Origin of the sequence: Sporosarcina sp. FSL K6-5500 (assembly GCF_038005665.1) — a bacterium.
Classification (GTDB): Bacteria; Bacillota; Bacilli; order Bacillales_A; family Planococcaceae; genus Sporosarcina; species Sporosarcina psychrophila.
The window spans coordinates 1,645,001-1,702,671 of record NZ_JBBOTP010000001.1 but is presented as its reverse complement, the minus strand read 5'-3'; the positions used below and the strand labels follow the sequence as shown (position 1 = coordinate 1,702,671).

Sequence of the window (57,671 nt, the reverse complement as noted above, 5' to 3'; positions counted from 1 at the left end):
CTTATAAGGCGCCTTCGCTCAGTTTATTTAGGTATCCAATTGTTCAACATATATACTCTTTGCTATTGTGGTTAATTTAGCGTTATATGCCTTACTATCATTCTCCATCCTTACTTAAGCGTCGAGTTCAATACAGCTACTTGCCCAGCCTTCTTGGTGGCTTTCATTTCGGAAATAGCTTCCAGATGTTTCGTTGTATCAAATTCATTAACACTTTTCGCCACTACCATTGTAGCGATTCCGTTTCCGATTAAATTCACAATCGCACGTCCTTCACTCATAAAACGATCCACACCAAGAAGCAATGCTAACCCTTCAAGAGGAATGATTTGTAATGCCGCTAAAGTTGAAGCTAAAACGATGAATCCGCTGCCTGTAACGCCCGCAGCTCCCTTAGAGGTTAACATTAATATTAATATTACTGTAATTTGTTGTCCTAGTGTTAAGTCGACACCAAACACTTGCGCCAAAAAGACGACCGCCATTGAAAGATAAATAGATGTACCATCAAGATTAAAGGAATAACCTGTCGGGATTACGAGGCCAACAACAGATTTTGATGCTCCGTAACGCTCCATCTTATCCATCATTCTTGGCAGAACAGATTCTGAAGAACTTGTACCTAAGACGATTAGTATTTCTTCCTTGATGAATTTCAGGTAATTCCATAAGCTAAATCCATTCATCTTACAAATGATATTTAATATGACAAAGATGAATAAAAACATTGTAATATAGACTGACATCATTAATTTACCCAGTGGTACCAGTGAAGTCAGCCCGTAATGACCAATTGTATATGCCATCGCTGCAAATGCGCCAATCGGGGCTGCCCTCATGATATAACCTATAATTTTAAAGAAGACGAGCGAGAGTTTATCCATGAACTCTATAACCAATTTGCCCTTCTCGCCAAGAGCGGCAAGGCCTACACCAAATAAAATGGAGAAGAATAACACTTGTAGAATATCGCCTTTTGCAAACGCATCGACCATATTAGAAGGAACAATCTGAGTGACAAACTCAATCCAGTTAATACTTTGTCCACCTTCAGCAGTATATTTTGATACATCGCCTTTTTCAAGTTCATTGTAGTTGAGTCCTGCTCCTGGTTTTACAAGATTAACAACGATTAACCCAATAACAAGCGCTAATGTTGTAACAACCTCGAAGTAAATAAGAGCCTTACCACCAACTTTACCAACCTTTTTCATATCTCCCATTTTCGCGATCCCAAGTACAATCGTTAAGAATATAATAGGGGCTATGACCATTTTCACAGCATTTATAAAAGTATCTCCTAGTGGCTTCATTTCTTTTCCGACGTTTGGCCACACGAGCCCCACTACTACCCCAATCACAATTGCGATTACTACTTGAACGGTTAAATTCTTAAATATTCTCACCTTTAATCCCCCTTTAAACTGAATACTTCATCATTACTAATTAATACAAATGATAGCGCTTTCAGTAGGGTGTGAGAAGTTTATGGTCATAACGGCTATTTTGGTCTTTTTGGTCTTACTTTTTTTGCTGATTGGATACATAACGATTTATAGGTCTTCCAACCCCTCCGTATTGGACATCGAGGGTAATGCCACCGCTTTTTTCCAGGTAATCTAAATAGCGGCGAGCAGTCACTCTAGCTATTCCGATTGCACCTGCCACCTCTTCGGCGGAGCGCGGACCGTCTTGGTTCTGAACATACATCGTAATTTCATTTAAGGTGAATTCATTCAAACCTTTTGGTAAATTGTTGCCTGTGATTTTCTTTGAATGCTCGGAGTAAATCAGTAAATCAAGCTGTTCTTGTGAGATCACTTCAGATGCATTCAAGCTTGTCCTGTATTTCCGATATTTCTCCAATGCCTGCTGAATTCGCTGAATTTTAAATGGCTTAATAATATAATCCATCGCACCATTTTGAAGCATAAGCTTAATTGTTTCGCTGTCTTTAGCGGCAGATACGACAATCACATCTGCCTCCAATTTTTGTTTTCTGAACTCTTGTAACGTCTTGATCCCGTCTTTTTTTGGCATATAAATATCTAATACTACAAGATCTGGACTTAATTCTTTCAAAAGTCTAATTCCCTCTTCGCCATTACTAGCGACGGCCACTACTCGGAATCCTTTTATACTTTCAATAAACTCTCTATTTACTTCTTGAACCATTGGATCGTCTTCAATCAGTAGTACCTTTATTTCTTCTTTACACGTCATACAACTCATCCTCCACTTCCATTGGGAAGGTAATAATGATTGAAGTTCCTTCACCCTGTTGGGATGAAAGGTCAATTTTGCCTCTCCCTTTATCAACGATCTGTTTTATCAAAAAAAGCCCGTAACCGGTACCTTCAGATTTGTTCATCGTAAATCCTTTTTCATAAAGTCTTGGTAGGTATTCTTCGCTCATGCCAGATCCATTATCCTCAACCAATACGGCACACACGTAAGCTGACTGTTCAAAACTAATATCAATTCTTTTATCCTCAGTCTCAATTTGATCGAACGCCCCAAAAGCATTTTCTAGTAGATTACCTAATAACACAACAAAGTCATGTTGGTCTAGTTGATTGGGAAAGGCGGCAAAATAACTATTTTGATCAACCTCAACAGTAATCCCTAATTCTTTTCCCCTTCTTACTTTGCTTAAAAGGAGACCTGCAACTGCATCATTTTTAATTTTTTCATTCAGAAAACTTGTTACATTTTCTTGCTCTTCCGATGTATTAAAAGCAAGTTGCAACGCTTTTTCAGGTTTCCCGAGCTGAATTAGACCAGCTATCGTATGAAGTTTGTTCATATGTTCATGGCTTTGAACCCGCAATGCCTCTACAAAGTTTTTGACACCTGTTAATTCTTCGGCAAGCTTAGTCACTTCTGTACGATCCTGAAAGATTGCTACAGCACCAATTAATTCGTTATCCTTTTTAATCGGTATACGATTACTTACGATCACTTTTCCGCTTACCTTTATCTCCTCATTATATACCGCCTTATTTCTTTCAACAATTTCAGGAAGCCTTGTGTCCTTCAGTACATCGCGAATTGGTTGACCTATAAAATTTCCTTTTACATTAAATATCATCTTTGCTTTCTCATTAAATATCGTAATAATTTCTTTATTGTCGATTGCAATAACGCCTTCATTCATTGAATGAAAAGTAGCTGTTCTTTCTTCATGCATTCTCTTAATTTCATATGGCTCCAACTGAAACATTTGTTTTTTAATATGATTAGCAAGCATTGCTGAACCTATCAAACCAAATAATAATGTTAATACAACAATTATAAGAATGTCTGTTGTTAAATCGCCCATAATTTCAATAAAACTCGGGATTTTATTGCCAACGACGACAACACCGATTTGGTTTAAGTCTGAATCCTTAATCGGTACAAATGCCCGAATAACGGTACCAATCTCTCCTTCTGCCTTCGAAAAATAGATATGCTCCGCAAAAGCCGGCTTTTCATCCTCACCTGTCGAGGGTTTTCCTAGCATTTCCTTTACAGGATGAGAATACCGAATTCCATCCATATTCATGACAACAACATAATCCGTATTATTAATGAGTCTTATTTCATCGACAACGGGGTTCACTATTTTCCACCCTATTGGTTCTTGGACTGCTTTTCTTATATCTGATAGTTCAGCTACAGTTCGTGCCGTGTTCATAGATCTGATTCTTAATTCTTTTTCCTCTTTTTGTTGAATGTTAGCAATGATGACAATTCCGCCGATCAACAATGAAAAGATAACTACTGCATAAGATAAAGTCATAATTTTCCAACGTATAGGCAATTGTCTCATTTTCAGTTCCCCTTTCCTACTATTCATCTTTACGAATCGCAATTTTCTGAGTATGCTTACACTAACGAAGTAATAGGAGGCTTACGGTGAAAAACATATTTGTTTATATGCTCCTTTTAGGTACTGGTATTGCTATTGTTTTAGGATACTATAATCTATTTCCTCATGATGAACTTGTTTATGACGATGATCAGGAAGGACTCAGTGATCAAATCATTTTTAAATTTAGCCATGTTGTTGCCGAGAATACGCCGAAAGGACGTGCAGCCGACAAGTTTGCTGAGCTCGTTAATGAGAAATCAAATGGTCATATAAAGATCGTCGTCTTCCCAAACGGAAGTTTGTTTTCTGATATAGATGATATTAATGCCTTAAAAGAAGGGCAAGTACATATAATAGCTACCTCCACCTCAAAACTTGGAGTACTTTCTCCTGAATGGGGTGTTCTCGATCTACCATTCGCCTTCCCTAATCATGAAGCTATTCACAAAGGAATACATGGGCCTATCGGTGAACACCTGCTAAACTCATTACAAAAAAATGGCATTATTGGACTCGCCCACTGGTCCAATGGTTTTAAACAAATCACATCAAACAAAGGCCCTATTGTTACACCACAAGATCTAAAAGGGCAAAAAATCAGGATTATGAAAAGTGATGTCATTCAAGCCCAATATGATCTATTAGGCGCTAAGGCGCAACAAGAATCATTTAATTCCACCTATAACTTAATCGAAGCCGGACATGTTGATGGCGAAGAGAACACGATTTCAAATATCCATTCTAAAAAGTTCTATAACGTTCAAAAACATTTGACGATCAGTAATCATGGATACCTAGGTTACGTCGTGATGATGGATCAAAAAGTCTGGGATCAGCAAACAAAAAACACTCAGCAAATCCTACTTGAAGCTATGGATGAGACAACTGCCTGGAACGACCGGCATTCTATACTAATGAACGAAGAGCAACTTGAACTTATCAAACGTAACTCATCTATTCAGATTCATGAACTAAGTGATTTTGAAAAACAGGAATGGATAAAGGAACTGTACCCTGTATACGATATTCTTTCAACTACAATTGGCAGTAAATTGGTTGAAGATATAAAAGAATTAAGAGCTACTTATAGAGGAGCGGATTGAATGAAAACTAAGTCAGTAGGGGCGTCTATCACTTTACTAGCGGGATTTCAGTGGCTGTTCTTTATGTTTGCCAATACAGTCGTTATTCCTATTTCTGTCGGCAGTGCTTTTCAGTTGGAATCCATTGAAATTGTATCCGCCATTCAACGCTCCTTCATCTTCACAGGAGTGGCCTGTATGCTGCAAGGGCTTATCGGGCATCGTTTAGCATTAATGGAGGGTCAATCTGGACTGTGGTGGGGCGTCATCCTAAGCTTGGCTGCTACGGCCAGTACGATGAATCTCGAACTAACTACGATTGGTGGCAGCATTGCAGTTGGGGTTATAATTTCGGGCATTATTGTCGCAGTTTTCGGTATTTTGGGTATGGGAGAAGTGTTAAAGAAATGGTTTACACCAATCGTAATGTTTGTTTTTCTCCTATTACTAGCTAATCAGCTCATCACTATTTTTCTAAAAGGAATGATTGGCCTCAATATAGGTGATTCTATAGATGTAAAAGTCGCCTGTTTTTCATTTACTCTCGCCGCACTGACGATCCTTATCCATGTAAAAGGAAAAGGAATTATTAGCAGCTTGAATTTGCTCATCGGAATGACAGTCGGATGGATTGCTGCCGCCCTGCTGTTTCCTGCGGAAGTAACAGAGACAATTAAAACGACCCCTTTCCTTACCTGGTTTCCTTGGGGGCAACCCGCTTTTGAGTGGGGCATCGTCATTACGGTGGTCATTACTGGATTATTAAACACTACGAATACGATTGCCACATTGAAAGGGGCAGAAGATGTTTTTGAACAGGAGACAACTCCCAAGCAGTACCGTGCCTCCTTCTTCCTAACAGGGATGTTGTCGACAGCTTCAGGCGTGCTTGGACTCGTCCCCTATGCACCCTACGCTTCATCATTAGGATTTTTGCAGTCAACTGGAATTCGCGAAAGAGCACCGTTTTTTGTAGGATCCATGTTATTCATCCTCTTGGGATCGGTTCCACAGTTAAGTGCCTTTTTCTCAACAATTCCGCATAGCGTTGGTAACACAGTACTGTTTGTTGCTTATTTACAGCTGTTCCGCTCAGCAATTCGCAACATAGAAGGCCTGAGATTCGAACCCACTACAGTCTATCGCATCGCTTTACCGGTGTTATTAGGACTATCGATTATGACATTACCGGCAACGGCCTTTACAACGATTCCACAGCTTATACGCCCAATCCTTTCGAACGGCATGCTAATGGGGATTTTGGCTGCACTTTTTATGGAGCTTTTGCATTATCTCGGTCAACAGAAGCGAGTGATGTCGTGATTAGGACTATTTCCGTTATATCAGAAGTTCCAATCTAACCGTTAATAAATGTGGGTATCGGGTATTGGTGAAAAGTAATTTACAGCTGTTTGCCTTCTACAATCTCAACGAATTTTGTTGAGGCTCGTGATAATGGTACACTTTTTAAAAAGCATACGCCTATACTTCTCGTCGGTATCTTTTCATTTAATTGTACTTCATATAACAATCCTTTATTTAAATACTCTTGAGAAAACTCTTTTGTTACACACGCTATCCCTAAATTTATTTTAGCAAACTCTAATAATAAGTCATGTGAACCTAATTCAAATTCCGGTGAAATCTTTATACCTTTAGAAATCATATAATCCTCTACATACTTTCTCGAGTTTGATTTCGATTCAAGAAAAATTAATGGAAGCTTGACTAATTCATGTAGGCTTAAGGGTTTAGCCAATATTTTCTTAAACCTTTCCCCATAAACAAATGTATCCTGGATATCAATACATGGCTTCAGTTCTAATGTAGGATCGTCAATCGGGAAGTTACAAACAGCAACATCTACTCCACCTGATTTTAAAATCGAACAGAGTTCCAATGTCGTACCATTTACAATCGTAAATTTTATATTTGGATATCTAATGTGAAAAGCCTCCAAATAGGGAAGTAGAAAATACCTTGAAATTGTATCTCCTACACCTATCTTTAATTCACCTGTCGTTAAGTTTTTAAATTCTAAAATCTTTTCTTCTCCGACATGAATTAAATTAATAGCCGAATTGGCGTATTCAAATAGCAGACTACCTTCATTTGTCAGAGATACGCCTTTTGGACTTCTATAAAAAAGACGTGTATCTAATTCCCTTTCCAACTGCATGATTGCCTGACTAACTGCTGGTTGCGTCATATAAAGATCTTTTGCAGCCTTGGAAAAACTCTCGCTTTTTCCTACTTGACAAAATATTTTATATAAATCTAATTTACTAACCACATAAGCACCCCTTATACCGACCATTTGTTATATTAATTTTACTTATACCACTAATGCGTTGTATAGTACAGATAGAAAGTTAGTTAATATAAATATACTTTGTAATATTAAGGAGCGATTCCATTGGAAAGAATAGTTGGAACAGTTGCAAGAGGCCTCCGTTGCCCAATAATAAATCGTGGAGATAATATTGAGGATATAGTAGTAGAAAGTGTGTTAAAAGCTTCCGAAGTTGAAGGCTTTACATTTAATGATAAAGATATTGTTTCTATAACAGAATCCATTGTTGCTCGAGCTCAAGGGAATTATGCAACGATTGATCATATTGCTAAAGACGTTAGTTCAAAGTTCGGAGAAGAAACTGTTGGAGTAATATTCCCTATTTTAAGTCGTAATCGTTTTGCAATCTGCCTTCGAGGTATTGCAAAAGGCGTTAAAAAAGTTGTTTTAATGCTTAGCTATCCTTCTGATGAAGTTGGGAATCACCTTGTGGATCTGGACATGCTTGATGAAAAAGGAATTAACCCTTGGACAGACGTTTTAACGGAAGAACAGTTCCGCGGCCATTTTGGTTATAATAAACATGCTTTTACTGGTATTGATTATATTGATTACTATAAATCATTAGTTGAAGAATACGGTATTGAATGTGAAGTTATATTCTCAAACAGTCCAAAAACGATTTTAGATTACACAAAACATGTTCTTACTTGTGATATACACACGAGATTTAGAACTAAAAAAATATTAAAAGCAAATGGTGGCATTAGCGTTTATAGCCTCGATGACATATTAGCCGAGTCTATGGATGGTAGCGGTTATAACGAAGATTATGGGCTGCTTGGGTCAAATAAATCAACTGAAGATGATGTAAAACTGTTCCCACGTAATTGCCAACCTGTCGTTGATAACATACAGCATATACTCAAAGAAAAGACTGGCAAAGATATTGAAGTCATGATTTACGGAGATGGAGCGTTTAAAGATCCAGTCGGTAAGATATGGGAACTTGCGGATCCAGTCGTATCACCAGCTTACACACCAGGGCTTGACGGTACACCTAATGAAATAAAATTAAAATATCTTGCCGACAATAACTTTGCCGATTTAAGAGGCGATGACCTTAAACAAGCTATATCACAATTCATTACCGATAAAGACGATGATCTTGTAGGAGCAATGGAAGCACAAGGTACTACACCAAGAAAACTTACCGACCTTATTGGCTCTCTATCTGATTTAACATCAGGAAGCGGAGATAAAGGTACACCTATCGTCTTTATACAAGGCTATTTCGATAACTTCACAAAATAAAAATTACTCAAACACTAAGTGTCCTGAGTACAGTTGCTTTTAGATCTCTTTGGATTGAACGACTCCTATACCAGTACCGAGATATCTTGCTCAATAGGGATGCGACTTCGTCGCATCCCTATTGAGCTTTTTCGGTAATCAGTATGGTGGTCGTTCATCAGTCGCTCCCCAAAGTCAAAGGTACACGAAGGAGGGCACTGAAAAATTACGATTTCCTTCAATCCCGTTGATTTCCGTTTCGAGCGGACGCTTTCCGCGGGCACGGCTTCAGCCTCCTCGTCACTGCGTTCCTGCGGGGTCTTCAGCTCGCGCTGTTCCCGCTGGAGTCGCCGCTCTTCACTACAATCAACTAGTTCTTTCTATAAAAAAGAACTTTTTCATTGGCTTCACACGAAGTTCTAAAGCTTTTTGGACCAGAAGATTAGTGGTTTCTTATCTGGATAAAGACTGCCAAAGATACAATTTGGGCTGCTCAATTCCTCTCTATAGGATTTTTTTAAAAAAAATTTAAAGAAGTGTCACTTTCCATAGGGCATCATATGATGTTTGCTAAAAGCAATTAAGGAACGCATTGGACAACGTGCAAACGTGCCCAAAATTGTATCTTCGGGCACTAATAACTTCTGTGAAAAGTCATCTATTCTTATTTTCCAAGCAACTGCAATTTTCACTTGAACGTTGTAGGTACGCGACAGGTAACTAATCGCTACAAGATGACCTAGGAGGAATGAACTGCAATTCCTCCCCAAGGGTGGGGCTAGAAGTGACGAAGTCCCTTCTAGCCACACTTGTCCCTCGGTAAAACTGTCGTGATTATTTTATCCGAAAGCGAGCCGGAAACGAACTAGTCCAAATTAAGGATTTTGCACCTATCTTACCAGTATCTTGTGCAAGAAAATAGTCAATCAACAGATGTGATAAATGATAAAAAAAAGCTAGGCTCTCGTCGCCTAGCTTTTTCTATGTGTACAGCCAAGTACTTTGAAGTGAAAAGTAACTTATAACTTTTTAACAAATTCCGTTTTTAATTTCATAGCTCCAATACCATCAATTTTACAATCAATGTCATGGTCCTCGTCAATTAACCGTATTCCTTTTACTTTTGTACCTTTTTTAACGACTAATGAACTTCCTTTTACTTTAAGGTCTTTGATGACTGTTACAGAATCACCATCGTTCAAGACATTTCCATTTGAATCTTTATAAACCTTTGTTTCCTCACTATTTTCAGCTTCTGCTCCTAAAGACCATTCATGGGCACATTCTGGGCAAACAAAAAGATTACCATCTTCGTATGTATATTCAGAATTACATTTTGGACAATTTGGTAAATTAGGCATAATTTCATTTCCTCCATTCGTTATATGCTTATATCCTCTCACAGTCTTCCCGTATTGACAAACCTTCCTTGAAGCTCTTTATTTAAACCTGTCCTATCTAGAATGCTTGGTAAACATTTTGCTCATAGTTGCGAATGCACGACAAGAATAGCCCCTTACTATCTTTCCTGCCAAACCTTTGCGAGTAATTGTATTCCACGAGTAATGTCCTCATTAGAAAGCCCACCATATCCGAGTAAAACTAAATTAGTTAATTTTACATTGACGTAAGAATTTGAAACTGGATAAATACGAATATGAATTACTTTCGCTAATTCAATTGCATCTTCTTCCGTTAAATCAGCAGGTAACTTTAAAACGATATGCAGACCAGAGCTCTCCCCGATAACTTCATATTCAGGCGATAAATAGTGATGAATTGCCTTTAAAATCGTCCTCTGTTTTTGTCGATAAATCGTCCGCATTTTATCGAGATGTCGTCTCCAATAATCTTCCCTCATAAAGTCAGCAAGGGTAAGTTGGTCCATTCGAGATACCGTTGACTTTTGAAGTGCAAACTTCTGCTCAAATGGCTCTACAAGCTTGATAGGCAAAACAAAGTAACTCATACGAAGAGATGGAATAAGTGTCTTTGAAAATGTACCAAAATAAATGACTCTCTTCATTTCATCAAGCTCAGCAAGGGAGGGTATAGGCTTTCCTTTATAGCGAAATTCGCCGTCATAATCATCCTCAATGATGTAAGCATTGTTTTGATGGGCCCAATTAATTAACTCAATTCTTCGTTGTATCGGTAAAATCATCCCCAGTGGAAATTGATGTGCTGGCGTTGTGTAGAGAAACTGATGTGGTTTACTCGGAACAGTCACTCCTAATTCATCTACAGGAATCGCCTCATAAGGTATTCGCTGTTGTTCAAAAACAGCTTTAGCACGAATAAATCCCGGGTCTTCAATAGCAACAGACGCTGCTTTATAGAAAAACTGACAAATCATATGCAATTGTGTCTGTGTACCACTACTAACGAAGACTTGATTCGGCGCGCATGATACACCACGGGATTGTTGAACATAGGCAGCAATTTCTTGGCGTAGGCGCCATTCACCTTGCCAAGGACTCATGGTAAATGAGGCATCTCCTATATGTCGATTCAATAGCTTTTTCCAAGTCTTAAAAGGAAAAACATCCTTCGCTACATTGCCTGAGTGAAAGTCGATGTCAATGTCAATTTCAACAATTTCGGAGGTTGCACTATATAGTTGCTGTTGTTTCGAAACAAGGCGCTCATAATCATAAGCAGCAACAAAGTAACCAGATCGCTCTTTACTTTCGATATAACCTTCAGCTATTAATTGAGCATATGCTTCCTGAATTGTATGCACACTAACACCTAAATCCCTTGCAAGTTGCCGTTTTGAAGGTAACTTCGTATGTAGGAGAAGATGATGCTGTATGATTTTTTCTCGAATTTGCCTATATATTTGAAGATAATACGGGGCATCTCCATTGAATGACAACTCCATAAAAATCACTCCTCTGGTATGGTTGCTTTTATGCTATTTGGTACTTCTAATCATATCAAAGTTAAGGTGTAATGAAATAAAGGAGTGATGGTTCATGGAAACTATTCAATTATACGGAGATGCTGTTGTTTTAAGACCAATGATCAAAAATGATGTAGATGGCATATATGCACATTGCCAAGACGAGCGTATTTGGACGCATATGTTGGATACATTAAAAACGAAAGAAGACGTACAGACCTATATTGAACAGGCATTAGTTAATCGGGAAACAGGAACGGAATACCCTTTTGTCATTGTGCTTCGAGCAACAAATGAAATAATTGGCTCTACGCGATTTTTCGATATTTCCACTGCACATAAACGGTTAGAAATCGGTCATACTTGGCTGCATCCGTCATTTTGGCGCACAAACATCAATACAGAGTGTAAATACTTGCTACTATCTTACTGCTTTAATCAACTACAGTTTCAACGAGTACAACTTAAAACAGGTCATGAAAATAGCCAATCTCAAAAAGCTATTGAACGGATTGGTGCTAAAAAAGAAGGGGTTTTACGTAATCATATGATTAGACCTAATGGAACGGTGCGACATACGGTTATGTATAGCGTAATAGAAGAGGATTGGCCTGAAGTAAAACAGCGTATAGAAGGCTTAATGGAGAGTTATCAAAAATAAACCCGTACTTTATCGAGTAGGAGACACCACATAATTCTCTCAAGGGTTAAATAAATATAAAAGGAAGTATTCCAATACAAAAACGACTAAGAAGTATGTTCTAAGTCGTTTTTGCACTTATTTTTTCATTAGTCAGAAGCTCACTTTCTTTCCAAAACCGCAAAGTAATTTCCTTCATTATCCGCAAAATTAAATACTCTGCCAGAAGGCATCGTTACCATGTCTCCAACTGTGATCTGTTTATCCTTAAAGTCTCTGTATAATTCATCAAGATTCTCTGAGAAAAGCAGTAATGAAGGTGTTTGAAGATTTAATTCCGGCTGCATTTTAGCAATGAGTTCCTTATTGTGAAGTATGATAGTTGTTTCCGCATCCTTTGTTGGAGCGATTTCAATCCACCTCATTCCTTGGCCATTATCTTCTTCTGAAATGACGCTAAATCCTACCTTTTCCGTCCAAAACTTCACTGTCTCATCTTGATTATTGACATATAACATAATTTGACCGATTTTTGTAATCATATTGTTCACTCCCTATGAGTGGTTTGTTTTTTGTACTTACGACAAAGGTCTCCGTGACCATCTAGCTAAGGGGTCTTGAAAAAAGAACCTTCAATCCAAAGACAGATTAAAGGTTCTATATTATAGTTCATCTCGATTGTTTCTATATCCAAAGAATTAGCTTTGGTCCGGCAAGTTTTCGCTTAGACCAAGCGCCTGCGCTGTTGAAGCATGCATTTCGTGCAAAAGCTCTGGATTTTCCATTAGCGACATGCCATACGAGGGAACCATTTCTTTCAATTTTGGTTCCCATTCTTCGATATATTGCGGGAAGCATTTTTTAATGACATCAAACATAACGTGTACGGCAGTAGAAGCACCCGGAGAAGCGCCTAACAATGCTGCAATCGATCCATCTGCAGCAGTGATAACTTCCGTACCAAATTGAAGTGTTCCTTTACCGCCCGCCTCAGTATCTTTGATAACTTGTACACGTTGGCCCGCTACTACAAAATCCCATTCTTCAATTTTGGCATTCGGGATAAACTCTTGTAACTCTTTCATACGCTGTTCTTTCGATAACATAAGTTGCTGGATGAGGTACTTTGTCAATGACATTTCTTTTGCGCCTGCGGCTAACATCGTCAACACATTATTTGGTTTGACAGAAGTTATTAAATCTAACATTGAACCCGTCTTTAAGAACTTTGGTGAAAAGCCGGCAAATGGTCCAAATAGCAATGACTTTTTATTGTCGATAAATCTTGTGTCCAGATGTGGAACAGACATTGGTGGAGCGCCAACCTGCGCTTTTCCATATACTTTTGCGTGATGCTGCGCCACAACATCCGGATTATTACATACCATGAAGATTCCGCTTACTGGGAATCCACCAATATGTTTTCCTTCAGGAATACCGGTTTTTTGTAGTAGATGCAGACTTCCTCCGCCGCCTCCGATAAAGACAAATTTTGCAGTATGGCGTTCGATGCTACCGCTATCGACATTCTTCACTTTCAATTCCCATGCGCCATCATTTGTTCGCTTAATAGCATCAACACTATGTTTGTAATTGATATCGACATTTTTAGTCTGTAAGTGGTCAAACAACATGCGCGTTAAAGCACCGAAGTTGACGTCCGTTCCAGTGTCGATTTTTGTTGCTGCTATGGCATCACTTGATGGGCGGCCTTGCATAATTAGCGGAATCCATTCCATCAATTTTTCTGGGTCAGCGGAAAATTCCATCCCTTTGAACAACGGGTTATTTGACATCGCTTCAAAACGTTTCTTTAAAAATGCTACATTTTGTTCCCCTTGTACCATGCTCATATGAGGCAATGACATGATAAAGTCCTGCGGATTGTTGATCAGCTTATTGTTTACAAGATATGACCAAAACTGCATTGAAAGCTGAAACTGTTCATTGATTTTTATAGCTTTACTAATATCTACAGATCCGTCTGGTTTTTCACTGGTGTAGTTAAGCTCACACAGAGCCGCATGGCCAGTTCCTGCATTATTCCATTCGTTAGAGCTTTCCTCCCCCGCATTTGCGAGCTTCTCAAACACTTTAATATTCCATTCTGGTACTAATTCTTTTAGCATTGTCCCCAAAGTCGCACTCATAACTCCGGCACCAATTAAGATAACGTCTGTTTTAGTTTTTTGGTTACTCATTTTTACCATCCTTTATACCCTAGTATTCGCAGAAAGGATGTAGGCGCTCCTGCTTAGGCGTTATAGCAAGCTAAGGAGTGACCTAGACACATATCTTTTCTGTCTCAATTTTTACAATTATTCATGGATCGGAATAACTTCTATTATATAGTAGTTATAGTCGATTTAAAAGATAGTAAAGCCGAACGTCTATAGGAACACTCAAAAATCCACGGCTTTACCCTAGCTTCTTGCAAAGGGTAAAGCTCTTGTTTGCCGTTACCATTGGATCGACACTTCAAATTTTACTTCCACGACAAATCTAAAGTAGTTTTTTATGATTAACTTTAATTTAATCTTGAACAAATGAATACCTCTATAATCTGAGTGAAGGCATCTCCTAACACCATAGCGAATTCAACGGAGTCCTATGTAGGTGTCAAATTTAACAAAAAAAGTAGTTCCTTCAGACCCTGTTTGAATTTCAATTTTTGCGTTATGACGGGCAACAATGGCATAACATATACCTAAACCCAATCCAGTACCATTATCCTTAGTTGTGTAGAATGGAGTACCCAATTTCTCTACTGTCTGAGGACTGATACCTTCTCCTTGATCCCGTATTGCAAGAACTACACAATTTCCATTTTCCTTGTAGGTGCTGATGGATAGAACTTTCCCTGTGCTCATTGCTTCAAGGCCATTACGATATAGGTTTATTATTAATTGTCGGATCTCATTAGGATTTAAAAGTAGTTCTGGGATGTCTTTCATATCGAATTGAATAAGTTTATTTTGATTACATGTATCGATTTTTATCAAAGGAGTAATATCACGAATAATTGAATTTAAATCTAACATCTCTAAATCAGATGTCCTTGTATTACCTATTGAAAGAAATTCAGTAATAATAGAATTTGCCCGGTCAAGTTCTTCAATCATTAAATTAAAGTAATCATTATGTTTTTCAAATTCGCCTTCTTTTTTTAATAACTGCAAAAACCCTCGTACTGTTGTCATTGGATTTCTAATCTCATGACTAATACCTGCCGCCATTTGCCCTATTAAGTCTAAATTTGATAACCTTTTCAATTCTTGCTCATATTTCTTTTTTTCCGTTATGTTTTTTAAAAGACAGCAGATCCCCTCGTCATACGGATAAGCGACTACTTCGTACCAATAATCATCAGAGGTTGAGAGATATTCGAAATGTACTGATACTCGCTCTGACATTGCACGATGAAATTCTTTATACATGACTGTATCCACACTCTTCGGGAAGACATTCCAAATATTCTTACCTAATACATCTTCTGCTGTTTTCTTTTGTGGTATATATTGATGTTTATTTAAGTAGATAAATTCCCATTCTTTATTCAATGCAAAGAATCCATCTGTAATACTTTCAATAACACTCGTGACTTTTTCATTAGCAGTAGCTAATTCGCTTGTTCGCTCTTCCACCATGTTTTCAAGTTGGTCCATATATAACAAGTTTGAAAACGTAGGGGCTGTGGCGTCAACTATAGATTTTGCTAGTTGAATTTGAGATTTATCGTAATTATTAGCTTTCCCTTCTACATTAACAACTGCTATTACCCCTAATACTTCTCCCATTGAAACCAACGGAATCATAAGTAGATACTTACTTTCTTCATTCGGGCCGGAAATTACACTTTTTGTTTCAATAACCTTTTCCATCAGGGTTTCATAACTTTGCTCAATTCTTATACTATTAAAGTTCTCAACCCAATCTGCCTGTGACCACTCACAGTCTTTACTTAACTTCGTTAATCTAATTGCTGTTTTTTCTAACGGATCTAGGAGATGTGCAGCAATACTTTTGCTATCTAAAACTTTTCCTAAGTAATAAAAACATTTATCGAGACATTCTTCTACAGAAGAACACATCGATAAGTCACGTGTAACATTAAGTAATAATTGCTTTTCAGCAATAAGGCTTTCTTTTTGTTTTAAATTATTTGCGTTTTGAATTGCGACTGCAGCCATATTCACATAAGCTTCAACACTTTGAATTTCTGACTCTGTTAAGTTCATTGGTGTTCCATAATCAAATAAAAAAACCAGACCAAACAACTCGTGCCCAAATGCAATAGGCAGAGCTAATAAGGATTTAATTTGGAAGGCTTCAACTGATCTCGGATCCGGTCGATTATCCTTTGAGGTATCAGGGATGTAGATGGTTTTTTGAGTTTCAATAACTTCTTTGGCTAGTAAGTCTATTTCAACATCTATTACCTGCGTATCAAGCGTTATACCATTTATAACTTCTGGTTTTCCTGCAAACCCTCTGAATGTTCCATCCTTCTGGGGTAAATAAATACCAACAGAGTTACATTGAACAACCTCTTCGGATATTGCCATTGTTACCCGCTGTAATACTTCGCGTAGTTCTAACTTTGTATTTATTATTTTGGTTATGTTCGCAAGCCTAGAATATCTCGTCTGTTCACTTAACATTCACACGGTCCCCAATCATAGGCATTATAAATTTCAGTTAAAAATCAGGATCTATACGTTACGTTATTTTTATCTCTCATTTCATATAAAAAATCTCTTTTACTTATGATACGGTTCGTTCTTCATTATCCTGAAAGCCCTATATACCTGCTCCAACAATATCAGCTTCATCATCTGATGTGGAAACGTCATTTTCGAAAAGGACAGTAATTCATCCGCACGTTTTATCACACTGTCATGCAGTCCTAGTGATCCACCAATAACAAATGCCACCTTACTACGTCCGTACGTCATCAATGACTCTAAATCCGCCGCTAGCTCTTCTGACGTCTTCATCTTACCTTCAATCGCAAGTGCAATCACATACGTATCCGACCCAAATTTCGCCAGAATTCGCTCCGCTTCTTTTTTCTTCACAATTTCCATATCGGCGTCGCTTAATGATTCAGGTGCTTTCTCATCCGCTACTTCGACTATATTAACTTTTGCATACGCGCCTAATCGTTTTGAGAATTCCTCAATGCCCATTTTTAAATACTTCTCTTTTAATTTACCTACTGTCACAATCGTTATATTCACAAGTTATCCACCCTTTTTTATTTATTACAAACAAAACTTATGCACATATCCACAACACTTATCTACATCTTGTGTCCGACTATTTGTTCGCCACAACATATATCGAAGGCTCTTCACAGTAGTTGCATTTTGTGGATAACTTTTCTTCCTCCGATACAACTTCCATGATTGGAAACTTTCCTTGCTCCGCTACAAAAACGTCTAAAGCATGGTTTATATGAGTTTCACAGCTATAAGTATTCATTTCTATCCCAACTTTCAGCTTTTTTATTTCACACAAAGTTATTCACAAATATTTAGATTTATCCACAAACAGCGAATACAATAAAAAAACGGGTATAATAGCTAGCTGTTAGCTATTATACCCGTTGTGGATAAGTTTTTCATGGTAATCTGTGTATAATTTTTATTACTAGAATGAGTTACCGTCTTTTAACACCATTTCAATTTCAAGCAATTGACCATCGCGATACACTTTCATTTGCATTGTGTCGCCTACTTCTTTCGAATTATACAGATGTTTACGCAAGGTGACCATGTCCTCAATTTTTTCGCCATCCATTTCAACGATGACATCATACTGCTTTACACCAGCAAGTTGGGCAGGAGAATTGCTCATTACTTCATTGATGACAACCCCGTCTGTTACATCCACCGGTAACTTTAGCATTTCCCGTTGTTGTTGAGCTGGTATACTTCGAAGATCGAGTAATGTAACCCCCATTGTCGGACGGTTTACTTCACCATGTTCTTCAAGTTGATCGATAATCGGCATTGCAAGATTGATGGGGATCGCAAGTCCGATTCCTTCAACCGTTGCTTCCGATACTTTCATGGAATTGATGCCAATAAGCTGGCCAGCAAGGTTAATTAACGCGCCTCCCGAGTTACCAGGATTAATGGCGGCATCGGTTTGTAAGGCATCTGCAAACCAATCTACTGTGCCATTTTCATCAAAATCAATTGGAATCGAACGATCTTTTCCGGATACAACGCCAACGGTTACCGAACCTGAAAAACCGAGACCGAGCGGATTACCAATTGCAATGACCGTTTCACCGCGTTTCAAAGCATCTGAATCCCCAAAATCAATAACTGTTTTAACAAGTTTAGCGTCAATTTCAATGACAGCTAAGTCAGTCCACATATCGCTACCAACGATTTTTCCGTCTGTCTTCGAACCATCATCGAAAGTAATTTCAAGTTCTTGTGCACCTTCTATAACGTGATGATTCGTTACGATATATGCTTTGTCCCCTTGTTTTTTATAAATGACACCCGAACCTGAACCTGTTTCCCTTGTCGTTTCTACAGGCGACCAAGGATCACTAATTGTCTTCAAATTCGTTACGCCAACGACTGAATCCGCCACTTTCTCGACAATGTCAGTAACGTCGTTATTTACATCAAGAGATATGCGTTCTGTTTGCATAGCATCGACCTTCTGCTCCGAGCCATTAACCAGCGACTGTTCCTTTGTACTACTTTCGCCTTGCATGATGAACCATACAAGTAATGCACCGATTACAACTCCAATGAAGCCGGATATGAATCCGCCTCTTCTTTTTGGCGGCTTTTGACTATGTCGCGCTGTACTTTCCGGCATAGGAGCAGAAGGTTGCGGCTCTCCATTCGCCTGATTCTGATTTAGTTCGTCCATACGCCTCTCCCTCTCTAATGATGATGTCATTGTAGTTAACATTACCCTATTTCAACCGTTTCAAAATAAAAAACCTTACCTTAGCAAGGTTTTTATACAATCCCCTGAAGGTAAGGCTAGAGACATTACTCTATACTGTGACAAGTTCAGTCGGCTGATCTGCATCTGTATCATAGAGATGAACAAATTCACCTGTCCTGATACCGCATGTTTCCAGCGTCTGTGTAACACTCATCCTTGCAAGATCTTTCATATTATTATCTTTACTTAAATGTGATAGATAGATTCTCGTATCTTTTTGATCGACAACTTCACTCATTGCAACTGCAGCATCTTCGTTAGATACATGTCCAACATCACTCAGAATTCGTCGTTTGACGGACCAAGGATAGCGTCCTACCTGCAGCATACTAACATCATGATTGCTTTCAAAGACAAAAGCATCTGCACCGCGGATGAACCCTTTCATCCTATCACTCACATAACCTGTATCTGTAATGACCGCCAATTTTCGGCCATTCTCATGGAAAACATAAAACATCGGATCAGCTGCATCATGCGAGACAGCAAATGACTGAACATCGAGTGAACCAAATGATTTTACCGTTTCCATATCAAATTGAAAGCGCTGCTCTAGCGGAATATTGCCAACAAGACCGTCCATCGCCTGCCATGTTTTTTCATTCGCATAAATTGGTGTGCCATATTTCCGTGCGACAACACCAATCCCTTTTATATGGTCACTATGCTCGTGCGTTACAAAGATACCGTCAACTTTTTTCATAGAACGATCAATGCCAGCCATTAAACTGTCCATCTTCTTCGCACTAAATCCCGCATCCACGAGAAAGGTATGTTCATCACTCTCTATAAATACCGCATTGCCGCTACTGCCGCTTGCGAGGACACTAAAACGCATTGCAAAAACCCCTTATTCATTCTCTTCTTCCAACGGTTCTTGCTGGAATTCTATAATCATACCTTCAATTGCATTGATGAAGTAATCTTCTTTTACCCCATCCTTCAATTCTACACGTACATGCCATGTCGGAGCAAACACTTGGGTTTCCGATACTTGAACATGTGTCGAATAACCGAGCTTCATAGACTTTACCTTGGAATCTTGTTTCAAGTGCCCGTTTGAATACAAATTACCGATTGCCTCTATAGGGGAAAGAAGATCTTTTTTACGATTAAAGGTACCGAATTCATGCAGCATACTTTGCTCATAGTTTGTAACCTCCCCCTTGTCATTCCAATGCAATACCAGCTTCGCATTACTACTAAAATAAATGGGATTGTCCTTCACTTTCTGAAAAAGCAATGCTTCCTGCGCCTCTTCATCTACGTCCCAAAGTTCGTACTCAGCACCGTTTAATACATACTTAGCGAGAATCTCCGTAAAATCAAAATCGCCTTTCGTATTCATCACACTGACAGGATCGTCCAATTTTGATTGAAGAAATGTTTCGTCTGAGATTTCGACTTTTTGATTTTCAAGTTTGTTTATCTGTTCATCTATAAATATCATAGACTTTGCGGACACATAAGACGGATCGTTTTTATAGGGCGGTAGTTGATCATACGTAACGTTGTCCATCTTCAGCAATTCCTCGATTGGTGTTTTCCCCATCACCTGAACATTTTGCGCATCTGTAACCTTGTCCACATAAAGTAAGTAAAGGAAAACGTTCACGATTGAAAATACGATAATAAATATCGTTTTCGACTTATTCCAATCCAATCAGTTCACCTCCTAAAATTTCAGGTGAAAAGCGGTTCCAATTACCATTAATCAAGTAAAACCAGGCCGGCTCCATGATGAAAAGTCCTGGCTTATATTTCATAAAGTAACCCGGAGTAATTTCCTCGACAGCACCAATATCCAACTTATCCGATTTTCTAAGACTTTCGGCAATATCAATGCCTGGTGGAAGAAGTTCAATTTCTGATTTTGCTGGATTTGAAGAATTGAGTCTATAGTACGGTCTTGCATAACTATATATCCGATTTTTTCCCCACTTCGGCAGAATTTCAGCAGAAGAACTGGAATCTGTATAGACAGGTAATCCGTGCAGATATAACCGGAATCTTACTGATCGGGTCTCGGCATCCATGTACGTAAATCTAAATTCGTCTGTCCATCCGCCGTGTTCATTAACAAAGTTGACTGTATTTATCAGTAACTCTGAGGGTATTGCAAGTTCTTGACTTTCTGCATTTGGTGAAACATAGTTCAGTGTTTTCTTCTCCGTATAAACATTCATCATTGCATGATCGTCAGCAAGTTCTTCAACATGAATTCCCACTTGGCTATTCCGTACTGCATTTACATCACTGAACAATGCATCACGGAATTTATTAATGGATACTTCATCCTCCAGAAAAGTGTACTTAATCGTTTCCACAGGCTCTACTGAGACTACGAGATAGGAAGAACTATCAGGGTTTACTTCTCTGTATTCTTGAAGTTCTCGCCCGACTGTTAATATTGAATTATCGAGACTTTGATAATCCTCTGCCTTCACTTTTGCGCTATAAAGCTTCTTGTTTTCTTTGCTCACGAAGTAGACAGTCATCGCAGTATTGTCCGGCTTCCATTCAACCACAATCTGGTTAAATGAAATCTCGGGCGTCGGTGCTTCAATTTTCAAAACGCTGTCATAGACAGACAAAGGAATTTCACTTTGAAAGAACACTGTAAACCGGTTAGGCTTCCGTAGCAAAGTACTTATACCCTCTGAAGTAAAGTTTTCTTCCACTGTGGTGATTTCTGTTATTTTCCAGTCCGTTATCTCTTCCATAATACGATCGATTTTATCTGAATCAGTTGTTCCTTTCAAAGCATCGTCAAAATTAAAGACCATTTTATATGGTTTTATAATTTCATCAATTCTCTTTTTATCGCCTATAGAAATATCTACGGGCGGGAACTGCTCAATGGTTTCATAACGCGGTGAGTACGTCCAAATAGAAAATGTTAGTATGATACTGAGAGCGACAAGTAGGATAAGTACAATCGATTTGACAGTTTCAACATATTTCAACCCCACTCACCGTCCTCCTGAAGTTCAAACGGCAACGTAAAGAATATTGTCGTTCCTTTTCCTTCTTCGCTTTCTGCCCATATTTCTCCTCCGTGCGCCAAAATCATTTCACGGGCAATTGCAAGACCTAGTCCTGTACCGCCCATCGCACGGGATCTTGCTCGATCTGCTCGATAGAATCTGTCAAAAATACGTTTAACGTTCGCCTGTGGTATTCCCATACCATCATCCGAAATCATTACTTTAATAAAGTCTTCGGACATTGTAATGCCAAAACGGATATCTCCGCCGTCCGGTGAGTATTTTAACGCATTTGAAATAATGTTATCTAGCACCTGGGTCATCTTATCCGTATCGATTTCAACAAACAGTTCGGAGGAAGAGAGAAGGCGTATAAACTGGACTTCTTGAGACTTCGAAAATTCAAATCGACCAATGATTGATTTGAAAAAATAGTTGAATTCAACCCATTCTTTATTCAAGTCATAGTCTCTGCTGTCCATGCGTGATAGCTTCAACAAATCGTTAACAAGACGAATCATCCGCTCAGTTTCAGTCTGTGTTACGTGAAGGAAGGATGGTGCAATCTCCTCATTCTTCCACGCCCCGTCAGCAAGCGCCTCCAAATAACTGCGCATTGTTGTAAGTGGCGTACGCAATTCATGCGATACATTTGAAACAAACTCACGTCTTTCCATATCGATTTTCTCTTGTTCTGTATTATCGTGTAAGACAACAATAAGACCATTCACAAAACCAGTTTCTCTTTGTGTAACGGAAAAATTCGCTCGTAAAATATAAGGCTGATCTTCCGTACTGAAATCCAGTGCAATGGATTCCTTTACTTGGATTAAATCCTCAAATGCATACTCCTGCTCAAATCCAAGGATGCTAGATATCGGTCGGTTCAAGACCAAATCCCGTGTTAGTCTTAGCATAAGAAGTGCGGAGTCATTAATAAGGCTGACGCGACCTTTTCGATCAGTTGCAATAACGCCATCAGTCATATTCTCTAATACGGAAGCCAGTTTCCGCCGTTCACTTTCAGTCGATGACTGAGACTCTTGTAATTGGTTCGTTAAATGATTGAAGGCTATTGCAAGTTGGCCCATTTCGTCATTTCCATATACGCGAACTTTTCGCGAGAAATTCCCTTTCGCCATCGCTTGAGCCTGGCGCCTCATATCAGATATTGGTCTTGTCATCGTCTGTGCGATTAAAATACCAAGAATGATTGTAATAGACAACGAAACAGCTACCCCGCCGGCTAAAATACGATTTACTTCATCGATTTGTTTAAACACCTTTTCAATGTTTGCCTCAAGATAAAGTATGCCTTTCACTTCATCTCCAACAACAATAGGCGTTGCACGAACCAAAATTCGATTGCCTGTTTTCCGGTCAAGATTAATAATGTCATATGGAGTTTTCGACGCATTTGACTTCCTCACAATGTCGTCCGCCGAACGCTGTCCAACCATAGATATATTATTTAAGGCTGATGTTGCAAGAATAATATTCCCCGCATTAATAACTCGTACTTCATTGATATCTTCCGATTTAAAACTCGAAAGGACGGCCTGAAGACTCTTCTCAAGTGTCATCGGGTCGTCCGCAGCTCGTTTTTTCATCATTTCTTCACGCACACTGAATTCGACCAAACTCATCCTATCATCAATCGATGTTGTGAAGTTAGATTTCATGTTCTGTTCGAGCTCGCGTGCAAAGTACAGCCCGATTATTTCCATTGCAATTAAAATCAGCATCACATAGATTAAGACAAATTTAACGTGGATAGATCGGAAAAAACCAACTTTTTGCATGATAGTTACTCCTGTTCTGGGTCACGTAAGTAATAGCCAACGCCACGTCTTGTCACAATCCACGTTGGATTACTTGGTGCATCTTCAATCTTTTCGCGCAAACGACGGATTGTTACATCTACAGTTCTCACATCTCCAAAGTAATCATAACCCCATACTGTTTGTAAGAGGTGCTCACGCGTCATAACTTGTCCAATATGCTTCGAAAGATAGTGAAGAAGTTCAAACTCCCTATGTGTCAGTTCAATTTTTTCATCTCTTTTTAGAACAAGGTAAGCATCTGGCTGAATAATCAGGTTGCCGACTGTAATGTCATTTGTAGCCCCTTCTTGCTCTTCCTCAACAGATTTCATATGTCTGCGTAGATTTGCTTTCACACGAGCAATGAGCTCACGTGTTCCAAATGGTTTGGTGACGTAATCATCTGCTCCAAGTTCCAAACCAAGTACTTTATCAATTTCCGAGTCTTTCGCTGTTAACATAATAATCGGGAAGTCATATTTTTTTCGGATTTCTCGGCATACTTCCATACCATCCCGCTTCGGTAGCATAATATCAAGAAGTACTAGATCAGGCTTAACTTCTTCTACCTTTTCAAGCGCCTCATCTCCATCGTATGCACAAAAAACAGTGAAACCTTCTTTTTTTAGATTAAATTCAAGTATATCAGCAATTGGTTTTTCATCATCAACAATTAAAATTACTTTGTTTTGCATTTTATCTTCCCCCATCTCGCCCTGTTGGCGCCTCTATCAGTGTCCTTTTACTCTATCATTCTTCGCGACGCTTCGCACGTTTCTACTGTCGCATCAAAGTCGCCATCTTCTCCTAGCACTCTCACTATTTCCCGGGCAATAAACCCCGAATATTGTCGAATGGAACATTCAAAAAAAGTAAGCGCCTTGGTAGACCCGACGAGTAGGAGGAATATAGTTCTATCCCTCGAGTCGCCGGAGTCTAAACGTTAAAAAAAGACGATACAACATGTGTATCGTCTTTGGTTATCTAATTATCTTAACACGCTCATGGGGTTAATATTGGAACCGTTCTTGAATACTTCAAAATGAAGATGGACACCCGTTGAACGACCTGTCGACCCCATTACACCAATTTTTGTTCCCTGTGATACAGTTTGTCCCTCACTGACCTCAATTGAAGAGAGATGGGCATACAAGGTTTCATAGCCATTGTTATGTGTGATGACAACCCGATTTCCATATGTGCTGTGCGATCCTGTAGTTGTAACAACTCCATTATCTGCTGCTACAATTCCATACGAGGATGGACGTGCGATATCAATACCTTGATGCGTCCTACCCCAGCGAGTACCCATTTGACTAGAAACATATCCTCCAGATGCAGGCCAAATGAATGTACCTGATCCTCTTGAAGGAATCACTTTCGTTCCGACAACCGTCACTTTGTCTACTGCTTCAGCAATAATATTTTCCTCAGAAACAGACCTGCCTATCGTTTGACCATTTCGTTTACGAATAAGTTCTGTAACAATTTTTTCCCCGTCAGAACCTTTCTTTGTTACTTTCTTTTCGCCTTTAAATAAGGAACTGTCTTCTTCAGTTAAAGTTGCATATTTAATAGCTTCTTTTGTTTTCGTTTCATAATGAACTTCCACTTCTACGTACGGTTCAATAGCCGTAACATTGAGCTCGTCGCCTAATCTAAGAACCTTATCTACTGTAAATCCTGGATTTATTTCTACCAATTTAGCCGTTGCCATATTGTGAGCGGCAGCAATTGATCCAAGGACATCACCTGAACTTACTACATACTTCTTCTCCTCAAGTGTCCCTTTATTAAGGAGAACCATGGCTTCTTCTGTACTTCTTACCTCTTTTGGAGATACATTCCCCGGTACCGCCTGCATCTCACCGCTAATTAAGATGTTTACGATACGCGTTTCATCTTCTTTCAAAGGGGGTATTGGTTCAGAAGAAGCTTTGCGGGCTTCGAATTCATTAAGCTTCTTCTCAGAAACAGATTGTAATTTCAACTCGCGAATCACTTCATTATACGTGGTCATATCATTAACGTAGAATGCCAGTTCTTCGTCAATTAAAACGCCGATTGCTTCCGCTTCCACGGACAGCATTCCATGAAGTTTTTCTAGGACAATGTCATCGTCTGTTTCTGCTGTAAATACCCGCTCTGGAATCACCGATAAATCTGTTCCTATTGTAAGCGGAAGATTCTTAAATTCAGAGGCTGCTTTTTTCAGCTCTTCTTCTTTCAATTCTTCCAGCTTTTCTTGATCAGCTATAACACCCACATATTCCCCTTTTGAATAGATATGGAATATGGTCGAGAGGTCCTTACTCTCCTCTTCATTCGCAAAACCTGAATTTACCCCAAGTCCCGCTAAGATCATTGTCAGAACGAGGATCTTTTGAGTCTTTTTGAAAGGACGAATAAATTTGGGTAATGCTTTTTTTGTTTCGTCCTGTTTATTTCTTTTGAAAAACATATATGAAACTCCCTCCATATTTCAATCAGAAGACTGATATAGATCATTTACAGTATGCAAATTTTCACGCCTCTCTAATTTAACATATCCGGTACCATTCTTGTAGCATTATAGGACTTTGTAATGAGAATGTAGAATAGCATCCATTTATTAACTATTAATTTTGTAATGATAGAGGGTTCTCTTAACTTTCTTTTCTATCACATTACTCGACTATTACCTTGCTATTTATACATTTAGCGTTCTATTCGACAATTTATTTTTCATTGTTTCGACTTTGCTACGTCACTTTCAGGTATTTTTCGATAAAAAAGAAAGACGTCTTGTCTACCGGGAAACCTCGGTATCACAAGACGTCTTTCTCTATTTGATGGTGTTATTTCCAAAGACCCGAAATAATGTTTGTGTTTATCAATAATCCGGAGATTCGTGCTGACTCCAGTCAATATTGACAAATTTGTTGTATTCCTTTGCAAAAGCAAGGGTTACTGTACCTGTTGGACCATTCCGTTGTTTGGCTATGATAATTTCAATCATATTCTGATTTTCTGTTTCTTTATCATAATAGTCCTCACGGTAGAGGAATGAAACGATATCCGCATCTTGCTCAATACTCCCTGATTCCCGGAGATCGGACATCATCGGGCGCTTATCCACGCGTTGCTCAACACCACGTGACAGCTGAGACAGTGCAATAACCGGTACTTTCAATTCCCTCGCAAGTGATTTCAACGAACGGGAGATTTCTGAAACTTCCTGCTGCCGGTTTTCACCGGGCTTAGTGCCGCTTCCTGCAATCAGTTGCATATAGTCAATCATTATCATGCCCAAGCCGTGCTCCTGTTGCAAGCGACGGCATTTAGAACGAATGTCATTGACACGGATACCCGGCGAATCATCGATGAAAATACCGGCATTTGAAAGGCTACCCATTGCCATCGTAAGTTTACGCCAGTCTTCCGCTTCAAGAGCACCTGTACGAAGCACTTGTGCATCAATATTACCTTCCGCACAAAGCATCCGCATAACGAGCTGCTCCGCACCCATCTCCAAACTAAAGATTGCGACGTTTTCATCGGTTTTAGTCGCAACATTTTGCGCCACGTTCAATGCGAATGCGGTCTTACCAACAGACGGACGCGCGGCAACAATGATTAAGTCATTGCGCTGAAAACCGGCTGTGATTTTATCTAAATCCCGGAAACCTGTTGGAATACCTGTAACATCACCTTTTTGCGTATGAAGAAGTTCGATACTGTCATACGTTTCAACGAGGACGTCTTTAATATGACGAAAATCCCCAGCATTTTTCCGGTTGGATACTTCCATCATTTTCTTTTCCGCTTCAGCTAAGAGTGCCTCTACTTCGTCCTCCCGCGCGTAACCGTCTTCAACGATTGAAGTAGCCACACGGATAAGCCGCCGTAAAAGTGCTTTCTCTTCAACGATACGGGCATAATGCACAATGTTAGCTGCTGTTGGAACGGAGTTGGCGATCTCCATCAAATACGAAATACCGCCGACATCTTCCAGTTCTTTTTTAGCAGATAGTTCTTCCGTGACCGTGACAACGTCAATTGCCTGACCTTTGTCACTTAGAATAATCATCGTTTGGAAGATTTTCTCATGCGCCATCCTATAGAAATCTTCTGGCATAAGAAGTTCTGCCGCTGTAATGAGCGCTTGTGGTTCAAGGAAAATTGCCCCGATAACCGACTGCTCCGCTTCATTATTATGTGGTGGGACGCGATCAATCATCTGATTCATCTACCCAATCTCTCCTTATCCTTCTTCCACTACATGTACTTTAAGTGTTGCCGTCACGTCTGGATGAATTCTGATTGGAACATTCGTGAAGCCAAGTGCACGGATTGCATCCGGTAATTCCATTTTACGACGGTCCACTTTTATACCTTCAGTTTTATTTAATGCTTCAGCAATTTGTTTTGTTGTAATTGAACCAAATAGCCTTCCACCTTCACCAGATTTAGCTTTCATTTCTACCGTAATTTTATCAATTTGCTCTTTTAGCTCTTTTGCTTCTGCTAATTCTTCTGCTGCATCTTTAGCGACCCGATTTTTTTGACCTTCAAGTCTGCTAATATTCCCTGGCGTTGCTTCAACCGCCAATTTATTTTTCAGTAGGAAGTTTTGTGCGTACCCCACAGATACCTCTTTCACATCACCTTTTGCTCCAATACTTTTTACGTCTTTCAATAAGATCACTTTCATTATGAATTTCCCCTTTCCATCTTTGTATTCAGTACAGCTGTTAACATTTCTTTTGCTGCTTCCACAGACTCAACATCGAGCTGGCATGCTGCATTCGTCAAATGGCCGCCGCCTCCAAGTTCTTCCATGATGAGTTGAACATTCAATTCACCGAGAGAACGGGCGCTTATTCCTATTTTACCATCTGAACGGGATGCAATGACGAATGAAGCTGCGACGCCTTGCATTGTAAGAAGAATATCAGCCGTTTGAGCTATCAAAACAGAACCATAAACGACTTGGTTCTCTCCTTTTGCAATGGCAATCCCCGCATCGGACAATTCAACGGTTTCAATCAATTTAGACCTCAGGACATAAGTAGCGATATCCTCTTTTAACAGGCGCTGAACGAGTATTGTATCTGCTCCATTGGTTCGCAGATACGATGCTGCTTCGAACGTCCTTGCCCCTGTGCGGAGTGTGAAGCTTTTCGTATCGACGATAATACCCGCTAGAAGGGCTGTCGATTCAAGCATCGTAAGTTTTTCTTGTTTAGGCTGGTATTCAATTAATTCGGTTACGAGCTCCGCAGTGGATGACGCATATGGTTCCATGTAGACAAGCATCGTGTTCTTGATAAACTCTTCTCCACGTCGATGGTGATCAATGACGACAACCTTCTCTGCTTTATCGATAACTCGTTCATCAATGACCATACTCGGTTTATGCGTATCAACAACAATGATCAATGATTTCTCTGTAATCATCGAAAGCGCCTCATCGGGCGTGATGAATTGATTGAACAGATCCGTATCACGCCTAATTTCGTCCATAAGCCGTGTTACGCTTCCATCAAGTTCATTGAAATTGACGACTACATATCCCTCAATATTATTCTTGCGGGCCATTTTCCGAACACCAATTGCTGCACCGATTGCGTCCATGTCAGGCATTTTGTGACCCATGATAAATACTTTATCACTGCCTTGAATAAGATCTCGCAACGCATGTGAGATGACTCTTGCACGAACACGGGTCCTTTTTTCAACGGGATTTGTTTTACCGCCATAAAATTTCAACTTCCCGTCAGAACGTTTGATGGCCACTTGATCACCGCCGCGTCCCAGTACAAGATCTAAACTCGACTGTGCCAGTTCGCCCAATTCGATTAATGAAGTAGATCCCACACCCACACCTATACTTAGTGTCAGTGCCGTACTCTGCTTAGCAGTTGTTTCACGAATGTCATCTAAAATCGAGAATTTTGTTTTTTCCAAATCAGCCAATGTTGCCTCGTTAAAGACAGCCAAGAAACGATCAGTCGCAATTCGTTTTACAAATATCCCATTTGTTGTTCCCCAGCTATTTACAAGTGAGGTTACCAATGAATTAAGCTGACTTCTTGTCTGATCGTCCATTGCCTGTGATACTTCATCATAATTATCGACAAGAATAATACCGAGAACTGTACGGTCTGCATAATAAAGAGTCTCCATCACTAGTTGCTCCGTAATATCAAATAAATAAATAAGTTTTTCTTCTGCTTTATAAAAAACCTTATACGATTGTTCTCCAATCGTCAAAACATTATTTTCTATCTTTTCATTTTTTAAGATCGCATGAAACTGTCCAGATAGATCGAACAAGTCATCTCCGATAAGGGTTTCCTGATGTGCAAATACTTTTGCTGCGTACGGGTTAGCCCACTCAACAATATTTTTTTCATTAATAAGGATAATTCCAATCGGCAATTCAAGAAGTGCTTCTTCTCCGACTTTCTTCATCCTGTACGATAATGTTTCGATATGTTTCTCTGTTTCGATATAAGTCTGTTCTTCCATTTTCCATGTAAATCCCATTGTAACTATAAATAAGACGGAGAAAAGAAGTCCAGGCCAAAACTGGAATAAGAGCAGGAGCACTGCCGCCATCACGCCCAGAATCGACAATACCGTCAACGGATAGCGTATTGCTCTTTTTCTAAAAAATGACGTCATTGTCCCATCCCCTTATTTTGACTTGTCTTTTCTAAGCCAGGCACGTAGATTCACTCCCGTATCAAGTATCCCGAGCATCGTCGTTATCGGAGCCAGCATTAGTGCAAAAATCGTGGCCACAACTGTCGCTACTTTCGGTAACTTCATTTCATTTACATAGTAATGGATAAGTGAAACACCTTGCAGTAGAAACAAGAATCTCAAAACAGTAGTTGCGTTGACGGTAATCAGATATAGATTAGTGCCCGGCTTCACACCTGCAAAGAGCGTAATAAGAAGAATTGCCCCGTACAAAATCACCGCAATCATTGGTAGTTTCATTTCACGGAATGGTGGAAACTTGGGTACTTCAAATCCCAGTCGCTTGGCAACTCCAAGGTTTAGCGTGAGAAGAATGAAAGCTAACATGAAAATACTTATGATGAAGATAGATGGAATTGTGTACTCGTACATCTGAAACGTTGATGTAACGATTTCATCATAGCCATCCGGTACGCCGCCATAGTTAGCCATGAACGACTTCATCTGCTCTTTAGTTTCCTCCATAACCGTCATTAATGCATCAATCATATTGAATCCGAAGAAAAGGACAGCCCCAACATAAACGCCCATCCCCGTGATAAGTAGAGTGAGTCCAGAAGCCATGAAGATATATAACTTTGATTTGCCCCTCACAATGGTTTCTCCGATAATGAATCCAAGAATTCCATGGACGAAAGCGATTGGAACGAGTAGAATACCTCCGATTAATAATGACAACACGATACCGGCCGCCAATGTAAGAAGGGACGAATTCCTGTCGTATTTCAATCTGTACAAAATAATCGGTAACGCAATAAAGAACATAGTGACATTTCCGAGAAATGGCGTATATAACGATACCGCAAGCAAGATTGCAAATAGCGCAATCATCATTGCTCCGTACGTAATTTTCCTTGCATTGTCTTGCATAATATAGATTCCTCCGGTCTTTCGTTGGACGACTAATTCTATCCATACTTCTAACTTCCAATTACTATGGATAGTTGCTTCAATTGTATCATGATTATTGTTTTTAAACCAAACCAAGAACATATGTACTTCTTTTACCCGAATAAAAAGACCGCCCCCATACCGGTTGTGTCGGTCTGACGAGGCGGTCTATCTAAATAAAATTATCTTTCTTCCGAACTGAATGGAAGAAGTGCCATGATACGTGAGCGTTTGATTGCAAGTGTCAGTTTACGCTGATACTTCGCGCTTGTACCAGTTACCCGGCGAGGCAAGATTTTTCCACGCTCAGAAATAAATTTCTTAAGCATATCTGTATCTTTATAATCGATTTTAGTAATGTTGTTTGATGTGAAATAACAAACTTTACGGCGTCTCTTTCCTCCACGACGTGGTGCCATAGTTGTTCCCCTCCTTACTTAATTCATATTCGGCTTACGATAAGCGGCGCATTGCGTTGTCAACTTCGCTCATTCACATCCTCACGTGCCAAAGCACGCTCCGGTGTTCACTCACTCGTTTCCTAGCACTGCTTGCTTCTCGAAACCCTTATAATGACGGGTAGATTCTTAGAACGGCAGGTCGTCGTCCGATACTTCTATCGGGCCTCCGCCTGTCGAGAATGGATCATCGTCAGTACGTGTGTAATTTTGCTGATTAGGCTGTTGAGATTGCTGGTTAGATTGTTTGTATTGTTGGTTTGACTGCTGATTCTGATAGCTCGGTTGTTCGCTTTGTTGAGAACCTTGGTAAGGTGCCCCACCGCCAGCTCCCGATCTATTTTCGCCAGATGCATTGCGCGGTTCGAGAAATTGTGTGCTGTCTGCTACAACTTCTGTAGTATAAACACGCTTTCCATCTTGTCCTTCAAAGCTGCCCGTCTGAATACGGCCATCTACTCCGACAAGACTTCCCTTTTTCAAGAAGTTTGCAACGTTTTCAGCCTGTTTTCTCCAAGCAACACAACTGATGAAATCAGCTTCTCGTTCGCCTGAAGCGCTTTGAAAAGCTCGGTTTACTGCTAACGTAAAACGTGTAACAGCGATACCGGTTTGTGTATACTTGAGTTCAGGATCTTTTGTCAATCGCCCTACTAAAACAACTCGGTTAATCATTAGAATTCAACCTCCCTCATCATTTTGTAAGTTTCACCTGTTCATTATTCATATATGGATTAATCTTCAATGCGGACAGTCATATGACGAAGAATATCTTCGTTGATGTTCGCAAGACGTGTAAATTCATCGATTGCTTTAGTTTCGGCATTCAACTTAATTAGTTGATAGAAACCTTCACGTAGATCGTCGATTTCGTAAGCAAGACGGCGCTTGCCCCACTCTTTCGACTCGATGTTTTCTGCACCGTTAGAAAGAAGAACTTCGTCAAAACGTTCAATCAACGCTTTTTTCGCTTCATCTTCTACTGTTGGGCGGATAATGTACATAATTTCGTACTTTCTCATCTGTAGTCACCTCCTTATGGACTTGGGCCCTGCTGATTTCAGCGGGCAAGGAGTAAGTAATTATATTACTCACATCAGTACATATTAGCACAGTTCCATTCATCTTTCAACTATTTTCTTGTATACTTTTGAATAGAGGTGATTTTCATTGAATGAATTTCCTGTACCCGACAAAATAATTGAGATTGATTTACCAAAAGTGGCTAAGAGCAGCCTAGTTTTAACTGCAAGTGCTTTCCTTTTATTATGGTTTCTTAAAATTGTTATTGAAAGAGATTTTTCGTTTTCACTTAGCTTATGGACAGTTGTTTTTTTCATTATAGGCTATATCCTGCTGATCATTCTGCATGAATTATTTCACCTGCTTGGCTTCCGTGTATTTGGTGATGTCCCATGGAAAAAGATGATTGTTGGAGTTAATCTAAAAATGGGCATCGCGTATGCGACAACCGATCAACTTATGACAAACCGTGCTATACGAAAAGCGCTACTGCTCCCTTTTTGGACGACAGGTATTCTTCCAGCCGTTATCGGTCTTTATATTGGAAGTGGTTTGCTAGTCAGCCTGTCTGCTTTATTGATAGGCGGGGCAGCTGGCGACTTCGCTATGTATAAGGAGTTGAAAGAACTGCCCGACGATTGGGTTGTGAAAGATGATCCTGAATTACCGAAACTTTATGTCTATTCGCCTGACAAGGGAATTGAATTGGAGAACTACATTGAAAAATAAAAATGCCCCTCTGGAATGTTAGGTCTGCTGATTAACCATTTATTTATATGAAATGCTGGTGAGAAGGGCTTGATATCCTCTATTTTCACTGGACTATTTTCGGCTCGCTTTCGGGGAACTATTCATGTCAGATTTACTGAGGTGTCCTAGTGTGGCTAGTTGCCTGTCGCGTACCTACAATGTTCAAGTGTAAAATGCAGTTGTTTTGGAAGAAAAGAGTAGATGACATTCTATGGCGAGTGTAAGTGCCCGAAATTGCATCTTCGGGCACTCTTGCACGTTGTATAATGTGCTTCTTGCTTACTTTTAACAAAAAGTATACATCTAATCATGTGATGCATACTAGAAAGTGACACTTCTTTAATAAAAACAAGAAAAAACTATATAGAAAGCATCAGCCGCTAAAATTGCATCTTTGGCGGCTTTTCTCCAGTTAAGAAGCCAGCTATTCTTTCTTCCCAAAAAGCTTCAGAACTACGTATACTTATGAATTGGGAGCGCGACGGAAGAAGGACCACCATACGATTACCGAAAAAAATGTGTAGGGATGCGACCAAGTCGCATCCCTACACATCCAGACATCTCGATAATGATAGAGTAGTCGTTCAAACCAAAGCAATCCAAGTACAACGTTGCACGTAGCACCCAGTGTGATCAAGTTATTTGCTGGTTACTTTTGGCTAAGCAACAGACGTACTGGAATGTAACATTCCAAAGTAGCATTTATTCGTACTTAAACGTTAAAACGGAACAGCATAACGTCGCCGTCTTTAACAATGTACTCTTTTCCTTCAAGACGAACTTTTCCTGCCTCTTTTGCAGCAGCCATTGAACCTGTTGCAACTAGGTCATCATATGCCACTGTTTCGGCACGGATGAAGCCGCGTTCGAAGTCAGTGTGAATGATTCCAGCACATTGCGGTGCCTTCATCCCTTTACGGAATGTCCACGCACGAACTTCTTGTACGCCCGCTGTGAAGTATGTTGCAAAGCCAAGAAGCTTATAAGATGCTTTGATAAGTTGATCGAGGCCCGATTCCTTGATACCCAACTCTTCAAGGAACATCGCTTTTTCATCATCTTCAAGTTCAGCCATTTCTTCTTCGATTTTTGCACAAACAACAATTACTTGTGCGCTATCTTTTTCTGCAAATGCGCGGACAGCTTTAACATTTTCATTATTGTCTGCATCTGCAACTTCATCTTCCGCAACGTTTGCTACATAGAGCATCGGTTTAATCGTCAAAAGGTTCATCCCTTTTGCAAGGATAAGTTCCTCATCAGTAAACTCAACAGAACGAGCAGGTTTTTCATTTTCAAATGCTTCTCTTAATTTAATCAAGATTGGCTCTTCTGCCATTGCAACTTTATCTTTCTGTTTCACCATTTTGGTAACACGTGCCAATCGTTTTTCAACGGCTTCCATATCTGCAAGAATCAATTCAAGATTGATGATTTCGATATCATCGATTGGATCAACTTTACCAGCTACATGTGTTATATTTTCGTCTACGAAGCAACGGACAACCTGACAGATTGCATCCACTTCACGGATGTGCATAAGGAATTTATTCCCTAGCCCTTCACCTTTGCTTGCTCCTTCAACAATTCCTGCGATGTCTGTAAACTCAAATGCAGTCGGTACTGTTTTTTTCGGTGTTACTAGTTCTGTAAGTTTATCTAGTCTTTCATCAGGTACTTCAACGATTCCAACGTTCGGATCAATTGTACAGAACGGATAGTTTGCCGCCTCTGCCCCCGCTTTTGTAATCGCATTGAATAGTGTAGATTTACCTACGTTTGGTAGACCGACGATTCCAGCTGTTAATGCCATTCGTTCCACAACCTTTCATTTATATGTTCATTCTTTTACTCATACATTCCATATGCAACTCTTCCATTATAAGGACAGCAGGCCTAGTTGTCCATCTGCTAGCGGAACGCCTGGAATCTGAACAGCTTAAGATTCAGCCTTTACAAGCAACTTTTTCATCTTCTTCGCAAATTCATTGCGCGGAATCATTACGCTATGGCCACATCCTTCGCATTTAATTCGAATATCTGCCCCCATTCGAATAATTTTCCAAGAGTTCGTCCCACACGGGTGCTGCTTTTTCATCTCAACAATATCATTTAACCCAAAAACTTTTTCCACCATTTATCTACACCTCATTTTTCGGTTGATACATAACCATTTTTGGATATGGTATTTCAATACCATTCTGATCCAGGAATACTTTCAAGTCCCTGCGTAATTGCCTTGCAATTGCGTATTGCATCACAGGCTGGGTTTCTGCTGTAATTCTCATGATAATTTCAGATGCTCCCAAATCTTGTACGCCTACGATAATTGGCTGTGATATCAGCGCTTCATATCCAACAGATAAATTTGCAAGATACTCTTCCAACAGTTTTTCCGTTTTCGCGATGTCTGTTTCATATCCAAGTCTAATATCCACTATAGCCAGTGAATTATTAATTGAGTAGTTCACGACCTCTGAAATATTTCCGTTCGGGATGATATGTACTTCCCCGCCATACGCACTAATTTTTGTCGTACGTAAACCAATTTCTTCAACCGTTCCAACTGTTAAACCAATTTGTACATAATCACCCACAGAAAATTGATCTTCAAAAATGATGAAGAAACCGCTGATAATATCCTTCACAAGACTTTGGGCACCAAAACCGACTGCCAGACCTAACACTCCAGCCCCTGCAAGAATTCCTGTAACATTGATTGTAAAAGCAGAAAGGATTGCTAGAATTGCTGCGAAATAGACGACATATGACAATGTATTTTGAAGCAGCTTAACTAATGTTGTTTCACGGCGCTCTGTATGACGTAAAGCGCCTTTCAGTCTCACCTTGAATGCGCGGCGAATAACGCTTTTACCTATTTTCACTACAATAATGGATAGCAAGATAATGAAGATTACTTTAAGTCCTAGCATGCCAAGATCAAACCAAGTTTTCGAACTAAATAGTATGTTACCTACTTCTTCAGCATCTTCTTTCAACTTTTCAAAGTCTTCATTTATAGTTACTGCCACAATCCTCTTCCTTTCGTATAATAAATCACTTGCGAGCGTAGACTGAGTTATAAAAAAAAGAAATGGAGTTTTTTCATGCGATCTACTCTTTCTACACCATATGATTATCGCATTCACCATAAGGAAACGGGTGCCGTTTGGAAACTCAGTACATTATTCCTCCAGCACATTCCATTCGAAACCCAAGATCTCACTTTTTTCTGCATCGGAACCGATCGATCTACCGGTGACTCGCTAGGGCCACTTACCGGTTCTTTCCTATCCGAGTCTCCCCTGTTCCCATTCACTGTAATCGGGACATTGGAAAGTCCATTACATGCCTTAAATCTACAACAGCATATTGATGAAACCAGACTCACTAATCCCACTGCTTTCATCGTAGCAATTGATGCATGCCTAGGACAAGTAAGTTCTATCGGACAATTACTTTTCAATAGTGGACCTATACACCCTGGCAAGGCAGTCGGTAAGGAGCTACCCCCAGTTGGGGACGTATCCATTAAAGGCATAGTCAATATCGCCGGGTTCATGGAACATGCCGTTTTGCAAAGTACTCGCCTCTACCTTCCATACGAGATGAGCCGCACTATTGCTCGGGCATTGCAACTTGCACACGGGCGTCTTAAATCAAAAGAAGTGTACGATAGTAACAGCAACTCCAACAACAAGGATACCTGGAATCAGGTTGGCAACTCTCACTTTAGTCAAACCAATTAAATTCAAACCGATAGCCAAAATCATTAATCCACCTGTCGCTGTCATTTCAGAGATGAAAAAGTTCAGTAAATCATCCGGAACGAAGCGACTTATTTGAGTAGAAAATAACGTGATAATTCCTTGATAAAAAAATACAGGAATTGCAGCAAACGCGACACCAATACCTAGCGTTGAGCTTAAAATGATAGCAGTGAAACCATCAATAATCCCTTTCATGACGAGGACATCATGATCATTTCTCAGACCGCTATCGATAGCACCGATAATGGCCATCGATCCAACAACAAAAATCAACGTAGCTGTAACAAACCCTTGCGCAATGCCCGGACCTTTATCACTTGCCGGTATCTTGCTCTCCATCCAGTGTCCCAGATCATTCACTTTCTTATCGAGATCCATCCACTCACCAATTACTGCACCAACGACAATACTGATAATAACAATCAGTATTTGCGTACTTTCAAAAGTCATTTGTATGCCAATAACAGCAACCGCAAGCCCAATTCCATACATGACAGTCTCTTTCATCCGCTCGGGTATATTATGTAGAAATCTTCCTATGAACGCACCTGCAACTATTAAAAGAACATTCACAACTGTTCCAAATAAAATCACTTTTTCACTTCCTCTCAATCAAATACGTCGAGGCGTATTTGCGTCCAGATTTTTAATTGAGCTTGCTCAATTAACTCCCTTCAAAATCTGTGACATCCGCCGGAGGCTTTAACTTCATTCAGCGGGGTTGGATTCCCGCTGAGTAAAGTTAAAAATAAAACCTATTTTGCACAGTCGGCAAAATAGGTGCATCCTTATTCGTTCAATAATTCAAGAATACGTTCGAGATCATCTTCAGAGAAGAATTCGATTTCAATTTTACCTTTATTCTTTGTTTTCTTTATTGATACGTTTGTCCCAAAATAATCACGCAGATTTGACTCCCGCTCGGCAAGGAATAAGTCTTTACGCTTTTCTGGTTTAGTTTCACGTGGAACATCCTCATTCATTTTTTGAACCAGCTTTTCTAATTGGCGGACGTTAAGTCCTTCTCTTAGTAGCCGTTCTGCCACTAGAGCGATTTGTTCTTTCTTACGTAGACCAAGTAATGTTCGACCATGCCCCATAGAAATTTTACCTGCAGTAATATAATTTCTTACTTTTTCAGGCAATGAAAGTAAACGGACATGGTTTGCGATGTGAGGTCTACTTTTACCGAGTCTAAATGCTAGTTGTTCTTGTGTAAGACCTAGATTTTCCATGAGGCTTTGATAAGCTTCAGCCTCTTCTATTGGCGTTAGGTCTTCCCGCTGTAAGTTTTCAAGAATCGCAAACTCCATTGTTTCTTCGTCCGTCAAGATACGGACAACCGCTGGAACTTCAGTTAAGCCTGCCATTTGTGCTGCACGGAATCGTCTCTCACCTACAACAATTTCGTAGGCCGTTCCCATTTTCCGAAGAATAATTGGTTGAAGAATACCATGTTCTTTAATGGAAGCACTCAACTCTTGAATAGCATTTTCATCAAATACTTTCCTTGGTTGGTACGGATTGGCCTTAATACTTTTCACATGAATGTGTTCGACAGACTCTACTTTCGCTAGTGACTCTCCAGGAAATAAAGCATTTAATCCTTTTCCAAGACCTTTAGCCATTGCGAACCACTTCCTTTGCCAGATCTAAGTATACTTCTGCACCACGTGATCTTGAATCATAAATGATAATCGGTTCTCCATGACTCGGTGCCTCACTCAATCGTACATTTCTTGGAATAATCGTTTTGTATACTTTATCTTGAAAATACTTTTTCACTTCATCTATAACTTGAATCCCTAAATTTGTTCTTGCATCGAACATCGTAAGTAAGACGCCATCAATCATTAAGTCTTCATTTAAATGTTTTTGAACAAGCCGGATCGTACTTAGTAGTTGACTTAAACCTTCAAGCGCATAGTACTCACACTGGACTGGGATGATAATTGAATCAGCCGCGGTCAGTGCATTTATTGTTAGTAAACCAAGTGACGGTGGACAGTCGATAATGATGTAGTCATACAGATCTTTTGCTTCCTGAATAGCATGTTTCATCCGTACTTCTCTGGATATAGTTGAAACTAGCTCAATTTCTGCGCCTGCTAGGGATATAGTTGCCGGCACGATATCAAGGTTTTCTACTTTAGTCGAACGAATGACATCTTTTATATTAACATCATCTATTAGAATATCATAAATGCATTGTTGGACTTCCCCCTTGTTAACGCCTACCCCGCTCGTTGCATTCCCTTGCGGATCGGTATCAATCAAAAGAACTTTTTTGCCTATATGAGCAAGGCAAGCACTTAGATTTACGGATGTTGTCGTTTTTCCGACGCCTCCCTTTTGATTGGCTATCGCTATAATTCTGCCCACACCTGCACCTGCTTTCCTGCACTTTTATTATTCTTTTATTCTTTCAATTTTGTAACTTCTTCTAGTTTAACAAAAAAAACATTTTTTGTAGAGAAATATGTAGAAAAAAGACTCTTGCTATGTGAAGCAAGAGTCTTTTGTTAAAAAATAAGAAAGTATAAGTTTTTCAGGTCTATCAAGGCACTTGGACATTTCTTATTTCTTTTTCGGTATTTTAACAGTGATTATATAAAAATCATCTGAATCTTCTTCTTCTGTTTTTACATCTATCCCACTTTTAGTAACGAGAACTAGTGATTGTCTAATAGTATTAAGAGCAATTCGTACATCTTTACTTACCGATTTTCTCCGAGGTGCTGTCTTTTTATCTTTTACATTCTCTGGAGGGTGTAAAACCTGAAAGATTCTGGCTTCTAGTTGTTTGACATTCAACTGCTGTTCAATTACTTCCTTAAAAAGTTGTGACTGTAATTCGCTGTCCTTAATTGGAATAAGTGCTCTTGCATGTCGCTCCGATATTTCTTTTGTTAATATTCCATTCTTGATTTCATCGGGTAATTTCAGTAAACGCAATTTATTAGCAACAGTTGACTGACCTTTTCCTAGTCTTTGCGCTAACGCTTCCTGTGTTAAGGAATGAAGTTCAAGAAGTTTTTCATAGGCATATGCCTCTTCAATTGCAGTCAATTCTTCACGCTGTAAGTTTTCAATAAGTGCAATGGATGCAGTTTCTTTATCATCAAGGTTTCGAATGATCGCCGGTACTTCCGACCATCCCAATTTTTTCATTGCTCGATATCTACGCTCTCCAGCGATGATTTCATAATTTTCTTCACCCATTTTCCGAATGACGATTGGTTGAATGACACCATGCGTATGGATTGTCCTCGCAAGTTCTTCAATCTTATCTTCAGAAAATATTGTACGCGGTTGAAATTTATTTGGATTTATTAACTCGATTTTCACCTGTTCAATTACTTCGTGATGAACCTCTTCCACTACTAGTGGATCTAATTCTTTATCTCCACTCCCAAAAAATCGTGAAAACGGACTTTTCATTCCCGGCACCACCTTTTCAATACTGCTCCCTAATTCTACTAATTCGGCATGGCGATAGTATATCCTCTTTACTCATTGTTCCACGTGAAACAGTTCACTGAATTGGCATTTTATTCGGAATGCCTGGTTTACGAGGATATTTTTTAGGAGTGATTTTCTCTTTATCAAAAACAAAGATATTTCGTTCACTATTTTCAATTGGCAAAATAAATGAGTATTGTTTTTTAATGGTAGCCCCGAGAACAGAAAGTGCTTTTTTTGCATCTAAAAGTTCGTCTTCTGCGGCTGCTCCCTTCATCGCAATGAAGATTCCACCTTTTTTAGCTAGTGGTATACATAATTCAGCTAAGACAGACAGACGTGCAACCGCACGAGCAGTGACGATATCGAACTTTTCACGATACTTGGAGTCTTGTCCGAAGTCCTCAGCTCTTGCATGAACGAAATGCACATTTTCTAGCTGAAGTTCTTCAGCTAATACTTTCAGAAAACCAATTCTTTTATTTAATGAATCCACAATAGTCACGTCTAAGTTTGGAAAACAAATTTTCAAAGGAATACTTGGAAATCCAGCTCCCGCGCCTACGTCACAAATTGTTTTTGGTTCATTCAAATTAATATAAAAAGCCGCGGATATAGAATCATAGAAGTGTTTTAAATAAACTGAGGGCGCATCTGTAATCGCTGTCAAGTTCATCTTTTCATTCCACTCTACCAAGAGTTTAAAATACTGGTTAAACTGAGCTATTTGCGTTTCACTCAATTCAATACCTTGTTCTTTTAAAGCTTGTATAAATTGTGCAACATTCATCAATATTCCCCCTTAAGAAAAGCGTAAGCGGCCCGCCTAGATGCGACAGGCATAAGACGAAATGACGGCACGGCGCCCTTTGCCGTATAGTCAGATCGACTTATGACCCGAGCATCTGGCCGCTGGAGTCTAGACAATAAGAAAAGCGTAAGGCGTCGTTCAGCCCCGACAGGCACAAGACTGTTTACGTAGGAGGCGTACTACAGCCGCCGTAGTAAAAAGACTTGTGCCCCCGAGGAGCTGACGCCTGGAGCCTAGACAATAAGAAAAGCGTAAGCGGCCCGCCTAGATGCGACAGGCATAAGACGAAATGACGGCACGGCGTCCTTTGCCGTATAGTCAGATCGACTTATGACCCGAGCATCTGGCCGCTGGAGCCTAGACAATAAGAAAAGCGTAAGCGGCTTGTATTAACTAACATAACACAAGACCGCATTAGCTAATTTAACCCGAAATTTTGGCTATTCTTCCTTGTTCGATATAGACAAGAAGAATTGAAATATCGGCTGGATTAACGCCGGATATACGAGATGCTTGTGCAATGGATAATGGTCTTACTTCGCTTAGTACACTTTTAGCTTCCGTCGCGATTCCGGATATTGCATTATAGTCGATATTATCGGGTATTTTTTTGTTTTCTAGTTTTTTCATTTTATCTACTTGTTGCAATGATTTCTCAATATAACCTTCATACTTAATGAAGATTTCAACTTGCTCTTCTACTTCTTTTGATTTCTTTTCTTCTGGTGGAACCATTCTTTCTATCTGGCTATATTTTATTTCAGGACGTTTTAGAAGGTCTGCTGCTTTCATCGGCTCTCTAAGTTCTGAGCCGCCTGTTTCACGTATGATGTCTTGAACATCACTATTAGGCTTAATCGTCACTTTTCGCAGTCTGGCAATTTCTTCTTCAATCTGTTGCTTTTTAATAATATGCGCATCATGTCGTTCTTCACTAATCATCCCTATTTGGTACCCAATTTCAGTCAGGCGCATATCCGCATTATCATGACGCAACAACAGTCGGTATTCGGCACGTGATGTCAGAAGTCTATATGGCTCGCTTGTCCCTTTTGTAACAAGATCATCAATAAGAACACCTATATATGCGTCAGCACGTCCGAGGACACGTTCTTCTTTCCCGAGAGCACGGGAAGCTGCATTTATACCCGCCATGATTCCTTGACCTGCTGCCTCTTCATAGCCAGATGTACCGTTAAGCTGACCAGCTGTATATAAATTACGAATTCTTTTTGTTTCAAGTGTAGGCCATAGTTGCGTAGGGACAATTGCATCATACTCAATTGCATAACCTGCACGCATCATTTCCGCATTTTCAAGTCCTGGTACGCTTGCAATCAATTGTTTTTGAACGTGTTCCGGCAAACTTGTCGATAATCCTTGGACATACACTTCTTGCGTATTACGGCCTTCGGGCTCAAGGAAAATCTGATGACGTGATTTATCAGCAAATCGTACAATTTTATCTTCAATTGATGGGCAATAGCGGGGCCCTTTCCCTTTAATCATCCCGGAATACATCGGTGACAAGTGAAGGTTTTCATTAATAAGTTCATGTGTTCTTGGCGATGTATATGTCAGCCAACATGGTAGTTGATCAGTGATAAATTCAGTCGTTTCATAACTGAATGCCCACGCTGTATCATCTCCCGGTTGGATTTCAGTTTTGCTATAATCAATTGTTCTGCTATTCACACGGGGTGGTGTCCCTGTTTTGAATCGCACCATGTCAAAGCCAAGTTCGCGAATATTGTCTGCAAGTTTAATTGAAGGCATTTGGTTATTCGGTCCACTTGAATATTTCAGGTTACCAATAATAACTTCACCGCGCAGGAATGTCCCCGTTGTAATAATGACTGTCTTCGCACGGTAAATTGCACCGACTTGCGTAAGTACACCTTTTATTTCATCGTCTTCCACGATTAGTTCTTCTACAACACCTTGGTGAAGTAGTAGATTTTCCTGTTCTTCCAGGAGACGTTTCATTTCCGACTGGTAAAGGACTTTATCAGCTTGCGCACGAAGCGCTCGTACTGCTGGTCCTTTGCCTGTATTCAACATCCGCATTTGAATGTGTGTTTTATCAATTACTTTCCCCATTGCACCGCCCAGTGCATCAATTTCACGGACGACAATCCCTTTAGCGGGACCACCGAGTGACGGATTACATGGCATAAAGGCGATCATGTCGAGGTTCATTGTAAGTACGAGCGTTGTTGCACCCATTTTGGCAGCGGAAAGTGCCGCCTCAACTCCCGCATGGCCAGCTCCAATAACAATAACATCGAACGTGCCTGCTTCAAATTTGGGCATGTTCTTTTCCTTCTTTCTATTAAAGTCATTCAAAAAGCTCGATGAAAAGTAGAAGCGGGCTACTGCGCTAGGCAGGCCCCCTCTTTCCATTCACTCTTGTTGAACACTTATCTTATTTTATTTTCCGAGGCAGAATTGAGAAAATAGTTCATTGAGTAGACCGTCTTGGACCGTGTCTCCGATAATTTCACCAAGAATTTCCCACGTCCGTGTAACGTCAATTTGAATCATATCGACTGGAACACCTGCTTCAGCAGCCGCGAGTGCGTCTTCAATCGTGGCACGCGCATTGTGTAATAGTGCGATATGTCGTGCATTCGATACATATGTGAAATCGCCTGATTCAAGATTTCCTTCGAAAAAGAGTCCGGCAATTGCTTCTTCCAGTTCATCTACCCCTTCGTCTTTCACGAGAGAGGTCGTGACAACTTTGCCCGTTCCGGCATGTTCCATCACTTTTTGCATGTCAATTTTTTGTGGAAGATCGGTTTTATTGATAACAAAGATTGTATCCATTCCCGATACCACTTCAAATAGTCGTTCGTCTTCTATCGATAACTCTTCAGAACTGTTAAGGACGAGTAGAATTAAATCCGCTTCCTTCAACACTTTCCTCGATTTTTCGACGCCGATTCGTTCCACAATATCTTCTGTTTCTCTGATTCCAGCTGTATCGACAAGACGAAGTGGAACACCTCGCACATTAACGTACTCTTCAATAATATCACGCGTCGTCCCCGCAATGTCGGTTACGATTGCTTTATTTTCTTGAATGATGCTATTTAGTAAGGAAGACTTCCCTACATTGGGTCTACCAATAATAACAGTAGATAGACCTTCTCGCAGAATTTTCCCTTGAGATGAAGTTTTCAACAACTTATCAATTTCATTTCTCACCCACATACTTTTTTCAATCATTAGCGGGATTGTCATTTCTTCGACGTCGTCGTACTCCGGATAATCGATATTTACTTCAACTTGCGCCAACGTTTCAATAAGCGCTTGTCGCAATCCCCCGATTAACCGAGAAAGTTTTCCTTCCATCTGATTGAGTGCAACATTCATGGCACGGTCTGTCTTCGCACGAATAAGATCCATGACCGCTTCGGCTTGAGACAAATCGATTCGTCCATTAAGGAATGCACGTTTTGTGAATTCACCGGGTTCTGCAAGACGCGCCCCTTGCTTGAGCACTAATTGAAGAACACGGGTGACCGCAACAATTCCTCCATGACAGTTCACTTCTACGACGTCTTCACGTGTAAATGTTTTTGGTGCTTTCATGAGAGAAACCATTACTTCTTCGACAGTTTCCTCAGTTGATGGATCTATTAAATGACCATAATGGATTGTATGTGATTGTTCTTCATTTAGCCTCTTACCAGACGGTGAACGGAAAATACGATCCGCTATTTGGACAGCTTCGTCCCCACTTAACCTGACGATGGCAATTGCACCTTCCCCCATTGGAGTAGAGATGGCAGCTATTGTATCAAAATGCACGTTTTTCACCTTCCTGACTTGGTTACTCACATGTGGATAACCTATTTCCGACACGACTATCTAACATAATATATTATCACAAATCCATCCATCCTCCTAGTGTCGCAATTTAAATAATGTGGATAAGTTAAGATGTCTTTACAATATAATACAAAAAAGTCCCGCAGAGACAGCGTTCGTCTTTGCGGGACTTTTTTTCACCTAACAGATTCAATGACTAAATACCTGAATGGATCAGAGCCCTCTGAATATGTTTCAATATCCATGCGCCGTGATAAAGCATTATGGATGACTTTCCTTTCATAGGAAGCCATCGGTTCTAACTGGATTCTTTTCCCAGTACGAACTGCTTTATCAGCCATTCGTTCTGCTAATTGTTCCAAAGATTGTTCGCGACGCTCCCGATAATCACCGATATCTACCCGGACGACCTTGAATTGACTTGCCAATTTGTTTGTTACAAGCTGCGATAATTGCTGGAGTGCATTTAACGTTTGTCCTCGTTTTCCAATCAGTAATGCAGCTTTTGCACTTTCCATTTGAAAAGTAACATATTTACCTTTGATTTCATGGCTGATTTGAATGTCATCGACACCCATTCCAATTGCAATCATTTTTAAATAGTTTTCTGTTTCTTCTATCGCAGTTTCATCAGACAATCCTTCAATTTGGACTTCCTCTTTCTCCACAGGAGGTTTAACAGATTCACTAATAACTTCAATCTCAGTTGGCTGTATCTCCATTAGAGGTTTTGCTTCTTCAAGGACGGAAGGTTCTTCAAAGTTCATAATAGTTACGGTTACTTCAGCTTCTTTTGCACCGAAACCTAGAAATCCTTTTCTCCCTTGATTGATCACTTCGACTTTTACTTCATCACGCGTAACGCCAAGTACTGTCAATGCTGATGAAATCGCTAATTCAACCGTGGTTCCCCTTCGCGTCGTCCTTGTCATTTCCGTTTCCCTCCCACTTTTACAAGTTCCACTTCCTTTTTCTTAAATGGTTTGTAAATGAAGATGTTTTGGATAATTGAAATGATATTACCGATTACCCAGTAAAGTGAAAGTGCTGCTGGTAAGAATGAACCGAAGATCATAATCATAAACGGCATGATATACATCATTACTTTCATCTGTGGGTTGTCCATTGCAGGACCTGTACGTAAAACGATAAACTGCATAGCTCCTGCTAAAACTGCAAGTGTAATACTTGGCGCTGCAAGTTCAAACCATAAGAAGTTTCCAATATCGTATGTGACATTCATTCGGCTGATCGCATGATAGAAACCGAATAGAATTGGCATTTGGATTAAGACTGGTAAACAGCCTGCCGCCGGATTGATTTTTCGTTCCGACATAATTTTTTGCATTTCTTCACGGTACTTTTGTTGTGTAACTGCGTCTTTTGATTTGTATTTCTCTTTGAGTGCTTTCAGTTCAGGTTGGATTTCCTGCATCCGTTTTGAACTTTTTGTCTGTTTGATCATTAATGGAAGCAAGACAAGTCGAATGATGATTGTAACTGCAACAATACCGTACCCGTATGTGCCGAGTATGTCTTTAAATGTCGTTATTAGGGAAACTAACGGCCAGACGACAAATTTGTTCCAAAATCCTTCACTGTCCTCGTAAATCGGTTGTTGGAATTCCGAACATCCCGCAAGAAATACCGACAATGCCGTCAGTATAAGGATTAATGCTAACTTCTTTTTCAAATCAGTTCCCCCAAATCTTATCTTATTCAATTAATTCTCTTCAAAATCTGTGACATCCGCTGGAGGCTTTTGGCCAACAGGATGTTGGTTACTCAGGCGTTGCCGCAGTACGCGGCGATTTTAGCCAGAGTTCCTTAATTTTCAGTAGGGGTTTCGACCCCTGCCGAGTGAAGTTAAAAGGCCCTATCGACCGATACTAACAGTTTATCACGTTCATATACTTCCTTCTACTTCTTTAAGACACGAGAAATACGCAGAACGTGCTGCAAACTTTTTTTTGTTTCATGAAAATCTAATGTGGCCGCCTGATGTCTGGCGATGATGACATAATCCATATCGTTGCGCAGTTCGTCTTTCATTTCCAGGAAGGACTGTCGTAAATACCGTTTGATCCTATTCCGCGCGACTGCATTACCTACTTTTTTGCTGACGGACAGACCAATCCTGAATTCTGGCTGGTCTTCCTTCCTATAGGAATACACAACAAATTGCCGATTAGCAAACGACTTCCCTTTTTTGAATACTTCTTGGAATTCCTCATTCGTCTTTATCCGTTGACGTCTGTTCATCTCATGCACCTGCTCCGTCATCTATGATTATAGTTCTTCATTAATAAACAAGAAAAAAGACCACTGAAATGTCAGTGGCCTTATGCTGATAGGACTTTTCTTCCTTTACGACGACGAGCTGCTAGAATTCTGCGTCCGCTTTTCGTGCTCATTCTTTCACGGAAGCCGTGAACTTTACTACGCTTACGTTTATTTGGTTGGTAAGTACGTTTCATCTTTTAAGACACCTCCTGCATTGATTGTCTATTTATTACTGTGACAGTCTTGAATAGTATATCGGATTTCCAAGGTAAAAGTCAACCCTTTCCTGTTCGACAGTAATTTAGGCCATTTAGTTTCTCTGATTTCGTCCCAATAAGTTATCCACGGTTTCTTCCGCTAATTCCAGATAGTGATGTGGATAGTATTTTCTCAAGTTTTTTTATGCACACTGCTTATCGACATCTTCCTCACATACCAAGGCCTGTGGATAAAGATTTCATCCACAACCACTTGCGCTGTGGATAAGGTTCAGGACTCCTTGTAATCCACAACATATCCTGTTACAATGAGATGAATTTGTTATGCACATAATTTTATAGCATTTTTGTTATCCACAGTTGTTAATACATTGTGGATAATTTTTTCAACACTTTTGCGTAATTGTTATCCACACGACGGAAAACTGTGTATAATACATATCCTCGGGTTTTTTATTTTCATTGTAAAGGAGGCACACGTTTGGACCACTTAGAAGAATTATGGATCGAAGTTTTGTCGAAGGTTGAGCAGAAAATTTCAAGACCTAGTTTTGAAACTTGGCTAAAGTCGACAAAACTGATGTCTTATGGCGAAGAAAATGTCACAATCGCCGCACCGAATTCATTTGCAAAAGATTGGCTTGAAAACCACTATGTACATCTTATTACTGGTATTCTATCCGAATTGACCGGCGAAGACCGAATCATTCAGTTCGTTGTTCCTAAAAACATGGAAGAAAATGATTTCATGCTACCTAAACCGACCGTTAAACCTATAGAAAAAGTTCCATTAACGTCGGCACCTGGCATGCTTAATCTAAAATATACGTTTGACACATTCGTCATTGGTTCAGGAAATCGTTTTGCCCATGCAGCGTCACTTGCCGTTGCTGAAGCACCAGCGAAAGCCTATAATCCGCTGTTTATCTATGGGGGTGTTGGGCTTGGAAAGACACACTTAATGCACGCAATTGGACATTATGTACTCGAACAGAACCCCTCAGCAAAAGTCATGTATCTTTCATCTGAGAAGTTTACAAATGAATTCATTAACTCTATTCGTGATAATAAAGCTGTCGAGTTCCGTAATCGTTATCGGAATGTAGACGTGCTCTTAATAGATGATATTCAATTCCTTGCGGGAAAAGAACAAACACAAGAAGAATTTTTCCATACATTCAACACACTCCATGAGGAGTCAAAACAGATTGTTATTTCAAGTGACCGACCTCCAAAAGAAATTCCAACACTTGAGGACAGACTTAGATCCCGCTTTGAATGGGGTCTTATCACAGACATAGCACCTCCAGACCTGGAAACACGCATCGCAATTTTGCGCAAAAAGGCAAAGGCTGATGGGCTTGTTGATATTCCAAATGAAGTCATGCTGTACATTGCCAACCAAATTGACTCAAACATACGTGAGCTTGAGGGGGCTCTTATACGCGTTGTCGCCTACTCATCACTCGTCAATTCGGATATCAATACGGATCTTGCTGCGGAAGCCTTGAAAGATATTATTCCTAATTCAAGACCGCGTACTGTAACGATTCTTGATATCCAAAAAGCAGTTGGAGAGCACTTTGACATACGTCTAGAGGATTTTACTGCGAAGAAAAGAACGAGGGCGATTGCATTTCCCCGACAGATTGCCATGTTTTTATCCAGAGAACTTACGGATTTCTCCCTACCTAAGATTGGATCTGAATTCGGAGGACGAGATCATTCCACTGTCATTCACGCACACGAGAAGATTAGGCAAATGTTAAAGGATGATCAAGCTTTGCAACAAGACGTTCAAGATATTCGTAATGTTCTTGGTAGAGGATGACCTGTGCATAACATATAATAAGTAGTGCACACCTACAAACAGGTTATACACATGTGGAAAACGTTCAGGCTCAAAGGGAAAATAGACTTACCAACATATCCACAGCCCCTACTACTATTACTATTACTTTATTAATAACTAATACTATATATATTAAGCGAGGGTATAGAATGAAATTTGAAATTATGAGAGATAAGTTGCTTGATGGATTAAGCGATGTTATGAAAGCCATCAGTCAAAAAGTTGCGATTCCAATTTTGACAGGAATAAAGATTGAAGTGGACGAAAAAGGAATGACATTAACAGGAAGTGATTCCGATATTACGATCTGTACATTCATACCTGCAGAAGATAACGGAGAACAAATTATTCAAGTTGTAGAAAAAGGAAGCATCGTGCTGCAAGCTAAAGTATTTAGCGAAATCGTACGAAAACTACCTACGAATGAAGTAACAATAGAAGTTGCAAATGGACTTCAAACACATATTCAATCCGGTAAGTCTGAATTCCATCTAATTGGACTAGATCCAGAAGATTACCCGGTTCTACCAGAAGTAAAAGATGACTATCTATTTTCATTGCCAGCGGATCTGATGAAATCAATCATTCGAGAAACGGTCTTTGCCGTGTCTCAACAAGAAACTAGACCAGTATTAACAGGTGTCCTTTGGGAAGTAAAAGATGGGGGACTTGCTTGTATCGCTACTGATAGCCATAGATTGGCAAGAAGACTGACGATACCTGAAGATATGCCAGAAGTTCCATTCAGTGTCGTTATTCCTGGTAAAAGTCTTCAGGAACTAAATAAGATTTTGCCTGATAACGGTGAACTTGTGGATATTGTCATTGCAGATCAACAAGTGTTATTCAAAACACGTGGTGTGTTATTTTACTCACGCCTATTGGAAGGCAATTACCCAGATACATCACGTCTTATCCCGTTAGAATATAAAACATCAGTAACGGTGAATGGCCGACTTCTTCTTCAGGCAATTGATAGAGCATCCCTTCTAGCACGTGAAGAACGGAACAACATTGTTCGCTTCTCTGCCAATGAAGGTAAAGTTATTGAAATCTCTTCAAATTCACCTGAAGTAGGTAAGGTTGAAGAATTGGTTGAAGCTATTGGCGTAACAGGAGAAGAATTGAATATTTCTTTCAGTGCTAAATATATGATGGACGCATTGAAAGCAATCGATGGACAAGACATAACGATTCAATTTACGGGAGCTATGCGACCGTTCATCTTGAAATCAGTTGATGACGATTCAATCTTGCAACTTATTCTCCCTGTACGAACATACTGAATCTTGAAGGATAGTCACTTATTTGACTATCCTTTTTACTTACTGCCGAAAGTCGGCTAAAATAGAAAGACAGACTAACTTGCGAAAGGTTGAGACTCTATGGAAAATCTTACAATCGATACAGAGTTCATAACTCTAGGGCAACTATTAAAAATGACGAATACAATTAGTTCAGGTGGTATGGCTAAATGGTTTCTGGATGAATACATTGTCTACGTCAATGGCGAGGAGGAACAGCGACGAGGTAAAAAACTTCGTGATGGAGATATCGTTAAAATTCCCAATGTCGGCACATATAAAGTAACTGAACTAACAGACGGTCAAACGGATGTATATTGAACGACTTGCATTAATCGATTACCGGAATTATGAATCACTTGACCTTTCATTCTCCCCACAAATCAATGTGTTAATTGGGGAAAATGCCCAGGGGAAAACAAACATCATGGAAGCAATCTATGTACTTTCTATGGCGAAATCGCATAGAACTTCAAATGATCGTGAATTAATACGCTGGGACCAAGAATATGGTAAAATAGAAGGGGACATACAACGTAAATATGGACGGCTGCCATTAGAATTGGTCATTTCGAAAAAAGGCAAAAAAGCGCGTGTCAATCATCTTGAACAAAAACGCCTTAGCTTGTACATTGGCCAATTAAATGTCGTCATGTTTGCTCCTGAAGATTTAAATCTTGTAAAGGGTAGTCCCCAGGTAAGAAGACGGTTTCTAGATATGGAAATCGGTCAAATTTCACCAACCTATTTACATGATCTTTTAACATTTCAAAAAATACTCAAACAGCGCAATGCAATTTTAAAAGACAATCGGGGAAAACAAAGCCTTAACGATGTCATGTTTGATATTTATACAGAGCAGTATATTCAAGTAGCCGTCCAAATTATTCGTAAAAGGTTTTATTTCATGGAACTTTTACAAAAATGGGCAGAACCGATTCATAAAGGAATCTCTCGTGGTATTGAATCCCTTCAAGTTTCTTATGGAACACTAAAAGAACTTGATTCGGGACAGACTGTGGAACAGATGCAGTCGATACTCGGTCAGCGATTGCTTGAGGCAAGACGCCGTGAACTAGATCGCGGTATGACCTTGATTGGGCCACATAGAGACGATCTTCACTTTTTCGTAAACGGCTATGACATCCAAACGTATGGATCGCAGGGACAGCAGCGAACAACAGCGCTGTCCCTTAAACTTGCGGAAATAGAACTTGTAAAGCAAGAAGTCGGAGAAGCACCTGTTCTTCTTTTGGACGATGTCCTGTCTGAACTTGATGATTACCGACAATCCCATCTCTTGAACACAATTCAAGGAGAAGTGCAGACAATTGTCACGACGACGAACGTAGCGGGGATTGACCATGAAACAATTCGTCAGGCAGACATATTCGAAGTTACAGCGGGCGAAGTCGCTAAAAGAGAGGAATGACGATTGAGTCATCCCTTTAAATAAAAAAGCAGCAATACAAATGTTAGACGTTCGGAAAGGGAAGGTGAACAGTTTGGCAATGGAAGAGAAAGATATGCAGATGGCTTATGATGAAAATCAAATCCAAGTCTTAGAAGGATTAGAAGCTGTCCGCAAACGTCCAGGTATGTATATCGGGACAACAAGTTCTAGAGGACTTCACCATCTTGTATGGGAAATTGTTGATAATAGTATCGATGAGGCACTTGCAGGTCACTGTGACCATATCGAAGTGACGATGGAAAAAGGCGATTGGATCCGAGTCGATGATAATGGCCGCGGTATTCCAGTAGGTACTCAGGAATCTACAGGTCGACCTGCAGTCGAAGTTATTATGACTGTACTTCATGCCGGTGGTAAATTTGGCGGTGGAGGTTATAAGGTTTCCGGTGGTTTGCACGGAGTTGGTGCATCTGTCGTGAACGCGCTGTCCGAAACGACAGAAGTGTATGTAAGACGTGACGGGGAAGTCCATTTCATCGAATTTGAACGTGGTGCTGTGTCAAAAGAGCTTAGTGTAATCGGTACTACTGATGAAACTGGAACAAGAATCCGCTTCAAAGCAGACCCAGAAATTTTCACGGAAACAACAGTATATGAGTATGATATTCTGGCCAACCGACTTCGTGAGCTTGCTTATCTAAACCGTGGTCTGCGAATCACGATTACCGATGAGCGTGGTGAAGAAGAACGAAGCGACATTTATTACTACGAAGGCGGCATCAAGTCGTACGTTGAACACTTGAATAAAAACAAAGAGCCTATTCATGATGAACCTATATACATTGAAGGCGAAAAAGATGGAATTTCAATCGAAATCGCCATGCAATACAATAGTGGCTATGCAGAAAATCTGTTTTCATTTGCCAATAATATCAATACTTATGAGGGTGGTACGCACGAATCAGGCTTTAAAACAGCACTGACACGCGTTATTAACGACTATTCCCGGAAAAATGGTGTGCTGAAAGAAGCTGATCCAAACTTGTCTGGTGATGATGTACGTGAAGGACTAACGGCCATCATCTCGATTAAACACCCGGATCCGCAATTTGAGGGACAGACGAAAACAAAACTGGGTAACTCAGAAGTTAGTACGATCACTAACTCATTATTTTCAGAAGGATTCCAACGATTCCTGCTTGAAAATCCGACAACATCACGTCAAATCATCGATAAAAGTCTTATGGCAGCACGAGCACGTCTTGCTGCAAAAAATGCGCGTGAATTTACACGCCGGAAATCGGCACTTGAAGTGTCGAGTCTTCCAGGTAAACTGGCAGACTGTTCTTCACGTGACCCAGCTATAAGTGAATTGTATATCGTTGAAGGTGACTCGGCGGGTGGTTCAGCTAAAATGGGACGCGACCGCCACTTCCAAGCAATTCTTCCGCTTCGAGGAAAAATCTTGAACGTCGAAAAGGCACGTCTTGACCGTATTTTAGGTAACTTAGAAATCCGTGCGATGATTACAGCACTTGGTACAGGCATCGGAGAAGAATTCGATCTTTCCAAGGCACGCTATCATAAACTTGTAATTATGACTGATGCAGATGTCGATGGAGCGCATATTCGTACGCTTCTTTTAACCTTCTTCTTCCGCTTTATGCGACCGCTTATCGAAGCAGGGTATGTTTATATTGCTCAGCCGCCACTTTATCGTGTGAAACAAGGGAAGGTTCAGGAGTATTGCTATACTGAAGAAGAACTCCAAGAGATTATTGGACGACTTCCTCCCATGCCGAAACCCGTTATTACCCGGTATAAAGGTCTGGGGGAAATGGATGCAACGCAATTATGGGATACAACAATGGACCCTGATCAGCGTACACTGCTCCAAGTTCACCTTGAAGATGCGTTTGATGCGGATTCAACATTCCAACAGCTTATGGGAGATGAAGTCGAACCACGACGCAAATTCATCGAAGAGAATGCAATGTACGTGAAAAATATAGATACCTGATTGGCTAGTTGAAATGAAAAAAACTATATGTATTGAACAAAGGATTGTCCATAATAACTGAGCGAAAGAGCCGAAGCCCTGAGAACGGTGAGGCTGCTTCGCTTAAGGTGTGAGGCATCCCCTAGCGAGTTCAATGGAATATTTTAGATCAGCATATCTAGTCAAGTAGTCGAACTATCTTTTCCTAAGGATTTTTGAGTTGAAAGGAGTCTAACAATAATGGCAGATATGCCGCAACGTGGTGTTAAGGGAATTAACATTAGTACAGAAATGAAGACATCTTTTCTTGATTATGCAATGAGTGTCATCGTTTCACGTGCGCTCCCTGATGTGAGGGATGGTTTAAAGCCGGTCCATCGCCGTATTCTGTATGCAATGCAGGATCTCGGAAATACCGCAGATAAACCGCATAAGAAATCCGCACGTATTGTCGGAGACGTCATCGGTAAGTATCATCCGCATGGCGATAGTGCTGTGTATGACACGATGGTACGGATGGCCCAAGATTTCAACTACCGTTATATGCTCGTTGATGGTCATGGTAACTTTGGTTCTGTCGATGGAGATGGTGCAGCTGCGATGCGGTATACGGAATCTCGTATGTCGCGTATTGCAATGGAACTTCTTCGAGATATTAATAAAGATACTGTTGATTACCAAGATAACTATGATGGACAAGAAAGAGAGCCGATTGTTCTTCCAAGCCGATATCCGAACTTACTCGTTAACGGGACAACCGGTATTGCGGTCGGAATGGCAACTAATATTCCTCCGCATCATCTTGGAGAAACAATTGATGCTGTCCTTGCACTTGCTGACAATCCTGCAATTACAACAGAAGAATTGTTGGAAATTATTCCAGGTCCAGACTTTCCAACTGGTGGGATCATTCTTGGTCGTAGCGGAATCAGAAGAGCTTATGAAACTGGGCGGGGTTCGGTTATCATTCGAGGCAGAGTCGAAATTGAACAGCAGTCGAACGGCAGGGAAACAATCCTTGTACATGAGCTGCCTTTCCAGGTAAACAAGGCACGTCTGATTGAAAAAATTGCTGAGTTGGTACGTGATAAGAAAATCGATGGCATTACTGACCTACGCGATGAATCGGATCGTACCGGAATGCGAATAGTGATGGAAGTACGTCGTGACGCAAATGCCAACGTACTGTTAAATAATCTGTACAAACAAACCGCATTGCAATCTAGTTTTGGTGTCAATATGCTGGCACTCGTTGATGGTCAACCAAAAATCCTTGCATTAAAGGAGATTTTGTTCCATTATCTTGAACACCAAAAAGTTGTAATCCGTAGACGTACTCAGTACGATCTGAAAAAAGCGGAAGATCGCGCACACATTTTAGAAGGACTACGCATAGCACTTGATAATATCGATAGAATCATCACCCTTATCCGTGCATCTAAAACAACAGATGAAGCAAAAACAGGGTTGATGGATCAATTTAATTTATCTGATCGTCAAGCGCAGGCTATCCTTGATATGCGTCTTCAACGTTTGACAGGACTTGAGCGGGACAAAATTGAAAGTGAATACGAAGCGTTGCAACTCCTTATGTCTGAACTCCGTGCAATTCTTGCAGACGAATCAAAATTGCTTGAGATTATTCGTGAGGAATTGCTCGAAGTGAAAATCCGCTTTGAAGATAAACGTAGAACGGAAATTACACTGGGCGGCGCTGAAATGATTGAGGACGAAGATCTTATCCCAGTCGAAAACTCAGTACTGACACTCACACATAATGGTTACATTAAACGTTTGCCTGCTAATACGTACCGTAGCCAGCGTCGTGGAGGTCGCGGTATACAAGGGATGGGTACGAATAACGACGACTTCGTTGAACATTTATTGAATACGTCGACGCACGATACCATCTTGTTCTTCACAAGCAGAGGACGGGTATTCCGTACGAAAGGCTATCAAGTGCCTGAATTTAGCCGGACTGCAAAAGGTTTACCGATCATTAACTTGTTAGGTGTCGATAAAGACGAGAAAGTAACAGCCATGATTCCTGTAGATGCATTCGAGGATGACAAATACTTATTCTTCTCGACTCGTAACGGGGTTGTTAAACGTACACCTGTTTCCGAATTTGCTAATATCCGTTCAAATGGATTGATAGCACTTACCCTTCGAGGCGATGATGAACTTATCGGCGTCAAAATGACTAAAGGCGATGAAAACATTTCCATTGGTACGAAGGATGGCATGTTAATCAAATTCAATGAGACAGATATTCGTTCTATGGGTCGGATAGCAGGTGGAGTCCGTGGTATCCGTCTTCGCGAAGGCGACATTGTAATTGGTATGGATACAGTGAATGAAGGCGATGAAATTCTAGTTGTCACAGAAAAAGGATTCGGAAAACGTACGCCAGAAGATGAATACCGTATTCAAACTCGTGGCGGTTACGGTCTGAAGACATTGAATGTGACAGAACGCAATGGTCTTCTTGTTGCGATGAAGACAGTAGATGGTACTGAAGATCTAATGCTGATTACGATACATGGCATTTTGATCCGTATGGACATTGACGATATTTCTGTTATTGGACGCAGTACGCAGGGAGTACGTTTAATCCGCCTAGGAGAAGATGAACTTGTCGCGACTGTTGCAAAAGTTGTGAAAGAAGAAGAGGAAGAAGAACTCGACGACAATATTGTTGAAGAGAATGAAGTCTCTTCTGAAAATAATGAAGACATCGGGTTATCTACTATTGAGATAGACGATGAAGATACGGAATCTTAAGTAAAAAGGTTATTGAAATGGTCGATATGGCCATTTCAATAACCTTTTTTTTACGCCTATTTATACAATCCCGTCGTTTAATTGAAATATTTAGAGTATGATAGAAAGAACTATAAGGTGAAGGTAGGTAATATTGATGGCTGAAAACTATGTAAAAACAAGTGACCTGCGCCCGGGCATAATTACAAGTGAAGATATATATATA

General features: G+C 40.0%; 52 protein-coding genes (1 of these 52 cut by a window edge). 13 read left to right on the top strand and 39 right to left on the bottom strand.

What is annotated here, in order from left to right:
* Positions 1-110: 110 nt before the first annotated feature.
* The 3 genes from dctP to MKX62_RS07850 all read right to left on the bottom strand — a co-directional run bounded on the left by dctP (position 111) and on the right by MKX62_RS07850 (position 3,814).
* On the bottom strand, positions 111-1,406 hold the full coding sequence (gene dctP, locus MKX62_RS07860; protein WP_067204191.1) for a C4-dicarboxylate transporter DctP: 1,296 nt from the start codon (positions 1,404-1,406) through the stop codon (positions 111-113).
* A gap of 115 nt (positions 1,407-1,521) precedes the next feature.
* Entirely contained in the window at positions 1,522-2,223 is a 702-nt protein-coding gene (locus MKX62_RS07855; protein ID WP_187046300.1) for a response regulator, read from the bottom strand.
* Positions 2,213-3,814 (bottom strand): ATP-binding protein, encoded by a 1,602-nt coding sequence (locus tag MKX62_RS07850; protein WP_399629970.1) that lies wholly within the window; start codon positions 3,812-3,814, stop codon positions 2,213-2,215. Before MKX62_RS07850 ends, MKX62_RS07855 begins: the two co-directional genes overlap by 11 nt.
* Positions 3,815-3,900: 86 nt before the next feature.
* Between MKX62_RS07850 and MKX62_RS07845 the strand changes: the two genes are divergently transcribed.
* The gene (locus tag MKX62_RS07845; RefSeq protein ID WP_445683524.1) at positions 3,901-4,959 is read left to right on the top strand and encodes a DctP family TRAP transporter solute-binding subunit; all 1,059 of its coding nucleotides are present in this window, start codon (positions 3,901-3,903) and stop codon (positions 4,957-4,959) included.
* Complete coding sequence (locus MKX62_RS07840; protein ID WP_340741146.1) at positions 4,960-6,261, top strand: uracil/xanthine transporter; 1,302 nt, start codon at positions 4,960-4,962, stop codon at positions 6,259-6,261.
* Between the two features lie 79 nt (positions 6,262-6,340).
* On the opposite strand, the gene MKX62_RS07835 is transcribed toward MKX62_RS07840, so the two are convergent.
* Positions 6,341-7,231: a LysR family transcriptional regulator gene (locus MKX62_RS07835; RefSeq protein WP_067204177.1), complete on the bottom strand. Its 891-nt coding sequence runs from the start codon at positions 7,229-7,231 to the stop codon at positions 6,341-6,343.
* Between the two features lie 123 nt (positions 7,232-7,354).
* Here MKX62_RS07835 and MKX62_RS07830 point away from each other — a divergent pair, with 123 nt between their 5' ends.
* Entirely contained in the window at positions 7,355-8,545 is a 1,191-nt protein-coding gene (locus tag MKX62_RS07830; protein ID WP_187046297.1) for a coenzyme F420-0:L-glutamate ligase, read from the top strand.
* A gap of 998 nt (positions 8,546-9,543) precedes the next feature.
* On the opposite strand, the gene MKX62_RS07825 is transcribed toward MKX62_RS07830, so the two are convergent.
* Complete coding sequence (locus MKX62_RS07825; RefSeq protein ID WP_067204173.1) at positions 9,544-9,885, bottom strand: zinc ribbon domain-containing protein YjdM; 342 nt, start codon at positions 9,883-9,885, stop codon at positions 9,544-9,546.
* A gap of 158 nt (positions 9,886-10,043) precedes the next feature.
* Complete coding sequence (pdxR, locus tag MKX62_RS07820; protein ID WP_340741145.1) at positions 10,044-11,408, bottom strand: MocR-like pyridoxine biosynthesis transcription factor PdxR; 1,365 nt, start codon at positions 11,406-11,408, stop codon at positions 10,044-10,046.
* 94 nt (positions 11,409-11,502) lie between these two features.
* Here pdxR and MKX62_RS07815 point away from each other — a divergent pair, with 94 nt between their 5' ends.
* Entirely contained in the window at positions 11,503-12,090 is a 588-nt protein-coding gene (locus tag MKX62_RS07815) for a GNAT family N-acetyltransferase (RefSeq protein ID WP_340741144.1), read from the top strand.
* Positions 12,091-12,230: 140 nt separating this feature from the next.
* On the opposite strand, the gene MKX62_RS07810 is transcribed toward MKX62_RS07815, so the two are convergent.
* The 19 genes from MKX62_RS07810 to rpsF form a co-directional block, all read right to left on the bottom strand.
* The gene (locus MKX62_RS07810) at positions 12,231-12,611 is read right to left on the bottom strand and encodes a VOC family protein (RefSeq protein ID WP_067204165.1); all 381 of its coding nucleotides are present in this window, start codon (positions 12,609-12,611) and stop codon (positions 12,231-12,233) included.
* A gap of 156 nt (positions 12,612-12,767) precedes the next feature.
* A complete protein-coding gene (locus MKX62_RS07805; RefSeq protein WP_340741143.1) occupies positions 12,768-14,270 on the bottom strand; it encodes a malate:quinone oxidoreductase in 1,503 nt (500 codons plus the stop codon).
* Between the two features lie 396 nt (positions 14,271-14,666).
* Positions 14,667-16,730, bottom strand: coding sequence for a GAF domain-containing sensor histidine kinase (locus MKX62_RS07800; protein WP_340741142.1), 2,064 nt, complete (start codon positions 16,728-16,730; stop codon positions 14,667-14,669).
* A gap of 99 nt (positions 16,731-16,829) precedes the next feature.
* Positions 16,830-17,309: a 23S rRNA (pseudouridine(1915)-N(3))-methyltransferase RlmH gene (gene rlmH, locus MKX62_RS07795; protein ID WP_067204158.1), complete on the bottom strand. Its 480-nt coding sequence runs from the start codon at positions 17,307-17,309 to the stop codon at positions 16,830-16,832.
* A 79-nt stretch (positions 17,310-17,388) separates the two neighbouring features.
* On the bottom strand, positions 17,389-17,553 hold the full coding sequence (locus MKX62_RS07790) for a CxxH/CxxC protein (protein ID WP_082786443.1): 165 nt from the start codon (positions 17,551-17,553) through the stop codon (positions 17,389-17,391).
* Positions 17,554-17,721: 168 nt separating this feature from the next.
* Positions 17,722-18,969: a S1C family serine protease gene (locus MKX62_RS07785; RefSeq protein ID WP_231885746.1), complete on the bottom strand. Its 1,248-nt coding sequence runs from the start codon at positions 18,967-18,969 to the stop codon at positions 17,722-17,724.
* Positions 18,970-19,099: 130 nt separating this feature from the next.
* Entirely contained in the window at positions 19,100-19,888 is a 789-nt protein-coding gene (locus tag MKX62_RS07780; protein ID WP_067204153.1) for an MBL fold metallo-hydrolase, read from the bottom strand.
* A gap of 12 nt (positions 19,889-19,900) precedes the next feature.
* Positions 19,901-20,713 carry a two-component system regulatory protein YycI gene (locus MKX62_RS07775; protein WP_067204150.1) on the bottom strand — a complete coding sequence of 271 codons (813 nt, stop codon included), beginning with the start codon at positions 20,711-20,713 and terminating at the stop codon, positions 19,901-19,903.
* On the bottom strand, positions 20,700-22,022 hold the full coding sequence (locus tag MKX62_RS07770) for a YycH family regulatory protein (protein ID WP_187046290.1): 1,323 nt from the start codon (positions 22,020-22,022) through the stop codon (positions 20,700-20,702). Before MKX62_RS07770 ends, MKX62_RS07775 begins: the two co-directional genes overlap by 14 nt.
* Positions 22,013-23,839: a cell wall metabolism sensor histidine kinase WalK gene (gene walK / locus MKX62_RS07765; RefSeq protein WP_187046289.1), complete on the bottom strand. Its 1,827-nt coding sequence runs from the start codon at positions 23,837-23,839 to the stop codon at positions 22,013-22,015. Before walK ends, MKX62_RS07770 begins: the two co-directional genes overlap by 10 nt.
* 5 nt (positions 23,840-23,844) lie before the next feature.
* Entirely contained in the window at positions 23,845-24,555 is a 711-nt protein-coding gene (yycF, locus tag MKX62_RS07760) for a response regulator YycF (RefSeq protein WP_067204140.1), read from the bottom strand.
* Between the two features lie 293 nt (positions 24,556-24,848).
* Positions 24,849-26,321, bottom strand: a complete 1,473-nt coding sequence (locus MKX62_RS07755; RefSeq protein WP_340741141.1) for a M23 family metallopeptidase — start codon at positions 26,319-26,321, stop codon at positions 24,849-24,851.
* 411 nt (positions 26,322-26,732) lie between these two features.
* Positions 26,733-28,088, bottom strand: coding sequence for a replicative DNA helicase (dnaB, locus tag MKX62_RS07750; protein WP_067204134.1), 1,356 nt, complete (start codon positions 28,086-28,088; stop codon positions 26,733-26,735).
* Between the two features lie 15 nt (positions 28,089-28,103).
* Complete coding sequence (gene rplI / locus MKX62_RS07745; RefSeq protein ID WP_187046287.1) at positions 28,104-28,553, bottom strand: 50S ribosomal protein L9; 450 nt, start codon at positions 28,551-28,553, stop codon at positions 28,104-28,106.
* The gene (locus tag MKX62_RS07740) at positions 28,553-30,529 is read right to left on the bottom strand and encodes a DHH family phosphoesterase (protein ID WP_340741140.1); all 1,977 of its coding nucleotides are present in this window, start codon (positions 30,527-30,529) and stop codon (positions 28,553-28,555) included. Before MKX62_RS07740 ends, rplI begins: the two co-directional genes overlap by 1 nt.
* A gap of 12 nt (positions 30,530-30,541) precedes the next feature.
* Positions 30,542-31,597, bottom strand: coding sequence for a YybS family protein (locus tag MKX62_RS07735; RefSeq protein WP_340741139.1), 1,056 nt, complete (start codon positions 31,595-31,597; stop codon positions 30,542-30,544).
* Between the two features lie 86 nt (positions 31,598-31,683).
* Complete coding sequence (rpsR, locus tag MKX62_RS07730) at positions 31,684-31,920, bottom strand: 30S ribosomal protein S18 (protein ID WP_067204122.1); 237 nt, start codon at positions 31,918-31,920, stop codon at positions 31,684-31,686.
* 168 nt (positions 31,921-32,088) lie between these two features.
* A complete protein-coding gene (ssb, locus tag MKX62_RS07725) occupies positions 32,089-32,634 on the bottom strand; it encodes a single-stranded DNA-binding protein (protein WP_067204120.1) in 546 nt (181 codons plus the stop codon).
* A 59-nt stretch (positions 32,635-32,693) separates the two neighbouring features.
* A complete protein-coding gene (gene rpsF, locus MKX62_RS07720; protein ID WP_067204117.1) occupies positions 32,694-32,981 on the bottom strand; it encodes a 30S ribosomal protein S6 in 288 nt (95 codons plus the stop codon).
* Positions 32,982-33,129: 148 nt separating this feature from the next.
* On the opposite strand from rpsF, the gene MKX62_RS07715 reads away from it, so the two are divergent.
* Positions 33,130-33,711 carry a DUF3267 domain-containing protein gene (locus tag MKX62_RS07715; RefSeq protein WP_340741138.1) on the top strand — a complete coding sequence of 194 codons (582 nt, stop codon included), beginning with the start codon at positions 33,130-33,132 and terminating at the stop codon, positions 33,709-33,711.
* A gap of 733 nt (positions 33,712-34,444) precedes the next feature.
* Here MKX62_RS07715 and ychF read toward each other — a convergent pair.
* The 3 genes from ychF to MKX62_RS07700 all read right to left on the bottom strand — a co-directional run bounded on the left by ychF (position 34,445) and on the right by MKX62_RS07700 (position 36,764).
* Positions 34,445-35,545, bottom strand: coding sequence for a redox-regulated ATPase YchF (ychF, locus tag MKX62_RS07710; RefSeq protein WP_340741137.1), 1,101 nt, complete (start codon positions 35,543-35,545; stop codon positions 34,445-34,447).
* A gap of 126 nt (positions 35,546-35,671) precedes the next feature.
* On the bottom strand, positions 35,672-35,869 hold the full coding sequence (locus tag MKX62_RS07705; RefSeq protein ID WP_340741136.1) for a DUF951 domain-containing protein: 198 nt from the start codon (positions 35,867-35,869) through the stop codon (positions 35,672-35,674).
* A 4-nt stretch (positions 35,870-35,873) separates the two neighbouring features.
* Positions 35,874-36,764 carry a mechanosensitive ion channel family protein gene (locus MKX62_RS07700; protein WP_340741135.1) on the bottom strand — a complete coding sequence of 297 codons (891 nt, stop codon included), beginning with the start codon at positions 36,762-36,764 and terminating at the stop codon, positions 35,874-35,876.
* A 75-nt stretch (positions 36,765-36,839) separates the two neighbouring features.
* Here MKX62_RS07700 and yyaC point away from each other — a divergent pair, with 75 nt between their 5' ends.
* Positions 36,840-37,481, top strand: a complete 642-nt coding sequence (yyaC, locus tag MKX62_RS07695; protein ID WP_340741134.1) for a spore protease YyaC — start codon at positions 36,840-36,842, stop codon at positions 37,479-37,481.
* Here the strand turns inward: yyaC and MKX62_RS07690 are convergent.
* The 11 genes from MKX62_RS07690 to rpmH all read right to left on the bottom strand — a co-directional run bounded on the left by MKX62_RS07690 (position 37,392) and on the right by rpmH (position 48,089).
* On the bottom strand, positions 37,392-38,096 hold the full coding sequence (locus MKX62_RS07690; RefSeq protein WP_187046283.1) for a DUF554 domain-containing protein: 705 nt from the start codon (positions 38,094-38,096) through the stop codon (positions 37,392-37,394). The genes yyaC and MKX62_RS07690 overlap by 90 nt on opposite strands.
* A 194-nt stretch (positions 38,097-38,290) precedes the next feature.
* Positions 38,291-39,130 carry a ParB/RepB/Spo0J family partition protein gene (locus MKX62_RS07685; protein ID WP_338654397.1) on the bottom strand — a complete coding sequence of 280 codons (840 nt, stop codon included), beginning with the start codon at positions 39,128-39,130 and terminating at the stop codon, positions 38,291-38,293.
* Positions 39,123-39,884 carry a ParA family protein gene (locus MKX62_RS07680; RefSeq protein ID WP_067204101.1) on the bottom strand — a complete coding sequence of 254 codons (762 nt, stop codon included), beginning with the start codon at positions 39,882-39,884 and terminating at the stop codon, positions 39,123-39,125. The genes MKX62_RS07685 and MKX62_RS07680 overlap by 8 nt, the downstream gene beginning before the upstream one ends.
* Positions 39,885-40,079: 195 nt before the next feature.
* Complete coding sequence (gene noc / locus MKX62_RS07675; RefSeq protein WP_067204099.1) at positions 40,080-40,943, bottom strand: nucleoid occlusion protein; 864 nt, start codon at positions 40,941-40,943, stop codon at positions 40,080-40,082.
* A gap of 94 nt (positions 40,944-41,037) precedes the next feature.
* A complete protein-coding gene (rsmG, locus tag MKX62_RS07670; protein ID WP_067204096.1) occupies positions 41,038-41,754 on the bottom strand; it encodes a 16S rRNA (guanine(527)-N(7))-methyltransferase RsmG in 717 nt (238 codons plus the stop codon).
* Positions 41,755-42,198: 444 nt separating this feature from the next.
* The gene (gene mnmG, locus MKX62_RS07665) at positions 42,199-44,088 is read right to left on the bottom strand and encodes a tRNA uridine-5-carboxymethylaminomethyl(34) synthesis enzyme MnmG (RefSeq protein ID WP_067204093.1); all 1,890 of its coding nucleotides are present in this window, start codon (positions 44,086-44,088) and stop codon (positions 42,199-42,201) included.
* Between the two features lie 117 nt (positions 44,089-44,205).
* Entirely contained in the window at positions 44,206-45,591 is a 1,386-nt protein-coding gene (gene mnmE, locus MKX62_RS07660; RefSeq protein WP_067204090.1) for a tRNA uridine-5-carboxymethylaminomethyl(34) synthesis GTPase MnmE, read from the bottom strand.
* 197 nt (positions 45,592-45,788) lie between these two features.
* A complete protein-coding gene (jag, locus tag MKX62_RS07655; protein WP_067204087.1) occupies positions 45,789-46,544 on the bottom strand; it encodes an RNA-binding cell elongation regulator Jag/EloR in 756 nt (251 codons plus the stop codon).
* Positions 46,541-47,305 (bottom strand): membrane protein insertase YidC, encoded by a 765-nt coding sequence (gene yidC, locus MKX62_RS07650; protein ID WP_067204084.1) that lies wholly within the window; start codon positions 47,303-47,305, stop codon positions 46,541-46,543. The genes jag and yidC overlap by 4 nt, the downstream gene beginning before the upstream one ends.
* 227 nt (positions 47,306-47,532) lie before the next feature.
* Positions 47,533-47,874 carry a ribonuclease P protein component gene (gene rnpA, locus MKX62_RS07645; protein ID WP_067204082.1) on the bottom strand — a complete coding sequence of 114 codons (342 nt, stop codon included), beginning with the start codon at positions 47,872-47,874 and terminating at the stop codon, positions 47,533-47,535.
* An 80-nt stretch (positions 47,875-47,954) separates the two neighbouring features.
* A complete protein-coding gene (gene rpmH, locus MKX62_RS07640; RefSeq protein WP_067204080.1) occupies positions 47,955-48,089 on the bottom strand; it encodes a 50S ribosomal protein L34 in 135 nt (44 codons plus the stop codon).
* 505 nt (positions 48,090-48,594) lie between these two features.
* On the opposite strand from rpmH, the gene dnaA reads away from it, so the two are divergent.
* The 7 genes from dnaA to MKX62_RS07605 all read left to right on the top strand — a co-directional run.
* Positions 48,595-49,944: a chromosomal replication initiator protein DnaA gene (dnaA, locus tag MKX62_RS07635; RefSeq protein WP_067204077.1), complete on the top strand. Its 1,350-nt coding sequence runs from the start codon at positions 48,595-48,597 to the stop codon at positions 49,942-49,944.
* A gap of 170 nt (positions 49,945-50,114) precedes the next feature.
* Complete coding sequence (dnaN, locus tag MKX62_RS07630; protein WP_067204074.1) at positions 50,115-51,251, top strand: DNA polymerase III subunit beta; 1,137 nt, start codon at positions 50,115-50,117, stop codon at positions 51,249-51,251.
* A gap of 99 nt (positions 51,252-51,350) precedes the next feature.
* Entirely contained in the window at positions 51,351-51,590 is a 240-nt protein-coding gene (gene yaaA / locus MKX62_RS07625; RefSeq protein WP_067204071.1) for a S4 domain-containing protein YaaA, read from the top strand.
* On the top strand, positions 51,580-52,701 hold the full coding sequence (gene recF, locus MKX62_RS07620) for a DNA replication/repair protein RecF (RefSeq protein ID WP_067204068.1): 1,122 nt from the start codon (positions 51,580-51,582) through the stop codon (positions 52,699-52,701). Before yaaA ends, recF begins: the two co-directional genes overlap by 11 nt.
* Positions 52,702-52,780: 79 nt before the next feature.
* Entirely contained in the window at positions 52,781-54,703 is a 1,923-nt protein-coding gene (gene gyrB / locus MKX62_RS07615; RefSeq protein ID WP_067213784.1) for a DNA topoisomerase (ATP-hydrolyzing) subunit B, read from the top strand.
* Positions 54,704-54,922: 219 nt separating this feature from the next.
* Positions 54,923-57,466, top strand: coding sequence for a DNA gyrase subunit A (gyrA, locus tag MKX62_RS07610; protein ID WP_067204065.1), 2,544 nt, complete (start codon positions 54,923-54,925; stop codon positions 57,464-57,466).
* A 136-nt stretch (positions 57,467-57,602) separates the two neighbouring features.
* On the top strand, positions 57,603-57,671 hold the 5' portion of the coding sequence (locus MKX62_RS07605) for an HD-GYP domain-containing protein (RefSeq protein WP_338654418.1). It continues 1,035 nt past the right edge of the window; only the first 69 of its 1,104 coding nucleotides appear in the window; its start codon is at positions 57,603-57,605; the stop codon falls past the right edge of the window.

Coding starts and splice junctions, on each gene's coding strand:
- MKX62_RS07855 (WP_187046300.1), bottom strand. CDS start 2,223: ATGACGTGTAAAGAAGAAATAAAGGTACTACTGATTGAAGACGATCCA.
- MKX62_RS07850 (WP_399629970.1), bottom strand. CDS start 3,814: ATGAGACAATTGCCTATACGTTGGAAAATTATGACTTTATCTTATGCA.
- MKX62_RS07840 (WP_340741146.1), top strand. CDS start 4,960: ATGAAAACTAAGTCAGTAGGGGCGTCTATCACTTTACTAGCGGGATTT.
- MKX62_RS07825 (WP_067204173.1), bottom strand. CDS start 9,885: ATGCCTAATTTACCAAATTGTCCAAAATGTAATTCTGAATATACATAC.
- pdxR (WP_340741145.1), bottom strand. CDS start 11,408: ATGGAGTTGTCATTCAATGGAGATGCCCCGTATTATCTTCAAATATAT.
- MKX62_RS07815 (WP_340741144.1), top strand. CDS start 11,503: ATGGAAACTATTCAATTATACGGAGATGCTGTTGTTTTAAGACCAATG.
- MKX62_RS07810 (WP_067204165.1), bottom strand. CDS start 12,611: ATGATTACAAAAATCGGTCAAATTATGTTATATGTCAATAATCAAGAT.
- MKX62_RS07805 (WP_340741143.1), bottom strand. CDS start 14,270: ATGAGTAACCAAAAAACTAAAACAGACGTTATCTTAATTGGTGCCGGA.
- MKX62_RS07800 (WP_340741142.1), bottom strand. CDS start 16,730: ATGTTAAGTGAACAGACGAGATATTCTAGGCTTGCGAACATAACCAAA.
- MKX62_RS07790 (WP_082786443.1), bottom strand. CDS start 17,553: ATGAATACTTATAGCTGTGAAACTCATATAAACCATGCTTTAGACGTT.
- MKX62_RS07785 (WP_231885746.1), bottom strand. CDS start 18,969: ATGGACGAACTAAATCAGAATCAGGCGAATGGAGAGCCGCAACCTTCT.
- MKX62_RS07780 (WP_067204153.1), bottom strand. CDS start 19,888: ATGCGTTTTAGTGTCCTCGCAAGCGGCAGTAGCGGCAATGCGGTATTT.
- walK (WP_187046289.1), bottom strand. CDS start 23,839: ATGCAAAAAGTTGGTTTTTTCCGATCTATCCACGTTAAATTTGTCTTA.
- yycF (WP_067204140.1), bottom strand. CDS start 24,555: ATGCAAAACAAAGTAATTTTAATTGTTGATGATGAAAAACCAATTGCT.
- MKX62_RS07755 (WP_340741141.1), bottom strand. CDS start 26,321: ATGTTTTTCAAAAGAAATAAACAGGACGAAACAAAAAAAGCATTACCC.
- dnaB (WP_067204134.1), bottom strand. CDS start 28,088: ATGAATCAGATGATTGATCGCGTCCCACCACATAATAATGAAGCGGAG.
- rplI (WP_187046287.1), bottom strand. CDS start 28,553: ATGAAAGTGATCTTATTGAAAGACGTAAAAAGTATTGGAGCAAAAGGT.
- MKX62_RS07740 (WP_340741140.1), bottom strand. CDS start 30,529: ATGACGTCATTTTTTAGAAAAAGAGCAATACGCTATCCGTTGACGGTA.
- rpsR (WP_067204122.1), bottom strand. CDS start 31,920: ATGGCACCACGTCGTGGAGGAAAGAGACGCCGTAAAGTTTGTTATTTC.
- ssb (WP_067204120.1), bottom strand. CDS start 32,634: ATGATTAACCGAGTTGTTTTAGTAGGGCGATTGACAAAAGATCCTGAA.
- rpsF (WP_067204117.1), bottom strand. CDS start 32,981: ATGAGAAAGTACGAAATTATGTACATTATCCGCCCAACAGTAGAAGAT.
- ychF (WP_340741137.1), bottom strand. CDS start 35,545: ATGGCATTAACAGCTGGAATCGTCGGTCTACCAAACGTAGGTAAATCT.
- MKX62_RS07705 (WP_340741136.1), bottom strand. CDS start 35,869: ATGGTGGAAAAAGTTTTTGGGTTAAATGATATTGTTGAGATGAAAAAG.
- yyaC (WP_340741134.1), top strand. CDS start 36,840: ATGCGATCTACTCTTTCTACACCATATGATTATCGCATTCACCATAAG.
- MKX62_RS07685 (WP_338654397.1), bottom strand. CDS start 39,130: ATGGCTAAAGGTCTTGGAAAAGGATTAAATGCTTTATTTCCTGGAGAG.
- noc (WP_067204099.1), bottom strand. CDS start 40,943: ATGAAAAGTCCGTTTTCACGATTTTTTGGGAGTGGAGATAAAGAATTA.
- rsmG (WP_067204096.1), bottom strand. CDS start 41,754: ATGAATGTTGCACAATTTATACAAGCTTTAAAAGAACAAGGTATTGAA.
- mnmG (WP_067204093.1), bottom strand. CDS start 44,088: ATGCCCAAATTTGAAGCAGGCACGTTCGATGTTATTGTTATTGGAGCT.
- jag (WP_067204087.1), bottom strand. CDS start 46,544: ATGACAAGGACGACGCGAAGGGGAACCACGGTTGAATTAGCGATTTCA.
- rnpA (WP_067204082.1), bottom strand. CDS start 47,874: ATGAACAGACGTCAACGGATAAAGACGAATGAGGAATTCCAAGAAGTA.
- rpmH (WP_067204080.1), bottom strand. CDS start 48,089: ATGAAACGTACTTACCAACCAAATAAACGTAAGCGTAGTAAAGTTCAC.
- dnaN (WP_067204074.1), top strand. CDS start 50,115: ATGAAATTTGAAATTATGAGAGATAAGTTGCTTGATGGATTAAGCGAT.
- yaaA (WP_067204071.1), top strand. CDS start 51,351: ATGGAAAATCTTACAATCGATACAGAGTTCATAACTCTAGGGCAACTA.
- recF (WP_067204068.1), top strand. CDS start 51,580: ATGTATATTGAACGACTTGCATTAATCGATTACCGGAATTATGAATCA.
- gyrB (WP_067213784.1), top strand. CDS start 52,781: ATGGAAGAGAAAGATATGCAGATGGCTTATGATGAAAATCAAATCCAA.
- gyrA (WP_067204065.1), top strand. CDS start 54,923: ATGGCAGATATGCCGCAACGTGGTGTTAAGGGAATTAACATTAGTACA.